Source organism: Paenibacillus sp. BT-177 (genome assembly GCF_025846815.2).
Taxonomy (GTDB): domain Bacteria; phylum Bacillota; class Bacilli; order Paenibacillales; family Paenibacillaceae; genus Paenibacillus; species Paenibacillus polymyxa_C.
This window is the reverse complement of the sequence record NZ_JAOYTP010000006.1, coordinates 173,014-230,684: the sequence shown is the minus strand read 5'-3', so window position 1 is coordinate 230,684 and position 57,671 is coordinate 173,014. Positions and strand designations below refer to the sequence as shown.

The window sequence follows — 57,671 nt, the reverse complement described above, 5'->3', positions numbered from 1 at the left end:
TGTTTGCGATTAAGCCTGCGAATTTGCTGCTGCTGGGCGACGATTCAGCACAGCTGCTAGGCCAGCGGGTAGAGCTTCAACGGATGCTCATTATCTTGCTCTCTGCTCTGCTCGCCGGCACGGCGGTCAGTGTAGCCGGGCTGATCGGGTTCGTAGGACTGGTCGTTCCCCATGTTATAAGGCTACTCATCGGGGAAGATTATCGTTTCCTCCTCCCCCTTTCCATTGTGGGCGGTGGGACACTGGTTGTCCTAGCGGATACAGTCGCACGCTCTTGGTTTGACCCGATTGAGTTGCCTGTCGGTATTTTGCTGGCCGTCATTGGGGCACCGTTCTTCTTAATCCTGCTCAAGAAACGGGGGAATTTCGGATGACAGCCATTCAGGGTGAGCATCTCTCCTTACAACGCGGATATTTCCAGCTGGACGATGTGAACATTACCTTGCCCGCTGGCCAGCTCACCGCCATTGTCGGTCCCAACGGCTCAGGCAAGTCTACGCTTTTGCGGATTTTGACCCGGCTGCTCAAGCAGGATCAGGGCAAGGTTTCTGTACTGGGTAAGCCTGTGGAGGAATACAAGCGGCGTGATTTGGCTCAAACGATTACAATGCTGCCGCAAATGAAGGATATGCTGCCGTTATTAACGGTTCGTGAGCTGGTCGCTTATGGAAGATCTCCTCATGCCAAGGGCTTGAGGACACGACCTACCAGACAAGATCAGCAAATTATCGACCATGTCATGGAAATCACGGGCATTCAGCCCTATGCAGATCGGATGTTCCATACTCTATCGGGAGGTGAACAACAAAAAGCGCGAATTGCAATGGCCTTGGCCCAACAAACGGGTATTCTTTTGCTCGATGAACCGACCACTTTTCTGGATATCGCCCACCAATTTGAAGTTATGGATATGCTGCGGCGTATTAATCACGAGTCCGGCTTGACGATTGTTATGGTACTGCATGATTTGCAGCAAGCTGCGGCCTATTGTCATCATATGATTGCGCTTAAAAGGGGACGAATCGCCGTTGCTGGCGAACCCCGTCAGATTTTGACGTCTGCTTTTCTTCGCGACATTTATGAAATGAACGCTACCATCAAATTTGAGGATGGCTATCCGGTTATTATACCGACCATACCACATCATTCAGGAGGAATTTAATATGGTTATCGTTACAAACACATCTAAAATCACACCAGGCAATGCCCATTTGCTCATCGAAAGATTTAACAAAGAAGGACAGGTTGAAAAGATGGAAGGCTTCCTCGGTCTGGAAGTGCTGCTGACGGAAAACACGAAGGATTATGAGGAGGTAACGATTAGCACACGCTGGAAGGAAAAAGAGAACTTCCAAGGCTGGACGAAAAGTGAAGCGTTCCGTGAATCCCACAACCACCGTCAAATTCCAGACTATATTATTGAAAATAAAATCACGTTCTATGAGGTTAAAATCGTTCGTCATCCCATTGCGAACAATGACTCCTCTTTGGCGAGTGAGATCGAAGCCGTTTAATTCTGAACGGTAGCATAGAACTAAAAAAAGCGGCTCGGCAGGCATTATTAATTGTCCGCTGGGCCGCTTATTGGATTTTTGCAAAATCCCCTTATATACGTATTTTATTGAATCCCTCAGATTCTGGTTGAGCAACGGCGCCCAATTTTCAGCGTCTCTCCGTGCCCCAGTACATGGATGCGTTCCTTTGCAATCCCCAAGCGCTCTCGCTCTACTTCGAGACGATCCAGCGCCTCTCTCGGCGTATCGTCCGCCAGCTTAAAGGCTCCATAGTGCATCGGGATCATCTGATCTGCGCCGCAATCCACAAAGCCCTGCAACGCCTCTTCTGGTGTCACATGCTGTGAGGTCATGAACCATTCCGGTTCATACGCGCCAATAGGCATAAAGGTCAGATCAATGGCAAAGCGCTCGCCAATCTCTTTAAATCCACGGAAATATCCGGTATCTCCCACAAAATACAACGTAGGTGCCTCCGTTGAATCGGATTCTGCATGAGCATCTGAGCCTGCAACAGACGTGGCAGAACCAATCACCTGCTGCTCACTTTGCAGAACGTATCCACCCCAATGCGAAGTATTGGTATCAAACGGCGTACGCCGTGTCCAGTGCTGTGCCGGAACAAATGTAATCCGTACCCCGCCTACCGTAAAATGCTCCCACCATTGCAGCTCATGGCAGTTGCGAAAGCCTTTGCGGATCATTTTCGACTTTAACCCCGAGGGTACGAGCATCAATGTGTCTGCACGATATAACTTCCGCAACGATGCCAAATGTAAATGATCATAATGCGAATGTGATAGCAGAATGATATCCAGTGGTGGCACATCCTGAATGCGAATGCCGGGTGGAGCCAGCCTTTTATCAAAAGCCATACGCTCTGCCCACACCGGATCAGTGACAATATTCAGCCCAAGGTACTGAATAAAAAAGGTGGAATGGCCCACCCATGTCGCCGTCGCCATTTCCCGATTATGATGCAGAAACTCCAGCTCCGGGGGATGGTTTGGCACAACGAACGTATAATCCTTTATTTTGCTGCGTCGCTCCTGCCGCCATTGTCTGAATTGCTTGATGGTTTTATCGGTATTTACATGATCCATATTGTTAAAACGCACTTTAGGCATGATGCAGCCCCCTCCCTGACAGACCCGTTCTCCAAAAACACAACGGTTCAATTTAACTATATATTGTCACTCAAATGTGAACATGAAATGATGCAACATCCTGATATATGTAAAGTATAATTCAATCACATCTGTAAAGGAAATTCAGCGATAATATAGCAAAAACAGACCTCCCGGGTCTATCAGAAGGCCTGCTCCACATGTTATTGTCAGTCCTGTGGGTTTTTAAAGTGTGCCGAATAAATAAACAAAAACACAATCGCCACCACGATAATGATCGGCGACTCATACATGATCGTAAAATGCTCGAAAGCAACCACTCTAACTCACCCTTTCTTTCCCGCTTGTCCTCTTACATACTTTGCATCGAACAGGAACAATCTCAAAATCAGGATCAGCGAAGGAATCAGCACTAGCAGACCCGCAACAAACGCCGTAATCAATGCATATGCCATCGTAGAGTTCGTAAAGCTGTCATATACATTAATGTAGGGATACAGAACATACGGAAGATGTGACCGGCCATAGCCATACCAGGCAAATGCAAATTGCAGCATCACTAGGATAAAGGAGATACCCAAATGGCGCCGCTGCCAGACCAGATAGACTGCCCCTACAAAGCATATGAAGGATGCGACAAACATCCAGGCCATACTGAGCATATTGGAAAAATGGTCCGGATTTTGTTTGTTAATCTGAAAAAATGCGAACAAACTCGCCAAAATCGTAGGAGCACTCCAGAGCAACGCGTACCCTCGTACAATTTCGAAAGCGACCTTGTCCCCTGCCCTTTTGGCATAAAAGCACAAAAACATCGCCGATATATACAATACACTCACCAGCGCCAGAATAATAACCGCCCACGTGTAAGGGTTGCTTAATAGCTGACCCCATTGAAGATGAACACCTGTGCTGTTTTCCAAAATAATGCCGCCTTCCGAAATAGCGAGGACCGTCGACAGTGCCGCGGGAATCAGTAATCCAGTCGCACCGTACAACGCCATGTAGACGATATTATTTTTACCCGAATGCCCATACGTATTGTAAGCATAATATACTCCCCGGATCGCGAGCAGCACGATTGCAATACTACCGGGAACGAGTAACGCCGTCCCATAGTAATAAGCTGCATCCGGGAAAAAACCGTTCAATCCCACCACAAAAAAGATGAGAAATACGTTCGTAACCTCCCATACTGGAGACAGATACCGTTGAATGATGTTGTGGATTTTGTTCTGGTGGCCTGTCAGCACACTGTAAAAGCTGAAAAAGCCTGCACCAAAATCAATGGATGCCACAAGCAAATATCCAAACAGGAAGGTCCACAAAATGGCGATGCCTACAATTTCATAGTTCACTTGCCTTCAGCCCCTTCCAGGCCCAGCTGTCTTATCTCTTCCACGGCATCCTTATTACGGAATAGTTTGCTGAGTACCTTGATGGCCGAGAAGCACAACACCAGATACAAAATAACAAACAACACTAGCATCCACCCAACACTTGTAGAAGTAGTTGCTGCTTCGGACACCTTCATATATCCGCGTAAAATCCACGGCTGTCTGCCGACCTCCGCAAACATCCAGCCCAGCTCAATAGCTACCATCGCCATCGGTCCGACCAGAATGAGCGCTAACAGCAGCCATCTGGGGTAGGGTTTGCGACCTGGCAAACGCTTGCGGATCAGATATAGCAGTGGGATGACGAGAATCAGCACTCCTGTGGTGATCTTGAGGTCAAACATATAATGAATAGACAGCGGCGGACGCTCCTCCACCGGATAGTCATTTAACCCCTTAACCTCCGTACTAGGCAAATTCCCGGCCAACACACTAAGTGCATAAGGCACTTTCAGAGCGTATTTGATTTCACCGTTTTCATCCATAAAGCCACCATATACAAAGGGGGCGTGCGTCATCGTATCAAAATGCCATTCGGCGGCAGCCAGCTTCTCCGGCTGATATTTGGCCAGAAATTTACCGGATGCGTCTCCAATCATCACTGTACTGATGGCAAACACAATGGTACAGGTGGCCGTCAGCTTCAGCGCCTTTTTAAAATAAGGGTGATTACGCCCTCGCAGCATGCTGTAAGCAGCCAGCCCCATCAGCACCCCTGCGCTCAATGTATACGAGGAAGCCAGTACATGAGACACTTTGGTCGGCGTGGCAGGGTTTAGCATAGCCTCGATGGGATGAATATTGGTCATGACTCCATTTTTGAGTGTAAAGCCTTGAGGTTGGTTCATGAACGAGTTCACAGTCGTAATAAAAACCGCTGATGCAGACGAGGCAATCGCTACCGGGATGAGCAGCATTAAGTGAAAATATTTACTTTTAAACCGATCCCAAGTATACAAGTAGATGCCTAGGAATATTGCTTCGATAAAAAAAGCAAACGTCTCTAAAAACAGGGGCAGTGCAATCGCTTGTCCAGCCACCCGCATAAAGGTAGGCCAAAGCAAGCTGAGCTGCAGACCAATGGAGGTGCCTGTAACGACACCCACGGCAACAGTGATGACAAACCCTCGCGCCCATCTCCGGGCCAGTAGTGTATAATGCGGATCACCGGTTCGCAGCCCGCGCCATTCTGCAAGTGCAATCATTAAAGGTACACCAACGCCGATGGATGCAAATACGATATGAACAAACAGGGTAATCCCGGTCAGCATCCGGCTTAGCAATACAGGGTCCAGTGAAGACAAATGGGTTTCACTCCTTCATTTCACATTTTTAATAGGGAAAACTTCGAAATCACTCTTGATTACCAACTAGGGAGTCAAGCGAGCTATGCTTTTAATTACGGCATATAGCATAATGGCCGCAATTACTATACATACAATAATGAGCGTTCTTTCTTGCTTGCGGAACATAGGAACGCCTCCTTCACTTATCTATTGGCGCAATTTGGTAACCTACTCACAGTTTGGTTCATTCAACTGATTTTTAACCCTGCTTCTGTATGGAATGTGGCAGTATTTCTTGCTAGATATTGTCTTTTGCATGGCAATACGTTATATTATTTATAGTTAGATAACCTAATTATATGAAAAGAGTGAACTTATGCCGCCAAAACAAAGTAAGCGGGACACCGTCCAGCAGTCTCTTCCTCGTCTGGGACCCGAACCTTATCTGGAGTTAATGGATCAAACTGCCCTTGCAGAAACGGATCGGCAACTTGCCCGTATTGGTCTCTTTTTGCTATGGACCAGTGATAATACGCTCGACGCAATAGATTTGGATCTAGCTGCTTACGGCCTGACAGAGAGTAAGCTAGATTTATTGTTGCTGTTGACACTGCACCAATCTCAGGCCCAGATGAGCCCTTCTATGATTGCCGACCGTCTAGGCATCCGACGTGCATCTGCAACATCCCTCCTGGATTGGACTGAGCAACGAGGATGGATTATCAGAGAACATAATTCTACAGATCGGCGCAAAATTCATGTACGCATTACAGAAGCGGGTTCTCGCCTTGTACAGCAGGTGCTTCCTGTATTTTGGTCTTCTTGTGCTTCCCTAGCGAGTATTTTGGAGCCCGAGGAGCAGATTATTTTCTCGCGAATTATAGAAAAAATCCATCATCATATGGAAGATAAACTGGGGGTGGGCAGATAAATTTTTTTAAACATATAATTAGGTTATCTAATATATTTAATTGTATATATTTAATAAGTTACTTATTTGAAGATTAAGGAGTGTTCCATTGATGAGTAAATTACGAACTAATGATAGCGTTATACAGAAGGAAAATGTTGCTCTCCCTTATGCATGGATGATTGTAATCCTATGCTGGTCAGCGGTTGCCGTGATGTCCAGCCTGTATGTAACGATCCCTTTGGTCCCTCTCTTTGCTAAAGTATTTGGAAAAACGCTAGCTGAAGCAGCTCTGCCGGGAAGTATCTTTTCCTTAGGATTTGCGGCGGGATGTCTTATTTATGGAGGATTGTCTGATCGCTTTGGACGCAAGCAGGTTATCGTTGCCGGACTGCTCGCATTGACGATCCTTTCGTTATCTCTCGGCTTAACCAGTCAGTATTCTGTATTAGTTGTGCTTCGCTTGCTGCAGGGTTTGGCGGCAGCTACCTTTTCCCCCGTTGCTCTCGCATACGCCGTAGATATGTTTCCGACTGAAAAACGGGTAACGGCTATCGGCTTTATCAGCACTGGTTTTCTAGTGGCAGGTATTGCCGGACAGGTATTTAGTATTGTTATCAGCGAACAAACCGGATGGAATATGGTATTTCAGATGCTAGGTATTGTGTACGGAATCACCTTCCTGATCGTTCTTTTTTTCCTGCCTAAAGCTCCCTCTCCGCAACGAGGGGTTCGCATTTGGGCAGCCTTCGGTCAGTTGGGGACCGTTCTGCGTTCGTATCCTTTATGGTTAAGCTACACGATCGCTTTTGTTCTTCTGATGTCATTTGTGAGCATGTATACGGTTTTGGGAAGCTACCTTGGCAGTCCCGAATTTGGCCTGAATAGCACACAGATGCTATATGTCAGATCCGCTGGCATCATCGGCATGCTTCTCTCACCCTTCGCCGGAAAACTGGCCCTGAAGTTCGATGTTCACCTTTTACTACGTACAGCTCTTCTTCTTTCCATTCTCAGCTTGGCGCTGATGGGAATGACGCATTCTCTAATAGCTATCGTGGTATTAAGTGTATGTTTTGTCAGTGGCATTGCCCTGAGTGTCCCTTCACTTATTGCAATAGTTGGCCAGCTCGGCGGTACAGCAAGGGCCATAGCCGTCTCACTGTATACCTTCATTCTGTTTGCCGGTACGAGTCTAGCACCTATGCTTTCCATTCGTTTGATGGGAAATGGCGGCAATCAGATGACTACGTTTATGCTGCTGGCGGCAGTTCTGTCTGTGGGATTTATCGCTTCTCTCCTGATCCATCAGAAGCAAAATGATTCGTTGAAGCGGAATGCATAGTACAGCACCATCCCGCTACTCCGTTTCCCTGTGACTTTTTTGAGTTCGGCCCATATAGCTGTTTTTATTCAAACAACCTCCATATCCATCAGGTATACTTATATCAATAATGTGATATATGTCATTGTATTTTCTTCGTAAATAAAAACTCTCTCTTTGGAGACATACACAGAATGAGGTACAATACAGATAAGCTATATATGATATATGGAGAACTTTTGAACAGGAGGCTGTACCGAGCTATGAAGATAACATCTATCGAGCCAACTCCCAGTCCGAACACCATGATGCTGCATCTGGATGAGCGACTGGAAGCGGGTATCCGCAGAACATATACACGAGACAATGAGCGCTCCGCTCCCCCATTTATCCGGCGTATGCTGGCGATTGAAGGGGTCAAAAGCGTGTTTCACACGACCGATTTTGTAGCCCTTGACCGTAAAGGAAATGCGGATTGGTCTACTATTCTGGGTCAAGTCCGGGATCAGCTAGGCGAGGAAGGTGCTGACGCAAACTGGGATTTACCGGAGGAAACCTCTGGGGAAGCGTTTGGGGAAGCACAGGTTTTTGTACAATTTTTCCGCGGTCTTCCCATGCAAATTAGGGTTAAGGCAGGACAGCAGGAGGAACGAATTTCCTTGTCCGACCGCTTCGTGCAAGCCGTTACCCGCGTGGCAAGTGCAACACTGATCAAAGAACGCAAGCTGAGTGATTACGGCGTCCGTTACGGTGAACTGCCGGATATTGCCCGCGAGGTTGAGCAGGAATTGGAGGCAGCCTTTCCGCAGGATCGGCTGGAACAAATTATCCAGCAGGCGATTGCCCACGGCGCGGACAACAGCGAATTCGTGGAGGAACGCCGCGAGTGGAGCGATGCCGAGCTGAAGCAGGCTCTTCAACACGAAGACTGGCGCACACGCTACGCTGCGCTGGATCGGCTGGAGCCGACGCCTGAGCATTTGCCGTTGATCCGGCAAGCGCTACATGACGACAAAATGCAGCTACGGCGGCTGGGAGTCGTCTATCTGGGCGATATTCGTTCACCGGAGGCAATGGAACTGCTGTTCGAGGCGCTGCGCGATCCTTCAGCGGCAGTACGCCGCACTGCTGGCGACACGTTGTCGGACATTGGCGATCCCGTCGCTACCAGCGCTATGATCGGAGCCCTGTCGGACAGCAGCAAGCTGGTTCGCTGGCGTGCAGCCCGTTTTCTATACGAGGTTGGAACCGAGGATGCGCGTGATGCGCTGGAGAAGGCCGTCGATGACCCCGAATTTGAGGTCAGTCTGCAAGCTAAAATGGCACTGGAGCGCATCGAATCAGGCGAACAAGCCGCAGGTACGGTTTGGCAGCAGATGGCCAAGCGGAACTCTTGATTTAAGAATCGATAAGTGGATTTTCAAAAAATTGTCGATTGTCAGAAAGTGTACAGGTACGATATACTGTAGTTCGCTATACAATAAAATATCATGTCATACACCTCATCAACCTGTTTTATGATGAGGTAGAGGTCGCGGATGTAATCAGTACACTGGAGGAGACGCCAAGAGCCGTCTGAGATTCCAGTAGAAAGGTACACCCGCCGAAGTATGCGGAGCTGACTCTTTGTAAATACTCCGTATGCTGGGGCTGCTAACCGAAAGGAGCAGAACTGTCACGCGATGTCCTAACACAGACAACGTGTGTTGAGCTATCTTGTTATAGAAGAAGGTATGGTGCGGAATGCATAGACAAGACCGCAGGCGTATTCCCTGCGGTCTTTTGATTTATATACTCCCCCTCCTTCTGGCTCTTGCCCTGACATGAAATACAATTTCATGAAGGAGTGTTTGAACGTGCAACACAAAGCAACATCTGACGCAACCTTGCGTAAAAGTCTCAAAGCCCGTCATATGACGATGATCGCCCTCGGCGGCTCTATCGGAACAGGGCTATTCCTTGCCAGTGGAGGTGCGGTCGCCGAAGCTGGACCCGGCGGTGCCCTGCTGGCTTATGCAGCAGTTGGCCTCATGGTCTACTTCTTAATGACCAGCCTCGGTGAGCTGGCTACGTTTATGCCTGAATCCGGCTCTTTTAATACCTATGCAGGTCGCTTCGTTGATCCGGCTTTTGGTTTCGCCATGGGCTGGAACTTCTGGTACAACTGGGCAGTGACGATTGCTGCCGAATTGGCAGCAGCGACCGTGCTCATCAAATACTGGTTTCCAGAAAGTCACTCTGCTTGGTGGAGTCTGTTATTCTTGGCCATAATCTTCTTGCTGAACGCGTTGACGGTCAAAGGCTACGGTGAGTCCGAATACTGGTTCGCCATGATTAAAATTGTGACTGTAATCATCTTTTTGGCCGTAGGGGTGCTGATGATTTTCGGCATCATGGGTGGTCCTGCGGTGGGCTTTGCCAACTTCACGGTAGGAGATGCCCCGTTCCATGGTGGATTCTTCGCCGTATTGGGCGTGTTTATGGCTGCGGGCTTTTCCTTTCAGGGAACCGAGCTGATTGGGGTAGCCGCTGGCGAAAGCGAAAATCCGCGTGACAATGTGCCACGTGCCATCCGCCAAATCTTTTGGCGTATCTTGTTCTTTTATATTCTCGCGATTCTCGTTATTGGTTTGATCATTCCATATACGAATCCGAATCTGTTGCGGGGAGATATCAGTGATATCGGAGTCAGTCCGTTCACGCTCGTATTTGAAAAAGCAGGGCTTGCCATTGCTGCCTCAGTCATGAACGCCGTTATTTTGACCTCCGTATTGTCGGCAGGCAACTCGGGTATGTATGCAGCGACTCGGGTACTGTACGCTTTGGCGCGGGAAGGTAAAGCCCCCCGTTTCCTTGGGCGTATCAATCGACGCGGCATTCCTATGAATGCACTTCTGATTACGACTGCTGTTGGTATGCTGGCTTTTCTCGCCTCCCTGTATGGAGACGGTGTAGTCTATAACTGGCTGCTCAATGCCTCTGGAATGTGCGGATTTATTACGTGGGTTGGGATTGCCGTCAGCCACTATCGTTTCCGCCGTGCCTTTACTGCCCAGGGTCACAGTCTGAGTGAGCTTCCCTACAAAGCCCGCTGGTTCCCGTTTGGACCGTTGTTCGCCTTTGCTCTATGTATCATTGTCATTATCGGGCAAGGGACGGATGCCTTCACCGGACAGGAGATTGACTGGAAAACGATGATCGCTACGTATATGAGTGTACCGCTGTTCCTTCTGCTGTGGCTTGGCTACAAATGGATCAAACGTACTAAAATCGTTCCGCTAAAAGAATGTGATTTGAGTTCAAATCCGTCTTCGGATAAATAATAGAACACAGAGATAAAAAGCCCGTCTCCACATATCAGGGAAAACACGCTGGTACACCTGGTCCCAAGACCATTATCCGCATGTTCCCCTGTATATGCCCGGAGACGGGCTTTTTCTTTTTCTGTTTATTTGGAAGAAGCAGCTACTTCAGCTGATAAAGACATAGATAAGGCACGACGACTAAAAATACCGTATATAACAGCAATCAGCGTCAACACCGCTGAAAACAAGTACAAATTAACGATACCCAAATGATCTGCAATCCAGCCCATTAAAAGCAGCGAAATACAAAACGTCAGGCTTGTCAGCGTAGCCTGGGCGGACAGCACCTTGGGCAAATCATGTACCGACACACTCATTTGCATCATCGTGCGGCGGGAGACGACCGACATTTCCGCAGGTAGTCCCATCAACAGCACGATAAGCAGCGTTAGTGGCGGTAATGTGTTCAGTGCATACCAAGCCGTCAGCAGCCCGTAGCCTGCCATCCCTGCCAGCATAGCGGGCAGCAGTCTGCGCTGCAAATGCTTGACACAGGCAAGGACTACGATGCCACCACCAATCGCACCTGCAAAATACGCCGCATTAATGTATCCCCACCATGCCTCGCTCTTGTGCAAAACCTGCTGAGCGAAGGCAAGCGTGAACGCGCCTACCCAAACCGAACCCCCCAGCAGGTCAATCATATCCATAAAAATAAGAGCCTTCAATCTGCGACTGGTTCCGATGAGACTCCAGCCTTCACGCAGTATTTCTTTTTTACGTTTAGGAGGCACCGCTGGGCTCTCTGATTCCGGACCATACAGCTTATCTTCCAACTGCGCTGGAGGCAAGTCATGTTGCCCTTGTCCCGGCTCGGTTACAACCTCAGAAGCCAAGGAATCCCCATTTTGTACCCTTGTTCCAGGCTGAAGCAAATAATGAGCTTTGCCCTCTAGGGGATCTCGAATCAAGCTGGTGAAGATCAGCGCTATCAAATACAGACCGCCAGCCACCAGCAATGTTTTTTCCGAGCCCAGCATAGCTACGAGCACACCACTAAGCCCCCACCCTGCTAATTGCACCGTCTGATCGCTGACCGATACCAAACTGTTTGCCCGCATGAGTCCTTCCCCGGAAGCAAGGCGGGGAATCAGCGCATTGCGCGCAGGTGTAGTCCAGCCGTCCAGAAAGGACATGGCTGCCACCAACGCGAACACAATCACCCATACGGGCTCTGTGCCCGCTGACCATAAGTGTCCCAGCAGAAAAGCGAAGAAAGCCAGTTGTCCAAACTGGGAAACGAATAAAATAAAAGGAAGCTGGAATCGGGCCAAAATGAGCGGTGCTAAAAAGCCGCTGATCATCTGCGCCCCCATCCGCAGCAACGGAACAAGCACCGAAGAGAAGATCGAGTCTGTTTCATGAAAGACCAAAGACACAAGTGCCATAATGTAAAGAATGTCGGCCGCATTGGACATCGTCTGCGTGCCAAGCAAATAGGTAAAGGAACGCTTGTGCATATAAATTAGAATACTCCTTTGATAATGTGGCTTTTTTACAGCCGAATAATTAAGTCCATTTCAGGGTTACCCTAAGATTGCCGGTACTTCCGAGATCCGTAATCTGATAGGAAATGGATTTTAAGCCGAGTTGGTACAAGGACTGTAAATCCTCCTTAAGACTTCGTTCCGTACCTTGATAGCCAAAAGTAATTGACGTTTCTCCCTTAGTTATCATCTTCCGAACCTGTTCCTTGATGTCAGCTGATGATTTAACCAGTCCCTTGCCGTCTTGTAACGGATATTCCAGGTTATTGTACAGTTTTTGATACACGGCAGCCTTTGCTCCTCCGGCAGCTATCAATGCCGATAACGTTTCGCGGTACGATGTGTTCGCCTGAGGGTACTGTTTCACCCACGAGTGATCCCGTCGCATTTCTGAATCCGTCAGCAGATAATATGAAGTGCTTACCTCGTTCGCGCGATCGGGGGTCGGGTCATCCCATGTCGTATCCATGTGATACCATCGGCCATCTAATAAAACAAGATTCCATGCATGCAACTGCCCTCCTGCTCTACCTTCCACAATCCGATTTGTAATCCCTGCTCGTTCGAGCATTTTATAAGCCAACAGCGAATAACCCTGGCAGACCGTGCTTCCCGTTTTCAGACCATCATAGGCTGTGTACTTTTGCTGTGCTTCATCATACTTCAGGCGAACGACGATCCAATCATGGATGGCCTTCACCTTTTCATGATCCGTCATTCCCTTCGTAATGATATCCCCCAGCACAGCTTGCACTGTGCTATCCACATATGCCGTCTGTTCCTTCGTTTCCCGGTAGCTTAAACGAATCGTAACTTGGGCGGAGGTGGTTGTGCCTGTATAGCTGAATGCGTAGCTTTTGATCGTATAATTCACATACGGATCGCTCTCCATCGCCTGTTGGATGGCTGTCTGTAACTGCTGCTTGAGACCGTTCACTCGCCCTTGATATGTAAAGGTCAGCGTTTCACTCCGCGTAGCCATTGCCTGTAAAAGCTTGTTTTGAAGCTGCTGCGATGATACGGAGGGAGCCGGCTTGACCGACGCCGCATACACATTGTTGCCCCACTCTACAGCCTGCGGCAGCAACACAGCCAGCGCTGCACCTGCAACCAGACATTTTACAAGCCTAACCCCGATTTTTCTGTTCATACAGAGCGTTCCTGCCCTTCTTAGCATAGTTGTAAACAGCTCTATCTTACCATAAAAACAGTTGCCCCAAACGCTCTAGTTTTGTCGGTTGCAGGCGGGTATGAGTGCATTTAAAGGCAGGTTGCGACACCTTACTCTGTTATATAACAGAGAGGGCTATACATAAACATGTCGTTCGCAGAGAATTTTATCACAGCAATCTAGTACTCCTCATGATATGGTACTGGCATCGGAAGTAAATGATATTGATTCTCATTCTAGATCAGAAAGGCTGAGCACCATGCCAGAATGTATCTCACTCCTTCGTACACCATTAGGTCAGACTGTGCGATTGCAATCTCTTGCCCCTCTTCACCCCTCATTGCGCCGCCGTTTAACAGACATGGGCATCAATGAAGGCTCCATTATACGCTTAAAAAAGATCAGTTTATTGGGCGGCCCGATCGTCATTGAATGCAACGGCCAGTTAGTCGGCCTCCGCCAAAATCAAGTGAAGCAACTGGAGGTCGTTCCGACATGGACATGATTGCTCTTTTCGGTAATCCTAATACAGGAAAAACCTCATTATTCAACAAGTTGACTCGTACGTATGCAGAAGTAGGAAACTGGTCCGGCGTCACTGTGGAAAAGAAAACAGGAATCCTGCGTGACAAGTCTGCCGTATTGGTGGATTTGCCGGGTGCCTACTCTTTACTCCCTCTGTCGCTGGATGAAGGCGTCGCAACCCGTTATTTGCTGGAAGAACCGCCTGCGGCGCTAATTAACATCGTGGATGCTTCCCAGCTTCAACGCAATCTATATTTGACCGTACAATTATTGGAATACGGCCGTCCGCTTGTACTCGGCTTAAACATGACCGATGTAGCCGATGCCACCGGTCTTCGGGTAAACAAGGAACTGTTGGCTGATCAATTGAACGTTCCCATTATTCCGATGGTGGCACGTACAGGTAGTGGAAGTAAGCAAATGCTTGCTTCCCTTCGAGAGGTCAGACATACATCCAATGCTTTTCAACTGGATTACGGCCCTGCCGTCGAAGCTGCTATTGCGGATATTTGCAACTTGCTGCAGCATACATCTGTGCCTCAACCCCGGTGGGCTGCACTGCAATGTCTGGAAAACAATCCAGTCGTCATGGAATGGATGACGAATGAGACACTGCGTGAGCAAGTAACTGCACGCATCCAGCGCTGCGAGGAAGAGCTTCTCAGGGAGGGGCATGCCAGCACCCCTGCTCAGCATATTCGTTCTGTAAGAACAGCATGGATTGCTGAGCTGTGCACCAAGGCAGTTGACACATCCAAACTCAGACCGCACAGCCTGACTGATAAGCTGGATGCACTGCTAACTCATCGGTACTTGGGGATTCCGATCTTTTTACTGTTAATGTACGCTACCTTTAAGTTTACCTTCGATTGGGCGGGTACCATTCTTTCAGATATGCTGGATGAATTTTTTTCAGGGACACTCAGCAGCTGGATTACTGAATTACTCGTTCACTTGAACGCGTCCGCTTTTACGCAAAGTCTAGTCGTGGACGGCATCGTGGCTGGGGTCGGGGGTGTGCTTGTTTTTCTGCCTCAAATTGCTATTTTATTTCTGATTATCTCGGTAATCGAAGACTCCGGGTATATGGCACGGGTCACGATACTCATGGATCGCTTGATGCAAGCCGTGGGCTTGAACGGAAAAAGCTTCATTCCCTTCATCATCGGATTTGGCTGTAATGTTCCGGCAATTATGGCAGCACGCACCATTGAACAACCAAGAGAACGCCTCATTACAACGTTGCTGGTACCCTTTATGTCATGCTCGGCCCGCTTGCCAGTCTATGCGTTGTTTGCAGGTGTGTTTTTCCCGTCACATGCGGCGAGCATTATCATGCTGATGTATGTGTTAGGGATCACCGTATCGCTTATACTTGCCAAAATTTTTTCCAAAGTATCTATTTTATCAGGTGAGCCCTCCCTCTTTATCGTAGAGCTCCCTCCCTATCGGGTGCCGCAGGCTCTTACATTATTTCGCAGCACATGGGAGAAGGTCAAAGGCTTCGTCCGTAAAGCCGGAACGATTATTCTTGCAGGCTCTGTAGGCATCTGGCTCTTGTCCAATTTCGGTCCGCAGGGCTTTGGCGTAGAAATGGATGACAGCCTGCTCGCTACGATTGGAGGATGGTTTGCACCTCTATTGGCTCCTCTTGGTTTTGGCACCTGGCAAGCAGGCGCGTCTCTGCTCACAGGCTTTATGGCCAAAGAGGTTATCGTATCAACCATGAATATCATTTATCATGTTCCCGATATGCAGGGACTGGAATTGCAAGTCAGTCATGCTTTTACATCGCTTGCCTCATTTAGCTTTATGGTGTTCATTCTGTTGTATGTGCCGTGTCTGGCTACGGTAGCGGTTATTCGCAAGGAGACACTCTCCTGGCGCTGGACCGCATTTTCTGTGATCTATCCTTTGACCGTGGCATATATCATCGCCGTCTTGATCTATCAGTGTGGCAGATTATTAGGTTGGGGTTAAGTCAGACCCTAGAGTATATAAAAGGAAGTGGATTCCATGGTCAATATCATTATTTTATTGGTGATCCTCGGTTACAGTGCATGGGTGCTGGTAAGATTTTTGCGAAAAAGCCGCCAAGGCGCCTGTGCTGGCTGTTCATCGAGCAAGTCATGCTCAGGCTGTGCCGTGAGCTCGGTGAATGAAGGTCATGCAAAAATGAAGAAAAGTGTTTAATCCAAAACTTATCATCCATGAAATAAGCGGCTTCGGGGATTCCTAACCCGAAGCCGCTTCTCATTTACGTTCAAAGTTCACTGTATTACCGATAGACCACCAATTGCTCACTTAGCTCCCGCGTGTGTAGATAAACTTCACGGTATAGCTCATATAAGCCTTCATACTGTGCCACACGTTCCGGATTTGGCGTATATCTTGCTGCTTCACGCAGAAAAGCTTCAGCGCACGCTTGCAGCGATTCAAACCACCCGCTACCATATGCAGCCAGCATAGCCGCTCCCAAGGCAGGCCCCTGCTCACTCTCCAGCTTGACGATATCCGCGTTAAAAATATCGGCCTGCATTTGCAGCCATGCCTCATTACGCGCACCGCCGCCAATGGAAATCACTTCATTCACCGTTTTGCCCGTGCCTCTGAGAATATCAATGGATTCCTTGAGCGAAAACGTAATTCCCTCCAGCACTGCTCGTGTAAAATGCGGAAGCTTATGCCCTGCATCCATCCCGATAAAGCTGCCTCGAATAGCTGCATCCGGATGAGGGGTACGTTCGCCCACGATATAAGGCGTGAACAACAGCCCTCGGCTGCCCGGCTCGATCGAGTTTACATCCTCCAACAGCGCATCAAAAGAATGTTCCGGAGCAAAGGTATCCTTAAACCAGGTCAAGCTATATCCGGCCGCGAGTGTAACCCCCATAATATAATAAGCATCCTGCTCACTATGATTAAAAAAATGTGCCCGTCCCTGAACGTCGATATCCTTGCGTTCCTCATAGGAAAGCACAACTCCTGAGGTGCCGATACTGCACAAGGTGCGGCCTTCGCTCAAAATGCCGGCACCAATCGCGCCACATGCGTTGTCTGCTCCACCTGCATAGACCTTGGTTTCAGGCGAAAGCCCGCTCTGTTCCGCAATCTCCGGCAATAGTGTACCCGTCTGGTCAAAGGATTCCACCAGCGGCGGGAACAGCGACAACGGCAGATCAAACGCAGCTGCGATCTCTTCGCTCCACTGCTTGTTCGCGATGTCTAGCAACAGCGTGCCTGCCGCATCCGAATACTCCATCGCCAACTCTCCTGTGAGACAGTAGCGCACATAATCTTTAGGCAGCATAAAATGGGCCGCACGAGCCAGCACGTCTGGCTCATGCTCCTGCACCCACAGCAGCTTGGGTAGCGTGAAGCCTTCCAGCGCGCGGTTGCGCGCGATACTTAGCAGCGCTGGCCCGAGCTGTTCTTCAATACGGCGGCATTGTGCCGTTGTGCGCGTGTCATTCCATAGAATAGCTGGACGAAGCACTTGGCCTTCCTTGTCAGTCAGCACAAGCCCGTGCATCTGCCCCGAAAAGCTGATGCCGTCCACAGCATCTGTTCCGGAGATTCCGGCCTTCTCTACAAGCTCTTTCAACGATGCTAACGTCCCACGCACCCAGTCTTCAGGCTGCTGTTCGCTATACCCTGCTTTCGGCTGATGAAGAGGATATGACTGAGAGGTTTCATAAGCCACCTGCCCCTTACGGTTGACCAGCACCGTTTTGACCGCACTGGTACCCAAATCCACGCCGATGACATAGCGCTCCAGCTCCTGTTTTAACTTCTCCTGCATTGGAGTTCCTCCTTCCCTGTGATCGTACGGCCCTTATTCATATATAAATTCCGGCATTAATCAGCCAAAATGTATTGATTCAATGTTGCTTTCAGATACTCCTGACGACCGGACACGTTTTTGCGTGGTGCTTCGTTCGCCAGAGCATATTCAGCTAGGGAAGCAAGCGTTGCTTTTCCGGATACAATGTCTGCTCCAATGCCTTCTTTAAAGCTGCTGTACCGCTTCTCAATAAAGTTCTCAAACACACGATCCTCGATCAGTTTGGCGGCTACCTTCAACCCTTTCGCATACGTATCCATACCTGCGATGTGCGCGAGGAACAAATCTTCTGGCTCAAACGATGCTCTGCGCACCTTGGCATCAAAGTTGATACCCCCACGGCCTAATCCTTCATTTTGCAGTACTTCATACATGGTTAGTGTGGCATCATACAGATCAACCGGGAATTCGTCCGTATCCCAGCCCAGCAGCAAATCACCTTGGTTGGCATCCAGGGAACCCAACATGCCGTTAACCCGTGCTACACGTACTTCATGATCAAAAGTATGACCCGCCAAAGTGGCATGGTTAGCTTCCAGATTAAGCTTGAAATGCTGATCCAGATCATATTTTTGCAGGAAGGCAATCGTCGTCGCCGCATCAAAATCATACTGATGCTTGGTTGGCTCCTTCGGTTTTGGCTCAATCAGGAATTGAGCGTCAAAGCCGATTTCACGCGCGTAGTCCACGGCCATATGGAACATCCGTCCCAGATTGTCCTGTTCCAACTTCAAATCTGTATTCAGCAGTGTTTCATAGCCTTCACGGCCTCCCCAGAATACGTAGTTATCTGCGCCCAGACGTTTGCCCACTTCCAGTCCTTTTTTAATTTGAGCAGCTGCGTGTGCGTATACATCTGCATTGCAAGTCGTCGCAGCTCCATGCAAATAACGTGGATGGCTAAACATGTTCGCCGTGTTCCACAGCAGCTTTTTCCCCGTAGCCTTCATGTGATCCTCAATCAGATCCACGATGGTATCCAGATTGCTGTAAAATTCCTTCAGTGACGCGCCTTCAGGAGCAATATCCACATCGTGGAAGGCGAAATAAGGTAAATTCATTTTATCCAGCAGCTCAAAGGCAGCTTCCACACGTGCCTTCGCCAAATCAAGTCCGGTAAACTTGGACCATGGGCGTTCCGCAGTCTCTACTCCAAAAGGATCAGAGCCGCCTGCAACCAGCGTATGCCAATAGGCCATACTGAAACGCAAATGCTCCTCCATCGTTTTTCCCGCTACCATTTCCTGAGGATTATAAAATTTGAACGCAAAAGGATTATCAGATTGCTTGCCCTCAAAGTTAATTTTGGATACTTGTTCGAAATAAGCCATTATAAGTTCCTCCTTTGTAGTAAACGTTTACAAAAACGATTCTAGCACAGCCAAGAAACTTTGTCTATTGCTTAAACTAAGTTTATTTTTATGATATAATAACGGGAATTACATCAACAGGAAGTGAAATAACCATGAATGTTACTGGCGATCAGGCGCTTGTCAAAAAGCTGAATAAATCCATTGTATTGGAGCGCATCCGCCTTCATGCCCCTCTATCCCGGGCACAGTTATCCAGTCAAACCGGATTAAACAAGGCCACGGTGTCCAACCTGGTTGCAGAGCTGATCACCGATGGATTGGTGTATGAGACAGGATTAGGAGAATCCAGCGGTGGGCGCAAACCTTTAATGCTGCTGTTCAACAGCCGTGCAGGCTTTGTACTTGGTATCGAGGTTAGTGTACAGTACATCAAGGGCGCTCTGACCGATCTGGCAGGTACCATTGAAACAGAGCTTACCCTTTCTCTAACCCAGCATGATCCTGACTTTGTCATAGAACAAATCCGTAAGCTCGTTCAGAAGCTCATGCAGGTCACCCCTCCCTCCCCTCACGGTATTGTGGGGATTGGGCTGGGGGTGCCAGGGATGGTGGATGAAAACGGAAGCGTTTTATTCGCACCCAATCTGGGATGGGAAGAGGTTCCGCTGCGGCAGCAGCTGGAGACAGAGCTGGGTCTTCCGATAGTGGTGGATAATGAGGCCAACGTCGGTGCACAAGGCGAATTGTATTATGGTATGGACGCTGATCATCGGCAGCTGGTGCGGGATCTGGTCTACATCAGTGCAGGCTCCGGGATCGGGGCCGGAATTATCATTGATGGCAAGCCGTATCAAGGGGCTTGGGGATACGCGGGCGAGAGCGGGCATATGTCCATTGACTGGAATGGGCGCCTCTGCTCCTGCGGCAGCCGAGGCTGCTGGGAGCTGTATGCTTCGGAGAAGGCGTATGTAGCATCCACATTGAAGCTGCCCGCACATAATACAGCGGGATTATTACCGTTTGCCCAGCAAGGTGATGTGAGTACATTAAGCGTCCTTGGTGAAATCGGGCGATATTTGGGTGTGGGTATTACCAACATTGTGAACAGCCTCAACCCTGGCATGCTTATCATTGGCGGCCCACTCGCGGAAGCCAGACCTTGGTTGGAGCAAAGTATGCGTGAAGTGATTGACGAACGTGCCCTGCCCTATCACCGCCGGCAACTACAGATTCGTTTCTCCACGCTTGGCAGCCGTTCGACGATGCTAGGTGCCGCCTATGCGGCAACAGCTCCTTTTCTCGGGCGTGTACGTGTATCTTTATAAAAAAAGCGTACAGGAACACTCAGGTTCCTGTACGCTTTTTTTGCTTAGGATTTTGCAAATCCGTTGTCTGCTGTTAGGTTGGATTAAGCGTTCAACACTTTTTCAAACTTGGTTTTGTTCATACCGGAAATACGTTCTTCTCCGATCAAAGTCAATGGAACAGCGCGAATGCCCATATCCCAAACCTCTTGCGCAAAAGCTTCATTGGTTTCAATGTTGCGTTCTTCGTATTCGACACCTTTTTCAGCCAGGTAGCTTTTTACTTGACGGCAATGCGGACAGTTTGTAGATGTGTAAACTATTGCTTTTTCCATGAATATCACCTCATCATTTATTTTGTTACATTATATTTATTCATACTTCCAAATATCATTACAGGGCCAGTGCGCTGTGCTCCAGACTTTCGATGTATTTCTCGCTGTCCATAGCAGCCATACAACCACTACCTGCTGCGGTAATCGCTTGTCTGTAGCGTGTATCCTGTACGTCGCCACAAGCGAATACGCCAGGCACGTTTGTTTCGGAGGTACCCGGATTGACGACGATATAACCGTTCGCATCCGTTGTAATCTGTCCTTCGAGGAAGCCTGTATTCGGATGATGACCAATTGCCACGAATACGCCGCTCACTGTAATGATTTCCTCTTTACCTGTTGCGTTGTTTAGCACTTTCAAGCCAGTTACTCCGTTTTCGTCTGCAACTACTTCGACAGGAGTACGATTGAGCGCCCATTCAATTTTGCTGTTCGCACGAGCACGATCCTGCATAATTTTAGAAGCTCTCAATTCTTCACGACGATGTACCAACGTTACTTTGGAAGCAAAGCGAGTCAGGAAATTAGCTTCTTCCAGTGCAGAGTCCCCACCGCCGATAACAACGATTTCTTTGCCGCGGAAGAAGAACCCGTCGCAGGTAGCGCAAGTGCTCACGCCGCGTCCGATATTATCTTGTTCACCGGGTATCCCCAGGTATTTGGCAGTCGCCCCTGTAGAAATAATCAGCGTATCGGTAACCAGTTCACCCAAACCTTCTACATCCAGTGTAAATGGACGAGCAGTTGTGTCTACCTTGTTCACCCAGCCTGTGCGGAATTCAGCGCCAAAACGCTCCGCTTGCTTACGCATATTATCCATCAAATCAGGTCCCATGATTCCTTCAGGAAAGCCTGGAAAATTCTCAACTTCTGTAGTCGTGGTTAATTGTCCACCTGGCTGTGGTCCCTCGATTACCAGCGGGTTCATATTAGCACGTGCGAGGTAAATAGCGGCGGTCAAACCGGCAGGGCCGGTACCTATAATAATGGACTTGTACATATCTTGGTTCCTCCTAAAATAACATAAGTATTATATAGCGAGTTTTCGGTACCGGGCGCTGGGCTACTGCATATACTCTAAAAGTAGTGCTGGCAGAAGCTCATCCCAAAAAGTGGACACCCGGATGTTGTAAAAACGAATCACTTGTTTTGTAGCCTCTTATGACTTAGACTGATTCTAAATCCTAATTTCATTATGCGGAAAGAGCTGTAAACAGTCAAATGAAGTTTTCATGAAGCGAAGTTTAAAGATAAATGAGGTATGGAGGGATTATCCCGATTATGAATGACGTTTTCGTAGGTAGCTTAATTTCTGCCCTGTCCACCGGGCTCGGCGCCGTACCTATATTGTTTATGCGTAATATCACGCATCGGCTTCGCGATGTTCTGTTGGCTTATGCCGCAGGAATTATGACCTCTGCATCCGTGTATAACCTGATTCCAGAAGCGATCCAGCATTCCAATTGGTTCGTGCTGACTGCGGGAATTTTGCTTGGTTGCCTCGTATTACTGGTGATGGAAATGTATATCCCCCATGCCGATTTGGAGGACCCGGATTCCAAGACTTTTCAATTGGAGTCCAAATCTTTTCTCATTATTGCAGCTATTACGTTGCACAACTTGCCGGAAGGGCTGTCTGTTGGGGTCAGCTACGCGAGTGAGACTCAGAATCTAGGCAATCTCATTGCCTTCTCTATCGGTCTGCAAAATGCCCCTGAAGGCTTTATTGTAGCGTTATTCCTTGTGAATCAAAACATCGGTCGTTTCAAGGCATTGGGCATTGCTACCCTAACGGGGGCTGTGGAAATCATCACCAGTCTGATCGGCTTTTATTTAAGCAGCTGGGTGAACGGACTGGTGCCGTATGGCCTTGCTTTTGCCGCCGGGGCTATGATGTTTATTGTCTATAAGGAACTGATTCCCGAAAGTCACGGGGACGGTAACCAGCGGATCGCCACATTCTCTTTTATTCTTGGATTGATTACGATGATCGGGCTAACCGAATGGCTATAGCCGCGCAGCACAAAAAGGCTGCTTTTCTGCCTGTAATCCAGACAGAAAAGCAGCCTTTTTGCCATGTTCAAATGATGGGACCTCATTTTTTTTGGTTCATGGAACGCAGTGCTTCACGGTACTGCTCGTCCTTACTTTTGGAAGTCCCTTTCTTCCCATTGGATCTTGGGGAACCTCCATCCTTTTCTCCGTCCTTTCCAGCAAAACCACGCAAAGCTGCACGATAATCCTGATCCCCGTAAGCACCTTCTGTGTTCTTGCGATCTTTTTCCACCTTCATATCCGTTTGGATATCAGGCAACTTCTGATGCTCCTTGGCACGATGTTCTTCAACTTCGGAATCCTTAGGCGGCATCTCTCCGTTATGTTCCGTTAATTCATGCACCTTGGGTTCCACTTGCACAGGATAAGGACGTTTACTTCTTTGCCGGGATTCCTCTTGGCTGGGGCGATTCTTGGCCGAGGACTTGCGCGTCATCTTTGTGTTAAATACCAGCAAAAAGATCAAGGCAACCACAGCTACTGCGATAAAAGCAATGGTCATCGGCGGCCTCCTATTCTCTTTCAGCGCTACGGTACCGTCCCGCCATCTCAGCAACCCGTTTGCCCAAAGAGCGACCTAACGCAAGATCATCGCCTGTTGGAAGGTTGGGCGGTCCATCGGGGTCTGTCTCCACCGGACATGTTACCCCTACACCGTAATAGGAGCCGTAGAGCGCATTTTCCGTGATGCTAGCGGGTAGGCCTACAATAATCATGCCTTGATGAAGCATAGGAGTAATCAAATTCAAAAGCGTTGATTCCAATCCACCATGAACGGTAGCAGTTGTGCAAAATACTGCACCGATTTTGTCCACCAGCTTGCCCTGCGCCCACAAATATCCGAGCTTGTCAATCCAGCTCTTCAGACCGCTGCTGATAGTACCAAAATGACCCGGGCACCCCCATATGATCGCATCCACGCTTACTAGCTCATTCACATCGGCCTCATTAACATGCTTTAGCGCCACTTCTGTGTGATCTAGACGTGCGCCTTCTGCGATCGAGCGAGCGAGACGTTCGGTATGTCCATTTTCACTGTCATATACAATCATGATTCTGGTCGTCATTATGCGCATCATCCTTTATCAGCATGATCATCCTTTTTGCATACGCTCTTAACCTTTCCCAGAATCCATCTGAATATTATGAATCGTTTGTCGCATACTTTGAACATCCAAAAACACTAAGGAGGCATGCATATATGAATTCACGTGCCATATTAGTCAACCTGCTCGTAATCATCATTATTCTCGCAGGAGGTGGGGCCGCCGCCTATTACTACAATCAATCCGCCAACTACATAAAAACCGACAATGCACAAGTGAGCGGACAAGCAGTTACTGTTGCCTCTCCAAGCGGAGGAAAGCTCACGGGCTGGAACGCTGAAGTTGGTAAAACGTACACCGCTGGCAGCTCGCTTGGTAGTGTAGAGGGAGGCGGAAGCCGGATCAGCGTTACGATCCCGACTGACGGTACCATCGTACAGCAAACCGCAGTCAACAACTCAATAGTCGGGGCGGGCACACCTTTAGCGAAAGCATTTGATCTGAACAATCTTTGGATTACTGCCAATATAGACGAAACGGCTGTGCAGGATCTTCAAGTAGGACAGACCGTAGATGTGTATATTGATGCTTACCCAGATACATCCCTGACCGGTAAACTCGAAAAGATCGGTCTGGCAACCGCATCCACCTTTTCACTGCTGCCCACTTCCAATACCACTGCCAACTATACCAAGGTGACGCAGGTCGTGCCTGTCAACATTTCCATTCAAGGTTACAAGGGCCTAGGTATTATCCCGGGAATGAGTGCGACGATCAGAGTTCACAAGTAGGAGGCTGTCATGGATCAAAAAATGTCCGTCGGACGTATTCTGTCCGCGCTGCTGCTAGGCGCCTTCATTTCGATTTTGAATCAAACGTTGCTTAACGTGGCCATTCCACACTTGATGAATGACTTCAATGTATCTGCCACAACCGTTCAATGGTTATCCACCGGATATATGCTGACAAACGGAATTTTGATTCCTATCACTGCTTTTCTGATTGAGTCATTCGGAACACGTGCACTGTTCATCTCCGCGATGGGGTTATTTACTGCCGGGTCTGTCGTCTGTGCTGCCAGTACCGGCTTTGCGCCTATGCTGGTTGGACGTGTTATCCAGGCCAGCGGAGCAGGCATCATCATGCCTGTGGTCATGAACGTGTTCCTGACTGTGTTTCCTCCAGAAAAACGGGGCGCTGCCATGGGTACTATGGGAATCGCCATGATGTTTGCCCCGGCGATTGGACCGACTTTATCCGGCTATATTGTGGAGCATTACAGCTGGCGGCTGCTATTTTTACTCGTTATTCCGCTGGCGGTCATTGATATTCTGTTTGCCATACGCTGGCTCAAAAATGTATCCAAGCTAACGAAACCGAACTTTGACCTGTTGGGAACCATCTTCTCCACCCTTGGGTTTGGCTTCCTGTTGTATGGCTTTAGTTCAGCCGGAGATAAGGGCTGGAGCAGCAATACGGTCATACTCTCGCTCGCTTTCGGGATCGTGTTTATTGTATTTTTCGTCGTACGCGAGCTAAATATGTTGCAGCCTATGCTGGAGTTCCGTGTATTTAAATACGATATTTTTACGGTATCTACGCTGGTTGGGGCTACCGTCAATATGACCATGTTCGGCGGGATGCTGCTACTGCCGATCTATTTGCAAAATATACGCGGCTTTACGCCGTTGCAATCCGGTCTGCTGCTGTTGCCAGGTGCACTGCTGATGGGTGTGATGTCACCGATATCAGGGGCAGTATTCGATCGTATTGGCGCGAGGCCGTTGGCGATCATTGGACTGATCATTACAGCAGTCACAACCTGGGAATTCAGTTTGCTGACCGATGCCACCACCTACGGACATATTATGATCATCTATACGATTCGCAGCTTCGGAATGTCATTGCTGATGATGTCCGTCCAGACGGAAGGGCTAAACCAGCTACCTGCCCATCTCGGCAGCCATGGTACTGCCATGTCCAATACAGTACGGCAAATCGCTGGATCTATCGGTACCGCTTGGCTTATTACAGTAATGAGTAGCCGGACTACAGTTCATATGGCAGATTATGCGAATGTCGCTACCACAGCGAATGCTTCTGTAACGGAAGGCGTATCGCAACTGGGACAAACCCTTGCACAATCGGCGGGTATTTCTGCGGAAAGCGGCTCTGCACTCGCGCTACAACAGGTATACCGAAGCGCTGTTACAGAATCGACGATCCATGGCATTAATGATGCCTTCATCATTGCAACCGGGATTGCGCTGGCGGGATTATTGTTTTCCCTGTTCTTGCGGCGATCTACACCACGTCATAGATAGGTGTACAGCAGTCGCAAATTAAAGATGAGATGAACCTGCTTTGCATACAAAATAGACTGATACTGCCAAAGAAGGAGCATTCATCCCCCTTGGATGTAAGAGGGTTGAATGCTCCTTCTTGTTTGTAATCTTGTGATTTGTGAATTGGACTATGGTCTTATGAGCGCAATAAACGCAGGCCGTTCAAAATGACAAGGAGTGTGCTGCCTTCATGTCCAATGACCCCAAAAGGCAGGGCTATATCTTGCACAAAGTTACTGATCACCAGCAGCACAATGACACTTACCGCGAAGATCATATTTTGTTTGACCACTCGCTGCGCCTTGCGCGCCAGTGCTATCGTCGGAGCAATCTCCTCGATTCCGTCGTTCATTAGTACCACATCTGCAACCTCCAGTGCTGCTCCGCTGCCATGCATCCCCATGCCCAGTCCTACGGTTGCTGCGGTCAAAGCCGGAGCGTCGTTCACACCGTCGCCGACCATAACGACATGCCCGTATTGCTCTCGCAGCATGCGAATATGACTGACTTTGTCTTCCGGCATTAAGCCAGCATATACGGCGTCGACTCCAGCCTGGGCCGCGATCACGGCAGCCGTTTCCGGGCGGTCTCCAGTCAGCATGACGACCCGGATACCCTGTGCTTGCAGACGTTTCACGGACTCGCGCGCCTGTGGACGCAGCTCGTCACGTAGCGCCAGCATCCCGGCAATCCGATCATCCGCAAGAATGATGGATACAGTTTTGCCCTCGGCTTCCAGTCGGGCTCGACTCTCCACCCACTCTGGCCCAGCCAGAAGACCAGGTTCATCCAGTACATTCGTGCGACCGATTCTCCATTTCACCCCACCTATGATGCCTTCCATTCCCCATCCGGTAAGAGCCTGCACTTGCTCCGCTGTGAGAAGCTCTCTCTGTCCCAATTCAGCTTCGGCTTTGGCTACAATCGCTCGTGCCAGCGGATGTAAGGAATAGCTTTCGATTGTCGCGACAATATGCAATAGCTCATCAGCATCGTAATCTGGGGCGATAATCCAATCCGTGACCACGGGTGAGCCCTTCGTTAACGTGCCCGTTTTGTCAAAAGCAACGACAGATGTCAATGCCATATTCTCCACATGCGCGCCACCTTTGAACAGAATGCCCCGCCGAGCACGGTTGGAAATGGCCGATAGCATCACTGGCATAATGGATGACACGAGCGCACAAGGTGAGGCCACGACAAGGAACACCATCGCCTTGTAAAAAGCCGCTGCCCATGTCCAGCCCAATACAATGGGCGCACCTACAATGACGATCAACGTGACGGCAACAACAATTCGGGCGTATACCGATTCGAATGTTTTAATAAATCGCTGGGAATCGGGAACTTCGGTCCGTGCCTCTTCTACCATACGAATAATTTTTGAAAATAAAGTATCTTCCGAGGACTGGCTGACCTCCACATACAGCACGCCTTCTCCATTGATGGTGCCTGCATATACATCGTCACCTGCCACCTTGTTTACCGGAACAGATTCCCCGGTAATGGATGCCTGATTCACTGCCGACACACCCTTGGAGACTCGACCGTCCGCCGGAATTAGTTCGCCCGGCTTAACCAGCAGCAGGTCGCCTGGCAACAGCTGCTCAATGCCAACCGTTTCTGTTCCCTCGTGAGACAAGCGCAAAGCTGTTTCCGGCTTCAACGCCATGAGCTCGGAAATATCCTTACTACTACGCTCCGTGGTATAGCTCTCCAGCGCACCGCTGAGTGCAAAAATAAAAATCAGCATGGCTCCTTCATTCCAGTAGCCAATGGCCGCAGCTCCTAAAGACGCAGCGATCATGAGTAAATTAACATCCAGATCATGTTCTCGGATCAGGGTTTCAATCCCTTCTCTGGCTTTGGACCAGCCTCCAAGGGCATAAGACACCACATAGAGAATGACGGATAGCCATTGCCACCAATGTGAAACCCCCCATGCCATCAGCATTAGTATTCCACTGCCTAGAGCAGCCTGCATCTCCTTATTTTTCAGCATGCTTTTGAGCTGAAATTGCGGCTTGCGATTTGGACCGGGGCGTCCGCTGCCACTGTTTTTTGAAAGTGCTCGGTTAGAGGGAGACAATGTATCTTGTAGTCGTTGAACTGCTTGCATCATGTCACGTTCCTTTCCATTTTTTGTTCCTTGTACTTGCATTTCAATGAGAATGATATCCATTGTTAAGTGCCCTAAAATAGCACATGCTGCTTCGGGAAGCCCGAAGCAGCATGTTTGGCAATGAGAATGATAATCATTTTTGCAGCTATACAATTATTTTGGCTTAGAGAAACTTTCGTTTTATTATATACCCTTTCTTTTCCGTTTGTAAACTGGCGATAGCCTAAATAAAAAAAGATACCCGCGCAAACAACGCAGGTATCCTCAATATTTCAAAGCGTTCTATCACATAAATTCTTCAGGCTAAAGTGGAAACTTCCACGCATGGGTGTGTGCAGTTTCTGAAGTGTGTTGCCGATTGGCTTGCTGTTGCAGCCTCCAACGCGCAGCCGCAAGACGTACAGTAGGAACTGCTGGGTCTGAGCAAATGACCCCCGTTAGCTCGTTCTCCCAGATCCAATTCCCATCTAGGAAATGGTGAATTTTATCTATCGCCACCCATATAGGAACCTCAGGCTTTACACGCCGAATAGCTTCCATTATGCGTTTTATCGTATCATTAGCATTCTCATGCCCATCAGCAACAGATGGAATCAACGGATCCCCAGCTCTGATACCTTCAGATGGAGCTGGTAAAACTTCTAAAATGACCGTATCGGCAAAGCGTGCCAAATCTGCGGCTTGAGCCGCCTGCTTGGTCTGTCGTGCGCTCACTTCGGACATGTTATCGGCGTTGTCCGACTTCTCCGACTGTGCGGATTGCTCATCCCCTATTTGACCTGCATTAGGCACCAAACTTATATCAACCGTCAAAAGTACACCTACCCGATATGGAACGCACCGCAGGCGGCCACATAACGTTTGCTCGGCAACGCCGTCAATCCAGTCTCGGATGGTCTGGAACTGGTTTACGTCAGTAGGATTGCGCACCATAATCTCCAGCCGTGGTTCTCCTCCCTGTCGCATGCTTCGCAACGCTGCACGCAGTAGGGCCTCCAACTGCATATCTTGCAGGCTTCCAATGCCCACTGCATTGTTCTGCTCAGTCAAAGCTATAGTCAACGGCAATCCGTCCAGCAACTCAAACAAGCCTTCGTACTCTGTTTCCAGCAGGCCAATGATTCGTCGGGACAGGTGCTCACACAATCCAGGCAAACCAGATGCTTTATTAAATGTTGTGTACGTCTCGGATGCACGGGAACCGGGGACAAGGATGGGATCGGGCTCCCCGGCAAGGGCATGAATCTTTTGTCCAGACTCTGCCGCGTCCAAATAGGCATAGCATAATTCCCTCACGCAGCCGGATGCCAGTGACAATGGACCATGCAGAAGGCTATAACCGTCAAGATCGCGTATTCCTGTACTTTTACGACTCATACTTGCAGGAGCATCAGCATAAAGCCGTATGGAGGTGTCGCTGTATTCATCGCTCCATTTTAGTAGTGTGTCCATGGCTTGCTCTGTATCATTGCCGTTATTCAGCATCGATTCTCCAAGTAATTCTGGGTTTGCAGCCAGCAATGCCTCCGCTCGACTGATTGCACCCTGCTCGGCTAAACCAACCAGCCAGCCCAATGGATCTTCCTCCTGTGCAGCAGATACTTGATGGCTTCCTGCTCTTAGCGTCTCCATAGCCAATCTCCGTGCAGCAGACTCCTTACCTGGCTCTGGAACGTTGCAATCCCTGCTGTTTATGCCACCCAACAGCTCTGCGAATACATGCATCAGTTTAGCCTCCATGCTATTAATCCATCCTTTCTTTCGTCAGCAAGTTGGCACACACGAATTCGAGTACCCCTCCAAATAAAGAAAACGCTTACTCATTACTGAGCAACCGAATGTTACGTGGGCCTTACTTATTAAGTCCCTACCTTAAACGTATTAGGCCCTCCCCACATTTATACATCTCTGCACAACTACTATATGAGAAAAATAGATCTATACTGTTGAAAGCACATGTCTGCACAAAAAAGGCAGCTATAAAGAAACACCCCCTGTTTTCATAGGATGCCTACATCCAATGTTAACGGGGGGTTCCCTTTTTATTCGTCAGTACCAACCTTCAGCACACGCATCACATTTAATACAGCTAGCAGTGTTACACCAACATCGGAAAATACAGCCTCCCACATGGTAGCAATACCAAACGCGCCCAATGAGAGAAATACTACTTTGACACCTAGCGCAAATATAATGTTTTGCCATACGATACGGCGTGTGCGTTGAGCAATATGAATCGCCGTCACCAGCCTTGAAGGCTCGTCGTTCATGATTACGATATCTGCTGCTTCAATTGCAGCGTCTGAGCCCAAACCACCCATCGCTACACCAACATCTGCCAAAGCAAGTACAGGTGTATCATTAATTCCATCGCCTACAAACAAGATTTTATCGCTCGTTTTTTTACTTGCAGACAACTGCTCAATGGCTTCGGCTTTATGCTGAGGCAACAGTTCTGCCCGTACTTCATCCAGGCCTAACTGACGTCCTACAGCTTCGGCAACTGTCCGATTGTCACCTGTTAGCATGATGGTTTTTACCACCCCCAGCTTTTTCAGCGAAGCAATCGTCTTGGCCGCGTCCTCCTTAACCTCATCCGATATTAGAATGCACCCGGCATACGTTCCGCCTACAGCCACATGTACGACCGTTCCTACATCCAATGGTCCTGCTTGCTGCGCCACATTAAAAGCAATATGCTCCCGCTCCATCAGCTTAGCGTTTCCGGCCAATACCAAGCGCCCATCGATCTGAGCCTGAATCCCGTGACCGGATATTTCGCTATATTGCTGCACTCGCTCCGTTTGAAGTTCATTGCCATAAGCTTCACGCAGAGAAGCTGCGATAGGATGCGTGGAGTGCATCTCGGCCAATGCAGCAGTCTCCAGCAGACTTTCCTTCGTAAAAGCTTCGGCAGGATAAATCCCAGTCACGTGGAAAACACCTTTGGTGAGCGTACCTGTTTTATCAAAAACAGCATATTTCACATGATTCAGGGCTTCAAGATAATTACCGCCCTTGATCAGCACACCTGAACGGGAGGCTGCTCCGATTCCGCCAAAGAAGCCCAGTGGAATAGACACCACCAGCGCACACGGACAAGAAATAACGAGGAAAACAAGCGCACGATATAACCAATCTGCAAACAATGCACCCGGCACAACCAGCGGAGGAACAACCGCCAGCAATAACGCTACAATAACCACTACAGGAGTATAATATCTGGAAAATTTCGTGATAAACTTTTCAGTCGGCGCTTTTTTGGCACTCGCATTTTGCACCAGTTCCAAAATTTTAGAGACCGCAGATTCACCAAATTCTTTGCTGACCTCTACCGTCAGAAGTCCGTTCGTATTCACAAATCCACTCATCACGCTGCTTCCCGGCTCAACGGTACGAGGCACAGATTCACCGGTCAACGCCGAGGTATCGACATGCGACTTGCCTTCTACAACCTTACCGTCCAGCGGGATCTTCTCACCCGGCTTGATCACTATCAAATCTCCAATACGGACCTCTTCTGGGGACACCCTTCGTACGGACTCAGCCGTCTTCAGGTTGGCATAGTCTGGTCTAATATCCATCAGATCGCTGATGGACTTACGTGAACGGTTAACTGCAATGCCTTGGAATAGCTCTCCGATTTGATAAAAGAACATGACAGCTACGCCTTCGGGGTATTCCCCAATAGCAAATGCGCCCACCGTAGCCAGCGTCATCAAGAAATACTCATCAAAGGCCATTCCACGCACCAAGCTGCGTGCAGCCTGCAAGACAACATCACCGCCAACGATAATATATGCCACTAAAAATAGAGCCAGCTTGCCCACACCTTCGACAGGTAACCACCAGGCAACAGCCGCAATAACCGCTCCTATGGACAGACGTGCAATCATGCGGCGCATACCGTCCGTACCATGATCATGCGTATGCCCGGCATGACTATCATCATCATGTGAATGTGAATGTGAATGAGCATGGGTAGCTTCACCATGATCGTGCACTGCATGGTGATTGTGGTGCATGTGTGCATGATTACCGTGGTCGTGCCCATCGTGTGCGCCATGTGCTTCATGGCTGTGGCCACCATGACTGTGAGCAGCATGCTGTCCATCATTGTGATTATGTCCTTCACCATCATGCTCATGACCGCATGCGCAATCCTCTGTGCAGCTTGCCTCTACTGCACCAGCGCCACTTCGACTGTCTTCGCGCAAGCGTCCACTCGCACTTTTGGCAACCATCCGAACATGAGGCTCAAGTCTGTGGACCTTCCGTTCCGTTTGGCGAAAAACCTCTTCTTTTTGATCCGAAGTTGTGGTCATCGTCAACGTTTTTGTTACAAAATTGACCGAGCAATCAAGGACCCCTTCTATTTTACTGACTCCATTTTCAATCTTTAGAGCACAGTTGGCGCAATCTAGACCTTCCAAAACCCATTCATGCCGTTCATTTCTTTTTAGAGCATCCATAATAATTGGCCTCCAATTAGCTATATATGAGCAACTGTTCATATATTATTTGTTAAGGTCATTATATTCAGGTTTAGGGGCAAAAGTCAATGATCATAGCCCTTTTTAACGAAAAAAAATCGACTTCAATGGACAAACACCAAAAGAGCGCCAATTGCTTGGCGCCCTGCTGTTGGTTTGTCAAAAATCATTGATGTGATATGTGCTGATGGGTTTGCAAAAAAATCTGCTCCACATGATTATCATCCAGTGAATAAAACACTGTCTTGCCTTCCTTGCGTCGTTTGACAATACGCAGGTTGCGCAAATAACGAAGCTGGTGGGATACTGCAGATTGGCCCATGTTCAACACCTGTGTTAAATCATGAACACACAGTTCCTTTTGAGCCAGGGCATAAATCAGCTTGATCCGTGTCGGGTCACCTAGCGCTTTAAACAGCTCCGACATTTTGTATGCGATGGAATCCTCAACTAGGGAAGATTTTATACGCTCAATTTCCTGATCTGAACCGTGACAAGCCGGCTCACAATCCAAAGCTTCCGTTTCAGAATTCATCCTTTTCACCCCGTGTATTTCGACTTGATGCTCCTATTATAGCAAATTCGTAGAATTTACGAATAGCTTATATTACAGCTTGCCCTGTAACCGAAATTTTCCTAATTCAACGTTTTTAATACTTCATCATTGTAAGGAATTATTTCTTTTATCTGTTGATCACGTAATTTTACTGCAAATGCCGGATCAACCAGCAATGCACGTCCAACTGCAACCAGATCAACTTCCTCTCGTTCTACTAGCTCCACGAGTTGTTCTAATCTGGCCTCTACACTACTGGATTGATCAGTCTGACGATCATTGTTTTTTTCCAAATCACTCAAAAAGGCCTTCTCCAAACCAATTGACCCCACCGTAATCACTGACTTGCCTGTTATCTTTTTGGTCCATGCTGCCAGGTTTAGATCTGACCCTTCGAATTCTGGCTCCCAGAAACGGCGGCTTGAGCAATGGAATACATCCACCCCAGCTTGTACCAATGGGGCAAGAAACTGTTCAAGTTCCTGCGGTGTCTGTGCCAGCTTTTCTCCATAATGGTACATCTTCCACTGGGAGAATCGCAGTACAATTGGAAAATCCGGGCCTACTGCACGGCGACAAGCCTCAATGACCTCGACTGCAAACCGGGTACGCTGAACCAAATCGCCTCCATATTGATCGGTACGCTTATTGGTTTTGTCCCAGAAAAATTGATCTATTAAATAGCCATGTGCTCCATGAAGCTCAATGCCGTCAAACCCCACCCGCTTGGCATCGGCAGCGGCCTGAGCAAAGGCTGCAATGATATCCGTAATTTCCGCCTCCGTCAATGGCTCAACTACCTTTTCACCTGCGGGAGAAATACCTGAAGGACCGACAGGCAATGCCTCGGGATTCGGTTGGTTATCCGCACCTATTTTCCGGGCTGTACCCACATGCCAGAGCTGCGGTATAATTTTGCCGCCGGCCGCATGAACCTCCTCTACTACCTTGGCCCATCCTTTCAATCCCTCACCATAAAAGTTAGGGATGCCTGTGTGCTCCACAGCGGCGGGATGATTGATAGCCGTTCCCTCCGTAATAATCAATCCAACAGCATTTTCTGCACGTCGACGATAATACGCGGCAACCTCAGGTCCTGGAATACCTTGGGGAGAAAAATTTCGTGTCATGGGAGCCATAACCATCCGATTGGGAAGCGATAAGTTACCTATCTTAAAAGGTTTAAACAATACTTCGGTGTTCATGACGTTTTCCTCACTCTCCATTAGTATTATCTTTTTCACTCTTCTGTTATACAATTCCATTTTACATACATACAAACTTGAGTTCAAGAAGCCACAGTTTAAATTTCAGCAGGTCCTTTACAAAAAAAGAGGAAGCGGCATAGAGCCGCTTCCTCTTATCTAAATTAGTGTGACTTATTAGTGTGCTACCATGTTGTATTCCATAATCCATACAGAACCGCCAACGACAGTCAACAGGATCACAACACCAAAGATCAAAGTCATAACATTCCAACGTGGTCCATTGCTTTCACGGATGTGCATGAAGAAGAAAAGCTGAACCAGAAATTGCAGCACTGCCGCGGCTAAAATAACAACCATGGTCGAAGTGCGGCTCAACATATGATTCATAACCACGAAGAGAGGAATGATGGTCAGTACGATGGACAGAATAAACCCGATAACATAGGATTTCACTGAACCGTGAGAATCATCATGACCATGCGAACCCGCTCCTGATTGATGCTGTGCCATCTACATCACCCCCATCAAATAGACAACTGTCAGCAAGAAGATCCAGACAGCGTCCAAAAAGTGCCAGTACAAGCTCAATGCCGAAACTTTGCCCTTCGTCTCTGGAGTAAGTCCGCGTTTTTTCAACTGGAACATAAGTCCAATCATCCAAACCAGACCTAACGAAACGTGAAGTCCGTGTGTTCCGACCAATGTGAAGAATGCCGACAAGAACGCACTGGTTCCAAAATTGGCACCTTCATGTACCATTTCAACAAACTCGTAAACTTCAAAACCGATAAAACCAAGACCCAGGATCGCTGTCACGATTAACCAGCTGATTAATCCCTTCATGCTTCCTTTGTTCATAGCCAACACAGCCAGACCACTTGTGAAGCTGCTTGTGAGCAAGAGGAACGTTTCAATAATAACGCCCGTCATGTTAAACAGCTCTGCGCCACCTGGTCCTCCGGCTGTGTTGTTCCGAAGGACAACGAAGGTTGCGAACAAGGTACTGAACAGGATTACGTCCGTTACGAGGAAGATCCAAAAACCAAGCATCTTCAATTCTTGCGGATCGTGATGCCCGTGGTCATGATCATGGCTGTGATGTGCTGCAGCTTGTGCCATTATACAGACCCCCTTATTGCCGCTTCCGTGCGTTTTACTTCATCCGCAGGGATATAGTAGTCGCCATCATAGGAGAAGAACGAACGGCAAATCATACAAATTGCCACGCCGATCAGCCCTGGAATATAGAAGAACGACCATCCAAATACGAACCCGAAACCTGCAATGAAAAAGAATACCGACATAATGAATGGAATCGCCGAGTTTTTCGGCATATGAATCGCTTCAATTGGCGGTTGCTTTCTGAAAATACCTTTTGCACGTTTATCTTTTTCTGCCCACCAGTCATCGCGTTCTTCTACTTGCGGAATGGTAGCAAAATTGTATTCCGGTGCAGGTGAAGGAATGGACCACTCCAACGTGTGACCGCCCCAAGGGTCGCCCGTTGTATCCTTCAGCTTGCGGTAATTTTTGATACCCAGAAGAATTTGAAGAACCTGGAACAAGAAACCAATCCCCATCAGGAATGCCCCAACGGTTGACACCATGTTAAGCGGCTGCCAGCCAGTATCCCAGCCGTAAGTGCTCAGACGACGTGTCATCCCCATCAGACCGAGGGAATATTGCGGAATGAAACATACATAGAAACCGATATTCCAGAACCAGAAAGCCCATTTACCAGGCGTTTCAGGCAATGTGAAACCGAACATCTTAGGCCACCAGTAGTACAGACCTGCCAAGTAACCGAACACTACCCCACCAATCAGAGCGGAGTGAAAGTGAGCGATCAGGAAGTAACTGTTATGGAACTGGAAGTCCGCAGGCGCTACAGACAACATGACGCCCGTCAAACCTGCAATCAAGAAGTTCGGAATAAATGCAATAGACCACATCATCGGAGTTTTAAATTCGAGTTTACCCCGGTACATCGTGAACAGCCAGTTAAATACTTTAACCCCTGTCGGTATTGCGATAACCATTGTCGAAATCGCAAAGAATGCATTAACATCTGCGCCTGATCCCATCGTGAAGAAGTGATGCGCCCACGTGAAGAAGGACAGGATCGCAATAATGAACATCGCGTAAACCATGGATTTGTAACCAAACAATTTCTTTTTGGAGAATACGCTGATAACCTCGGAATAAATACCGAAGGCTGGCAATACTACGATGTATACCTCAGGGTGACCCCACATCCAGATCAAGTTGATATACATCATCGGGTTACCGCCGAAATCAAGGGTAAAGAAGTGTCCTCCTCCAAAGCGGTCAAGGAATAGCAATGCTAAAGTAACCGTCAGAATCGGGAACGCGAAAATGATAATAACACATGATGAAAATACGGACCACGTAAAGACAGGCATTTTCATCCAAGTCATACCAGGTGCGCGCATTTTAATAATGGTAACAATAAAGTTGATCCCTGTAGCCAATGAACCTATACCAGAAATCTGAATACCCCAGATATAGAAGTTCTGACCGACGCCAGGACTAAATTGCAGTTCTGAGAGCGGTGGATAACTCAACCAGCCTGCATCTGGCGAACCGCCGATAACGAAGGACAAGTTGAACAACATCGCACCCATAAAGAAAAGCCAGAAGCTTAATGCGTTCAGGAAAGGAAACGCAACGTCGCGCGCACCAATTTGAAGGGGTACGGCGATGTTAAACAAACCAAACATCAACGGCATTGCCATAAACAAGATCATGATCGTGCCGTGAGTTGTAAAAATCTGGTTGTAATGCTCAGGATGTAGGAGTGTCACATCCGGTGTAGCAAGTTGAATACGCATCAATAATGCATCCACGCCTCCGCGGAATAACATCAAGATGGCCGCAAGAATATACATAATACCGACTTTTTTATGGTCAACCGTAGTCAACCAGTTTTTCCAAAGCCAGCCCCATTTTTTGAAATAAGTGAGCACAAACACGATCCCGATCGTTGCTAATGCGATGGAAACGTCCGCTCCATAGATCATCGGGTCTCCAGTAACGAAGAAAGTGGATGCAAACTCTTTTATTTTGTCAAGCATTGGGGGCCTCCTTCCCTATAATCATTTAATTGTGTCCGCTCATGTCCATTCCAGCATGATCTTCTGTGCCGGATTTGGATGAATCTTCTGTGGATGTAGCTCCGCCATGTCCAGCATGGGGGTTAGGAGCGCCTTCCACTACATACTTGTTAACAATCTCTTTGAACAAGCCGTCTGGAATCGAAGAATATTCATCAGGCTGGGACAAACCTGGTTTTGCAAGCGCCAAATAGCCGTCTTTCGTCAGCGGCTTAGACTGCTTCTTGATGTCAGCGACCCAGTTTTTATACTCTTCATCCGACTGGACTTCTACATCAAAACGCATTTGTCCAAAATGCTCACCGCTAAAGTTTGCACCCGAGCCAAAGTAAGTTCCTTCGTGATCGGCCTGCAAGTGCAGTTTCATGGCCATGCCTGACATGGTGTAGATTTGACCGCCCAATTGCGGAATCCAGAACGAGTTCATCGGGGCGTCAGCAGTCAGTTCAAAACGGACTGGAACACCTTTAGGAATGTGAACTTGGTTCACTGTAGCTATACCTTCCTCTGGGTACATGAAGAGCCATTTCCAGTCCAGTGAAGTTACTTGAATCGTTACTGGCTTTTGCTCACTTGCCAACGGCTTGGAAGGCTCCAGCAAGTAGGTATATCTCGCAGTGATAACCGCAATAATACAAATAACGATAATTGGAATAGCCCACCATGTGGTTTCCAGCTTTTTGCTGTCATCCCAGTGAGGTTGATACTTCACCTTGTTTGTTGGGGTATCGCGATACCGCCAAACGATGAAGAAGGTCAAAATCATAACCGGTACAATTATAAGCGCAGACAATGCAGTTGTAAGAATGATCAGCTCTTTTTGTGCTTGCCCAATTGGTCCTTTCGGATCGAAAACAACGTATTTTCCGCCAGCATAAAAACACGTCCAGATGAGCAATGCTACCGTGAGCACGGTCAAAACCAACGCAATAATCGCTTTTGGTTTTTTGTTCATGTTGTTCCCCTCTCCTTAAAATAGTAAATTACTCAAAACTTAACGAACTCCTGTAATCTTGCCCTTATATAAGATAGCAGAAAAGCGGCCACTTTTTTTATTGTTAACAGAATTGTCGATTATTTGTCCGATTTTTGTGAAAAACCTCTCTAAAAATAAAATTTCTCTTGCAAATTCAAAATTTCTTTTTAATTCAAAAATGACATATAAAAACGTTAATTATGCATCTTGAAGTATCTTAAAAAAGCTATACTAAAGCAAAAATCGGGACTCCTTACAGTTATCATGCTACACTGCTCGAAGCCCCGCGCTGTTGTTTTCATTATCAGTTTTACATCATTTTTTCAATTGTATTAACGATGCCCGTTCTCTTGATCTTCCTTCTTACGGGCAATGACAAATGATTTCCCGATTAGAAAAATGAAAATTCCGGCAGCAAAGGCGCCAATGCCTGTCATTAAATAGATATTACGATCGGTTAAATTCCCTATATCAAGCAAAATAAGAATAATACCTACAATGCAAGCGATCAAAGAAATAACAGATACCGTGCGGCTCATTTGGTTATCACTTGATCCTGATTTTCTAAAATTCGAAGCCATACCCTCCACTCCCTCTAGTTTAAAATAGTTTAAAAAGTGCCCTCGCCAGGTATTTTTTTCAGTATGCACATTTTTTATTTTATTATTCCTGCCGGTCTCTACATACTAGAACCATCTGTAATTCATCTTGGCTATTATTACCCCAGAGGACCTCCTATTTAAACAAAAGGGAGCAGAAACAGGCCTATATCTGCTTGATTTTCATAATATTTCTCTTGATTTAACGTCTAGTCTCCAGCCAGTTATTACTTACTACATTTCGATACCAATAGTAACTTTCCTTGGGGGTGCGGACCTGTGTGCGAAAATCGACATGAATCATGCCAAATCTCATATTATATCCCTCTGCCCACTCAAAATTGTCCATAAGTGACCAGGCCATATACCCTTTAACATGAAGGCCGTCATGAATTGCCCGGTGTACCTGTACCAAATGCTGCTGCATGTACGAAATTCGACGGTCATCCTGCACCTTTCCGTTTACGACTTCATCATTGATACAAGCCCCGTTCTCTGTGATGTATATATCGATGTTACCGTATTTTTGCAAATAATGTAGTACCTCATACAGCCCACGTGACTCCACCGGCCAGCCGATATCCGTTACAGGTAGTCCCATATTGATTTCTTCAGATTGAAGAAAGCCTGCTTCCGGATTAAAGCGATTAACCGACATACTATAATAATTGATACCGATCATATCTATAGGTTCACCGATAATGTCCATATCTCCATCTTGTATAGGTACGGTGGCTCCCTGCTCCGCAAACCAGTCTACCAAAAACTGAGGATACGAGCCTTGATAAATAGGCTGGAGAAACCAGTCACTATGCAGAGAAATCGTGCGCGCACAAGCCGCTTTATCTTCCTCAGAGGTGCTGTAAGGAACAGCCCAGGAGACATTGGGAGCGATACCGATCTGGCCACTGGTGCCTAGCTCGCGGAATCGGCGTACAGATAGGCCATGCGCGACCAGCAGATGATGTCCTACATCAATCGCTGTCTGGAGATTCGTCAGACCCGGAGCATGAACTCCTAACATATTGGATAAAAAAGCGATGCACCAAGGTTCATTGAATGTGAGCCAATGGTGTATCTTACCGTGAAACTCGCGGAACATCGTTTCTGCAAAGTGGACAAATGCCTGAATTGTACGACGATTTCCCCATCCTCCCGCATCCTGTAGCGCCTGAGGCAAATCCCAGTGATACAGTGTACAAAACGGTTCAATCCCGTTGTCGTTCAACAAATCAACAACGCGATGATAATAGTTCAATCCTTCTTGATTGACTTCACCGTCACCATTCGGGAATATACGCGGCCAGGACACCGAGAACCGATATGTACGAATGCCCAGTTCCTTCATGAGACGGATATCTTCTTCGTAGCGATGATAGCTATCACAAGCTACATTGCCGTTATCCCCGTTAAACACTTTACCAGGCGTATGGGCAAAGGTATCCCAGATCGACAGCCCTCTCCCATCCTCCTGATAAGCTCCCTCGATTTGGTAAGCAGCTGTTGCAGTACCCCACATAAAGTCCTGCGGAAATTGAAAAATAGTCATTGTCTCTCTCCCTCTCCCTCAATTATAATCGTATGTTCATTCGTTTTTTCCTGCTTTTTGGTAAAAATCCATGACAAAATAAATCCTCCGTGCTTGGGATCAGGCTGAGCCTGACGAGCATCTGCGCTAAACGGGTGTGCACTGCGAATCGTGCAGCTTCCCGTCTGGGCAGATGCGGTAAGCTCCGCACTGACGAGCCGCGAACCGGACCACTCCATGGTGACCGTAATCCCGCCACGCCCTTTCAAGCCGCTGACCCTTCCCTCCGGCCATGCCGATGGCAAGGCAGGCAATAGCGTCAGCTCACCCGGGCGGCTTTGCAGCAGCATTTCTGCGATGCCTGCCGTCGCACCAAAGTTACCGTCGATCTGAAACGGCGGGTGAGCGTCGAATAAATTAGGGTAGGTCGATCGCGACAGCAACGTGCGAACATACCGATGCGCAGTGTCGCCATCTTCCAGCCGGGCGTACAGGTTAATCAACCAGGCACAGCTCCACCCGGTATGCCCGCCGCCATGATCGAGCCGGCGGCGTAACGATATGCGGGCCGCCTCAGCCAGCTCCGGAGTATCGCGGATATGGATCTGTCGGCCGGGATAAACCCCATAAAGATGCGAAACATGTCGATGACCAGGCTTCGCTTCCTCAAAATCGACCAACCATTCTTGTAACTGACCGTGACGGCCGATTTGATAGGGGACTAATCGTTCCCGTGTCTCTTCGCAGCGCTTGCGGAATTCATCGTCTAATTCCAGCAGGTCTGCGGCTTGAATACAGTTGCTTAATAGCTCCCGAATCAGCGTCATGTCCATCGTGGAGCCCATGGATATACTGCAATCCTCGCCGCCGGGAGTGATGAATTTATTTTCAGGTGATGTGGATGGGGACGTTGCGAGCCGACCATCCGGGCCCTCCACGAGCCAGTCCAGGCAAAAGGCCGCCGCCCCCTTCATAAGCGGATAAGCCTGTTCTGCCAAATAGGTTGTATCCAAGGTGAAAAGATAACGTTCCCATAGGTGAGCGGTCAGCCATACACCCCCAAGCGGCCAAAATGCCCAACTGGCATGGCCACCTGACGGTCCGGCGTTTCTCCACACATCGATATTGTGGTGAGCTGTCCATCCTTGAGCCCCATAATGGATGGAAGCTACCCTACGTCCCGTACGACCGACTTCTCCAATCATATGCAGCAATGGCTCATGGCACTCGGCAAGATTACACACCTCTGCGGGCCAATAATTCATCTGTGTATTAATATTGGTTGTATAGTTACTATTCCACGGCGGCTGTACCCGGTCATTCCAGATGCCCTGAAGGTTGGCGGGCTGACTGCCCGGACGTGAACTGCCCATAAGCAAATAGCGTCCATACTGAAATAACAGCACTTCCAGCCCCAGGTCTGCCTGACCTTTCTGATAGTGTTCTAATCGCAGGTCGGTCGGGAGAACGGACTCGTCGGTTAGCGTGTCACTTCCCAGTTCTAATGCAACACGGTCAAACAGCTTCCGGTGATCCTGCTCATGGCGTTGCCGCACCTGCTCACTTCCCAGCGAAATCGCTCCGTCTAGAGTGACTTTGCATGCTTCTACTGACTCCGTTGCATCACTATTCGGCAGAGCCTGGAATCCCCGAAATCCGGTAGCTGCTGCCAAATACACCGTGATTTTATCCGCGCCCGAGATGATCAATGCTCCGTCATCTCCCGTCGTCAAGGTTCCTCCCTCGGGAATAACCCTCGCCTGAACTGCAAAAGCCATCCCCAAATCATTTTCGTAAACGACAGACTGTGGATGATCGCCGTGATAATTAGATTCCACATGACTGGGCGCTCGTCCAGTCAACGTAATAAAGTCCCTGGTCGGTTCCTCGGACGGATCGTCATCGCTAGCCCATTTGGAGGAATTCTCAAGTGCATCCTCTCCAACTTCATCCTCACAAGGATGGGGGGTAGTGATGCGCACAGATGCATGGATTTTTCCGACCTTACTCGCAGTCAGTGACACCATAATGACTCCATCGGGTGCACTGGCGATAACTTCCCGGGTATAGCGGACTCCATCACTCTGAAAAGTGACCGCTGCCGTTCCGGTCTGCATATCCAGTTCCCGTTCATAATGCGCAATCTCGCCTAGGTTCTCCTGCGTAATCCACAAATCTCCCAAAGGCTGGTAGGCTTCTGTATCGCGGCCCAGCATGTTTGAAGTAATCAGTTGTTCGGCTTCTTTGTATTTTCCATCTGCAATCAGCTTTCTGGCAGGTTCTAAATATCGCAACGCATCATACTGAACGCCATCCCTGGGGAATCCGGACCAGAGCGTATCCTCGTTTAATTGCAAATGCTCCTCCCTGATTCCGCCAAATACCATAGCTCCCAGCCGTCCATTGCCGACTGGCAATGCTTCCTCCCATACCTCAGCAGGCTGGCGATACCATAACCGCAGGGACTGTGGCCTTTCGCTTTTCGTCACGTCAAACCCTCCCTCATCAGGGTCAGACAAAGCACTGCTCCCGTGTTGCCCATGGCGCATGCGCTCTGTCACTCCGAGATTTCAAAGTTTGGATAAATGGACTTGCTATTTGGACGCTTTCCCACTCCATAACTCCACTCTGTCCTTCACCAGTTGCGTATATTGCTGTTCCATTTGGACAGCTCCGGCGGCATCCAGTTCTTTAATCATGTTGTCGTATACCGTATCAAAATTGGAAGCTGGTGTTAAAATAGCTTCCGGTATACGTTTGCGGATAATGTCTGTCGTCTTTTTAAATGTAACGTTATAGTTGGATTCATTGTCTGTGGTCAGGTTATAGGCTGCGCCCCAAGGCTTCACATCAAATTCTTCTTTTCCTGGAAAGAGTTCCTTCCACGTTTTTACGCCATACGCTTTAAGTGATTCTTTCTCCGGCTTCGAATAAGCCGCAATAATTTGTTCCGGGAATTTGGCAGTGTAGTAGTTACCCGTAGAGTCCTTCACTCCGTCACCATAGTGTCCGCTCATTAATGTGTACAAGTCTATTCCAGTAGATTTATTGAAGCTGGTTGTATTGTTCGTTTTTTGATCCAATACATCGGCAGGAATGACGCGTTTGCCATCTTTGATTTCATAGTGCTTGCCTTCGATTCCCCAGTTCACTAGCACCTGTCCTTCATCAGAAGCTAAATAATCCAGGAATTTAATAGCCCGCACCGGGTCCTTGCAACTTTCCGTAATTCCTACACCATAACCGGACGCAAAGCCTGTATCCTGAAAGGAACGATCCTTATATTCCTCCGAAAGTGTAACTGGAAAATGTGCATAGCTGGCATCAGACTTACCTGACGCTTTTAATGCATTTTCGGCATCCTGATAACCCCACTCCTGGTCGATCAGACCCAAGACACGGCCGCTGGCAATTTTGGATTTGTATTGGTCACTTTTTTGTACAAACGAATCTTTATCGAGCAGCCCTTCATTGTACATGTGGTTCAACCAACGGAAATATTCCTTTTCTTCCGGACGTTTGTAATGAAGCTTGGCTTCAAATGTTTTGGGATCAATAAAATATTCACCATCATCCGGCGCTCCAGTCGTCTGGAAGGCAGGGTTCGTTACGGTAATCATAATTCTCCAGTCGTCCGCATCCAGCGTGAGAGGGATCGTTTTTTTGCCATTGATCGTCGGATGCTTGGCGGCATAGGTTTTGAGTACGTTTTCAAAATCCTGTAAGGTTCTTACCTTAGGATATCCCAGTTCCTTAAGCACCTTATGCTGAATTTCAAATCCTCCCGTCGCATCAAAACTCTCCTGTCCAACACCTGCATACGTAGGAATAACATAGATAGCTTGATCTTTATTGCTGTATTTCAGCCGATCCATATAGGGACCGTAGAGCTTCTTGAGGTTAGGCGCGTGATCGTTAATTAGATCGGTCAGATCAATCATGGCCCCCGCATCCACAAGCTTGTTAATATTCGCTTTAGGAGAAACGAGGTCGGGGTATTCTCCACTTGCTGCCATCAAAGCAATTCGGTCATCTCCACCTCCGCCGCTGACATCAAATTCCGCGTTCAAAGTTACACCTGTTTTCTTGGTGATTTCCTTGCCTATTTCATCCTTCATTCCATTCCATTGCGGGCTTGTATCTGCTCCGAAAAAGCTAAACGTAATCGGATCTGTGCCGCTGGATGAGCCTTCCTTTGCTGCTTTATCGCTTCCACCGCAACCTGCGAGTGCAGCAAGAGATACGGCGAGCAAGGGAATCAGTGCAAATCTGGACCAGTGTTTTTTCATGTTCAAGACCTCCTGCATTTGTAGGATTTTACCGTTGTGAATGGACTGTAACGATTTGATTGTTATGATTTAACAGCTCCCAGTGTCATACCGCCTACAAAATACTTTTGTAGGAATGGGTATACGAGCAAAATAGGAAGCGTGACGGTAATCGTGATTGCCATTTTAATCGACTCTGGCGAAATTTGAGCCATTTGCTTAGCCATATCGTTGCTATTCGCCATATTGGCGCCGCCTTGCTGCGTACTTTGCAGTATCTTCATCAGCTCAAATTGCAGCGTTGTCCATTGTGCGGCGGTTCCGTTGTACAAGTACGTATCAAACCATGCGTTCCATTGATTTACCGCTAAAAAAAGGGCAATTGTCGCTAGCACAGGCTTGCACAGCGGTAAAATAATCCTCCAATATATTGTAAAGTCATTGGCTCCATCCAGCTTGGCAGACTCTTGTAGCGCATACGGCAAACCATCCATAAAGGAACGAATGACAAAAACATTAAACGCGCTGATCAGCCCCGGAAAAATATACACCCAGAACGTGCCCAGCAAATGTAAATCACGCATCAAAATAAACACAGGCACCATCCCGCCGGAAAAATACATCGTCAACGCCAGAAACGTGGATATGAACTTGCGCGCGCGGAAATCGACCCGACTCAGCGTAAATGCAAGCATAGAAGCACAGATGAGTCCCAGCAACGTTCCAACCACTGTACGTAAAATGGATACCTGCAGACCCCGAAGCAGGCCATCGTATTGGAAAATCGTTTTGTAATTTTCGAGTGTAAACTGGCGCGGCCATATATAAATACCGCCACGCACCGTATCCGTCGAATTGTTCAGGGAAATTGCCAGTACGTTCAGAAACGGGTACAGCGTCAACACCACGATCAGAGCCATGAGAATATAGTTGAACAAGTCAAACAGCTTTTCTGACCGTGTAGCGTTAAATGCTTTATTCGTCATTTCGCTTCTCCCTCCCTACATGATGCTTTCTTTGGTCAGTTTTTTGAATATACCGTTCGCTGTAAACAACAATAGAATGCTAACCAGCGAGTTGAAAATGCCTATTGCCGTCCCGTAAGAGAAACGGCCCAGATTAATCCCGTAATTCAGTGCATACAAATCCAGCACTTCCGAATAATCCGTTACGAGACTGTTGCCAAGTAAGAACTGCTTTTCAAAACCATTGCTGACCAGATGCCCGATCGCCATAATAAACAGAATAGCGATTGTCGAGCGGATACCCGGCAGTGTAATATGCCACATCTGTCTCCAGCGGCTGGCCCCATCCACACGCGATGCTTCATACTGTTCCTGGTCAATTCCTGTGATGGCGGCTAAATAAATAATCGTATTCCAACCCGTCTCTTTCCATATGTCGGAAGCGGTTACAATATACCAAAACCAACTCCCCTTGGCCATGAACTGAATCGGTTCATCCACAATATGAAGCGCTACCAATATATCGTTAACAATCCCTCCGTCAATGGACAGCATTTTCGTCACCAATCCGGCCACAACTACCCAGGATACAAAATGCGGGAGGTAGGATACTGTCTGCACAACTCGCTTGAACAGCATACCACGCAACTCATTTAGCAGAATTGCAAAAAAGATCGGTACAACAAAACCAAAAACAATACCCATCAGGCTCATCGCCAGCGTATTGCGTAATACCAGATAAAAACGTTCATCCTGAAAAAGCTCAATAAAGTTGTCCAACCCTACCCACTTTTGATCCCAAAACGATTTGGCTGGCTTATAATTTTGAAACGCCATTGTCCAGCCCCATAGTGGAAAATAACTGAAAACAAACACCCATATGACGAAAGGAATCGACATAAAGTAAAGATACTTTTGCTGTTTCACGCTGTTCCACAGGCCTTTTTCACCGCGTTCGGGCTTCGATCCGCGAGCCTTACGCGGTCTTCCCCGATTGGATTCAGGAATCGCAGTATCAGCTCTGGAAGCGGTTTCAGTTGAAGATCCCATAACAAGCTCCTCCTCATCTCTAGATACTATTATCATACTTTGCTGGCTCAGAAGCGGGTACCCGACGAATTAGGAGAAAAATCAGTTCAAAATTAGATATATGGGGAGTGGATTAAGATTTACATTCGTGCCACTACACATGCGGATGGTGCTTCCCATCGCTGTTGTCCCCGGATTTCTTGAATAAGCAGACAAAGGTAGAAATCCGGGGACAAAGGCGACCGCTATCGCTTGTCCAGCACCATTCCGCCTGCTCCGTTCTCATGTAAATTCCCTGAGAGAAGTAAAAAAACAAAAGATCAGCCAATGTAAGCTGATCAGAGGTAAAGGATAGTGCATATTGCACCACAGGTGGATGATGATATATATACACATACTTTCGTCGCAATTCACCTAGTTAAAAAGAAAAAAGGCTTTCTGGCATCAATGTGCCAGAAAGCTTTTTTGATTTATTTTACTGTGATCGTCCCGTAGTACATGTACATGCCGCAATTATACTCATATATGCCCGGTTTCAAGTCCTGGACGGTAAAATAATTATTTTCGTGATCCAGGTAAACGTCCATTCCGATCTTCAACGACTGTACTTCATCAATGCAAGTAAAAGACGTCATTTTCTTGAAATTGATCTTGGTTGGAACGCCGGCTTTCACTTCAATATTTTTAGGATAGAAACCGTCCCCTTTTACACCCACTGTCACAATCTCGTATTTGGCTTCATCTGGCTCTTCCTGAGCTTGTTTAGGTTGAACTGCCGGAAACGACGACACGCTCCCCTGAAAATAAAACAAGACAAACCCACCCATGATCAGGGCTACAAAACCAATCAGCATCAAATGCCAATGTTTAGAGATGAGTGTTTTCATTTCTTTCAGCCCCCTCCAGTTGAATGTCTACATGAGCATGTGACGCATCAACTCTAACCAGTATATAAAAGTTAATCGAAATTTTAAATACCTTGTTTCAAAGCTTCTAGCAGATGAATCATATTATCCGACACGGTGATCATCACTATTTTTCCAGACCCGGATGATCCAGCATATACAGATTACGGTACCGGGCATGATCGCGCCAAAGCTCATCATGACTGCCTCGCATGGAGATGGTGCCTTGTTCCATAAAGATCACCTCGTCCATATGCTTCATCCCCGTGAGATGATGAGTGATCCAGATCAATGTTTTGCCTTCCAGTACGCGAAACATCGTCTGCATAAGTTCATGCTCCGTTAGTGGATCAAGCCCCACTGTCGGCTCATCCAGCAAAACAATCGGATGGTTTTGCAGCAAAATCCGCGCCAGTGCAATGCGCTGTCTTTCTCCACCAGAAAAGCGAAGACCCGTCTCCTGCATTCTAGTATCGTAACCCTCCGGTAAAGAATCGATCAGGGTTCCAAGCCCTACCTGCTCCGTTACTGCACGAACCTCATCGAGCGTGGCGTCAGGTCGCCCTAAACGAATATTGTTCGCTACCGTCGTATCGAACAAATACGGTTGCTGGTTTAGCACCGCAAACAGACTGGAGTATGCTCCACCTGTAAATACGGGGACGCCTGCGACAGTGACGCTCCCTTCATCAGGTTGCAATGCTCCCTGAATCAGATTCAGCAGCGTAGACTTGCCCGCACCACTGCGGCCAAGCAATGCAACCTTCCCCCCCTGGGGTACGTGTAGCGAGATATTACGCACACTCCATTCCTGCGTTGCCGCATAGCGGAAGCTTACGTTGTTCAGCAGTAGGTCTCCCCCGTGGCTTAATCGCTGAGCGGTAGCCTGTTCTTCTTTAGTATCTGCTGCATCGTCTGCTACTGGTTGTCCTGCATCTGATCGTGCTGCAAGTGCAGATGTATCTTTCTCGGAATCCTTTAGCCGTCGAAGTGAATCCTGATACTCCGGCGCATGAACCACCGCTTCTCCAGCGCGAACGAAGGCATCCAGCAACGGAAAAGTTACTAAGGCAAAGGATGCCAGCCATGTGGCTTCAATGCGATTCTGTGCTACCAGTCCTCCGGCCCACACAGTCATAATTACAATTCCGCCGCCTACCAGGCATTGTGCGATCCAATGAGAACGCCACTCGTTCCGACGAAGTGAATTTTCCACCACGGCTGCCCTCTTGTGCCGTTGTGTAAAGGTGTTAAGGAAATGCCCAGTCCGTCCACTCAGCACCAGATCACTCATGCCGAACAAAGCATCCGTCAGTTCCTGATAGGCTTTACTCCGTTCCTGCTTGAACGTACGCCGTTTGGCGAGTGAGGTCCCAAGTGAGATAGCCGGGGCGATGAACAGCAAAAATCCCCCATATAGCGCCATCAGCAAGGCAAATGTGCCGTCCATCCAGCCAAGCGCCAAGATGCCTGCTGCATAAATCAGCAAAGCCGATAACGCAGGCAGAACCAGCTTCAGATAGATATTTTGAAGCTGCTCAATATCCTCCGCCAGCAATCCCAATAGATCCCCTGTACGAAATTTGCTGCGGATCATCAGCGCCTGCGGTTCCACTGCCCGATACAAGCGTACTCGCATACGAGACACAAGGCGCAGCGCAGCATCATGGCCTACCAAGCGTTCCAGATACTGAATGACGGCTTTACTAAAACCAAACGTTCGCACAAGCACAATGGGCACATACACCATTAATATATTCTCAGGCTTTAAGGCCGAACGAGTAATCAGATGGCCGGACGTAAAGAGCAGCGCGCCTGCACACCCAATGGACAGCGCACCCAAAAGAGCTGCTGCTAGAAAGGCCCAAAAATAGTGTTTCAGATAAGGCAAAAACCAGCCTTGGCTACTATTGTCCGTTGCTCTCATATCGTCCGTCCCCTCCTTCCGACATTCCCGTCAGCAATCGGTAATATTCTCCCTTTTGGGCAACTAGTTGCTGATGGGAACCTACCTCTTCCAGACGACCTTGATTCATCATCCAGACACAGTCCATATCCGGCATCCAATGCAGCCGATGGGTGGCAAGAAACATTCTTTTGTGTTTCAATACGGACAAAATGGTCTGTTTTAACTCCCATTCTGTCTCAATATCCAAATGTGCCGTAGGCTCATCCAATAAAATGATCGGACGGTTACTAAGCAAAGCCCGTGCCAAGGCAACCCGTTGCGCCTGCCCTCCACTCAATGTCCGACCTGCTTCCCCAATAGACTCATTCAATCCACCCGGAAGGCCATTCACCAGTTCACGCAGTCCAACCGCGTCAATCGCCCACTCTACCTGCTGGTTGGATGCTTCCGGTTCATAAAAGCGAATATTATCTGCCAAAGTAGCGCTAAACAGGTAAGGATGCTGTGGAATATAGGCAATATGCCGTTGCCATTCAGCTTTGGTATCCACAGATAATCGGCATCCATTAAGGATCAGCTCACCTGAAGTGGGGTCAGAAAAGCCGCCAAGCAGACTAAGCAATGTCGTTTTGCCTGCACCGCTCGCTCCGACGATGCCAATCATGTTCATGTGCGGTTCAACACTTGCAGACACATGTTCAAGCCGGGCGGAGCCGTCTTCATTAAGAAAACACACATCGGACAGCTTGAGGATGTTCTGCCCCGTGATGTCTAATCCTTTATCATTAGCTGTCTTCGGCTCTATCGTTTCATCCTCTGCAACGAGAATGGAGCGTATCGCTCCCCAAGCCTCCTTACCGTCCAATGAGGCGTGATAGTCTGATCCCAACTGGCGTATAGGCATAAAATATTCCGGTGCCAGAATAAGCACCGCAAGCGCTGCCTCCAGTCCCACCGAACCACTAATCAGACGCAGCCCCAAGCCTACTGCTACAAAAGCGACCGACAGCATACTGAAAAAATCGAGGGCAAATGAAGAAAGAAACGCTACCCGCAGCGTACGCATCGTTGCCGTACGGTATTGGTCGCTGACCTTCCCTACGGTTTCCCCATGCGCCCGACTGCGTCCCAAAAACCTTAGTGTCTGTAGGCCACGCAACGAATCCGTGAAATGATGTGATAATAGACGATAGGAACGCCACTGCTTGTCTGCCTGCTTTCGCGCCGCCAAGCCGAGTAAAATAAAGAAGCCCACCAAAATCGGCATCGTAGTCGTCAAAATCACACCTGAAATCATATCTAATGTGAAAACATACACAAGCACCAGTAAGGTTACAGCCATCATGTCTATTATACGAGGAATGGATATTTCCAAATAATTGCGAAACCGATCCACACCATCCAGCGCTAGCGTCACCAACTTGCCGCTTCCTTCCTTCGCGGCAAAACCCGGACCCCGCTCGAACAAACGCGCAAGCAGACGCTCCCGTAAGGAAGCGCCTGCTGCTTCGGCGAAACGACCGGCTGTCCGGCGTTGCAGCCAGATCATCGTATGCCTCACTGCAAAAGCCGCGAAAAACAACGCCAGCGATGGCCAAGCCATTACCAGCGGATTTTTATTAAACAAAACCGTTACAGCCTTTGCCAAAAAGATGGCTTGTGCAATTACCGCTGCTCCCTGGAGCAGGGAAAGGGCGGCCAGCAGCAGCATTACTGGCCGAATGCCCTTTAATTCAAACCAGGCTTTATCCATTAGTATTCCAGATGATCCTTCTCACTGAGACGCTTATGGAAAACAAAATAGCTCCACGCCTGATAAGCCAACACAAAGGGTAAAAGCGTTGCTGCAACAATCGTCATGGCTTTCAGTGTGTAATGACTGGAGCTTGCATTATATATCGTCAAATCAAAAGCACTGTTGATCGAGCTCACCATAAATCTTGGGAACAAGCCAACGAATAACGAAACGAAGCTTAGCAAAATGATGACACCTGTCATCCCGAAAGCCCATCCTTCGCGGCGCTGTCTCAGGAAATACCATGTCAGCACATAGGCGAGAATTCCCACCGCAACCGCAACATACATAAAGGGACCGCGACGTGCAAATATATCCGTTGCAAAATAAGTCCATACCACCATACCAGCAAGTAGAATTCCCAACACCGGAAGAAATTTGGACGCGATCACACGAGCACGATCCCTGACTTCACCAATCGTCCGCAGAGAAATGAACGTCAGCCCGTGCATGAGGCACATTCCGACCACTGTCAGTCCAATCCATACGGTGTATCCATTGAACACATCCAAAAATCCGGCTTTCAAATCCATGTTTTGCTGGATAGGTACACCTTTTACCAAAGCCGCAAAGGCCATACCAAACAGCATCGGCGGCAGGAAGCTGCCAATCAGAATGCAAGTATCCCACGTTCCTGTCCACCCTTTTCCTTCGGCCTTGCCACGGAACTCAAAGGAGACTCCTCGCAAGATCAAACCTAGCAAAATAAACACAAATACCAGATAATATCCGCTGAACATCGTTGCATAAAAATGCGGAAAAGCGGCAAACATCGCACCTGCTGCTGTAATCAGCCACACTTCGTTGGCATCCCAGAATGGACCAATCGTATTGATCATCAAACGTTTTTGTTGGTCATTACGCGGCACTAATCCTGTTGCCATCCCCACGCCAAAATCAAAGCCCTCTAGAAAAAAGAAGCCTGTAAACAACACTGCGATCAATAAGAACCATAAATCATTTAACGACAATGCTGTCACCTCCTTGAGCAAATGGATCATGAATGACTGTATGCTGATGCGGCTCAATATCTGGGCCTTTACGAGCGGTGCGAGCAAACAGGAATGCCAGTACACCCGTTAAAATAAGATACAGCGTCGTAAATGCAATCAGGGAGAACAGCACTTCTCCTGCTACAACGGTAGGTGAAACAGAATCTTTCGTTTGAAGCAAGCCAAACACAGTCCACGGCTGACGTCCCATTTCTGTCATGATCCAGCCTGCTGTATTCCCAATGAACGGGAGCGATATCCCCCACAGCATAAGGCGGAAGAACCAACGATGTGAGCCCTCCAATTTTTGTCGAAAACTCAGGTAAGCTCCGTACAGAGCAAGTGCAATCATGGCACATCCTGCCGCAATCATAATGCGGAAGCTCCAGAAGGTCGTACGGACAGGCGGAATATAATCACCTGGACCGTAGGTCTTTTCATACTGTGCTTGAAGCTCCTTCATACCAGGTACAGAGCCGGAAAACTTGCTATACGACAGAAAGCTCAGTGCAAACGGAACCTTAATCTCAAAGGTATTTTCCTGCTTATCAGGATCAATATTTGCAATAACCGTCCAAGGCGCCGGATCGCCGCTGTCTCCCCACAGAGCTTCACTGGCTGCCATCTTCATGGGCTGTGTTTTGATCAAATATTGAGCCTGTCCATGACCAAACAAAGGAATAGCAATGGCACAGATTAATGCAACAATAATACTCAATTTAAAAGAAGGTTTAAAAAAGTCCATATTCTTTTTATGCATCAGCTTCCAAGCACTAATCCCTGCTACGAGGAAAGCCCCGGTTGCAATGGCAGCAAAGATGGTGTGAGGATACTCCCACAAAAGCTGTTCGTTCGTTAACAAGGCAGCAAAATCCTGCATTTCTGCCCGTCCATTTACAACCCCATATCCTACAGGACGTTGCATGAATGAATTGGCAGCCAAAATCCACAAAGCCGAGAGCATCGTACCGATCGCTACCAACCACATGCAAATTAAATGGACAGTTTTGGATAATCTTTCCCAGCCGAATACCCATAGACCGATAAAGGTCGATTCCAGGAAAAATGCGAGTAATGCTTCAATGGCTAACGGTGTACCAAATACATCACCGACAAAACGGGAAAAGTCCGACCAATTCATTCCGAACTGAAACTCCTGCAAAATCCCGGTGACTACCCCTAACGCAAAGTTAATCAGCAGAAATGTCCCCCAGAATTGAGCCATTTTTTTGTACAAGTCTTTTTTCTTGATAACATACATAGTCTCCATAATTGCCACCAACAATGACAATCCAATGGAGATCGGCACATAAACAAAATGAAGAATCGTAGTGGTTGCAAACTGCAACCGTGCCAAATCCAATACGTCCATGATGCTGCTCCTCCCCTGTACTTCCCTTAACAATGATTTAATGTTTGTAATCTGAAGTCTTTTGTATTTGTGATTATATTCACACTCTTACATATGAAACCGTCACTTTTTTAGGAAATGACCCACTCAGCTAACTTGCCATGGTTGCCATAACCGGGCTTCAGATTATCCCCATTATATAGAATAAATTTAAATGAAATAGAATCAAAAATGTGAACATCGTGTCAAAGTTGTGTCATAACGATGGCGTTTTTATGAAAATGTCCTAAAATCCATAATGAATGTGACATTTTCTATTGATCCGTCCTTTTTCAACATATAAAAAAAGCCTCTCTTCATTCGAAGGACATACCTCCGACATCTGCAAGAGAGACTTCATAACGTTAAACCTAGGAAATCGATCAACAGCCATCTGTTCCTCCGTTTTTTTGGGTCTGATTACGATAGGAGGAAGGTGACATACCGACATATTTTTTAAATTTACTATGAAAATAATCTGCATTCGCATATCCCACGCGACCCGCCACTTGGTGCACCTTAATCCCCTGTGCAAGCAATTCCCTTGCTCGCTCAATCCTTACCTTATCCAGGTAGGCATTAAAGGCCTCGCCTGTATGACTTTTGAACAGTTTGCCCAAATACCCACTATTGTAATTGAACATATCCGCCAGTAATTCCAGTCGCAAATTTTCATCATAATGACCATGTATAAAGTCAATCATTTGCTTCATGATGATCTCCTTGCCACCCGTATCAGTCTGGCCAATCCACTGCAACACATGCTCGAGCGAGTGATCCACCAGCTCGCCCAATGTTGAATAAGCATATACATTGGTAATCAGGTTAGAGTGCTCCTCCAGCACGGTCCGGCTGTGTTCTTGTCCAGCTGCATACTTGTTCAGTGCCAGTGTGAATGTCTGAGCGAATGCCGCCTTGATTGCAGATTCTGTACGATAAATCTGTGGAAATTGGACTTCCATGTCCTTAATGACACGGGTCGCCACTTTACCATTAGCCATATCCAGCGCATAGTACAGCTTTTCTGCATAACGCATGGGGTCATCCGAGGCTCTATCAGACGCTTCATCCATTTCAGCATGGACTGTCTCCCATTCACGTAGGTCTCCAGGAAGCATGACTCTTTCTGCCCGGAACAAAAACGTACGCTCCAATAATCGTAACGCTTGTTCAAAAGATCTGGGGATATCGCTAAGAATGTCTACCGGAGCGCCAGCAGCCCCATAGATTTCATTTACCCAAGGCTTTAGTTCCTGTCGCCATGCAGCCAGCAACTGAACAGCATCTTGCTCCGTTTTTAACATGGCGGGAAGCAATAGGCCCGTATATATTCCAGCCTCAAACACAATGCCTCTATCCTGATCACGACACAATTCCGCTAGCCGCTGCTTTGCTGCCAACTGCCGGGCTTGCCGATCCCAGTCAGGTATACGCAAATCCAGCAGAATCACCTGATAGCTACTCCAGTCCAATGCTGGTAACGCTGGCTGTTGTCCATGCTTTCCAGCGTCGCTTTGGTGATCAGCTTGCTTGGATGCACGATGGCTGGGTTCTACAGCATCCCGAGGGTGCTCTGAATGAACCGGAAACAACAGTGCTTCAATCCAATCGCGCTCATGCGAAGATGGACTCCCCCACTTTCCATCTCCCTTTTCATTCTCAATGCTTTGTCGTACTCGTTTCAGCTCTAACGTCATTTCTTCCTCATCAACCGGCTTCAACAGATAACCATCCACCCCGAATCCCATGGCTTGCCTAGCATAATTAAAGTCTGCATATCCGCTTAAAATGAGAAAGTGAAACGGCTCCCCATTCATTTGGCGTATGCTTTGTATAACCTCCAATCCACTCATCCCAGGCATACGAATATCTACAATGACCAGTTCCGGTCGATGCTCTCCGAACTTTTCCAGAGCCTCGCGTCCGTTCTCTGCCGTATCGACGATGCGAAAGCCACAATCCCCCCAGTCAATAATGGAAGACAGTCCTTCACGAATCGCAGGCTCATCATCTACAATCATCGCTTTATACATTCGACGCTTCCTCCCTTGGTATGGAAAAGTATACGGTTGTTCCTACCTGTAATGCGCTTTCAATATGCAGACCATAACGTTCACCATACATCAATGTCAGACGTTGATGAACATTACGCAGACCAATACTGCTCCCTTCCGGCTCCTCCGTACCCGTGATCCGAGCCAACAGACGGGTCAGTTGTTCTTCCTTCATGCCAATTCCATCATCAGCCACTTTAATGTGCAGTTCTCTTTGTTCTATTGTGATATCTACCTTCACGGTAACTGGCTCTTCCTTATTTTCTAGGCCATGAATAACTGCATTTTCCACTAGCGGTTGTATGATTAAGGGAGGAATCGACATGTCCTTCGCGCTTTCTTCCAAATTCACTTCATAGACCAAACGATTCCCAAACCTGAACTGCTGAATTTGCAAATAGGATCGCACCATATCCAGCTCCTGTAATACGGTTGTTTTACCACTGCCAATCTCCAGATTCCTGCGCATCAGCCTGCCAAGCAAACGGACCGTCGTTGCAATCTCTGCTTCCCCATTCAAATGTGCTTTCATTCGAATGGATTCTAACGCGTTAAACAGAAAATGCGGATTAATTTGGCTTGCCATCATTTTTAGCTTGATATCCTTTTGTGCCAATTCAAGCTTGTTGTTATGCTCACTCGTCTCATAGACCTGTGCCATAAGCTGGCGGATACTACTTACCATGTAGTTGAAACGGCGCGATAAATCACCGATCTCGTCCCTTCCCTCCACACTGGATACTACATGAAAATCACCCGCCGCTACCTGACCCAGCTCATAGCTCAGCCGCTGGAGCCGTTTGGTAATAAGCCAGGAAATGATGGTAATCAGAATCAGCGCCATGATGAGTACCGCTAGTACACATAATGCACCAATCAGGCTGACCCGGTTCGCCCCCTGCACGATATGTTCCGTGGAAAACACCGAAATAATTGTCAATCCGCTCACACTTGAGGTTGGCAGCAGCTCATCCACAATAATGTTCGAGGGCGTTCCATTGATTTTTGCTTCATATATCCCCTTACCTGCACGCTGGACATCAAAGCCTAAATGTAAATCGGTCAACGTCTGACCTACCGACTGTGGATGGGTAGCTGCGACCACAATCCCGTTACGATCCGCAATCAATGTTTCAAAGGGCTCCTTGCTTAGCATATGATTCAACTCGGTCTGACTCAGTGCAATCATCAGAACTCCCTTGGAATTGTATTCGGGAAAAGGAATTTGCCGTACCAGGCTGAGGCGATTAACCGGGGTATCCTCCTTATCCTGAATGTAAAACCAGTTAATCGCCGTCCCCTTCAAAGCCTCCTGGAACCATGGCTGCCGCTCAATGTTAGAGTCCACAGGAATAAACTCCAGATTGTTGACCAACGTCGGATTGTACGAATAGAACCGG

At 47.9% G+C, this 57,671-nt stretch carries 48 protein-coding genes and 1 riboswitch (2 of these 49 only partly in view); of the genes, 14 read left to right on the top strand and 34 right to left on the bottom strand.

Going from position 1 to position 57,671, the window contains the following annotated elements; all coding sequences use genetic code 11:
- The 3 genes in view from OIU26_RS18920 to isdG are tightly spaced (at most 1 nt apart) and all read left to right on the top strand, a layout consistent with a single transcriptional unit that may run on beyond the window.
- Nucleotides 1–374: the final stretch of a FecCD family ABC transporter permease gene (locus tag OIU26_RS18920; RefSeq protein WP_264217671.1), read on the top strand. Its footprint begins 625 nt before the window's first position; 374 of the gene's 999 nt are visible here — the last part of the coding sequence; its start codon lies off the left edge, out of view; the stop codon is at nucleotides 372–374.
- Nucleotides 371–1,162 (top strand): ABC transporter ATP-binding protein, encoded by a 792-nt coding sequence (locus OIU26_RS18915; RefSeq protein ID WP_165082528.1) that lies wholly within the window; start codon nucleotides 371–373, stop codon nucleotides 1,160–1,162. Before OIU26_RS18920 ends, OIU26_RS18915 begins: the two co-directional genes overlap by 4 nt.
- Nucleotide 1,163: 1 nt before the next feature.
- The gene (isdG, locus tag OIU26_RS18910) at nucleotides 1,164–1,514 is read left to right on the top strand and encodes a heme oxygenase (protein ID WP_025674837.1); all 351 of its coding nucleotides are present in this window, start codon (nucleotides 1,164–1,166) and stop codon (nucleotides 1,512–1,514) included.
- 116 nt (nucleotides 1,515–1,630) lie between these two features.
- Here the strand turns inward: isdG and OIU26_RS18905 are convergent, their stop codons facing one another.
- The 4 genes from OIU26_RS18905 to OIU26_RS18890 form a co-directional block, all read right to left on the bottom strand.
- Nucleotides 1,631–2,641, bottom strand: coding sequence for an MBL fold metallo-hydrolase (locus tag OIU26_RS18905; RefSeq protein WP_025674835.1), 1,011 nt, complete (start codon nucleotides 2,639–2,641; stop codon nucleotides 1,631–1,633).
- Nucleotides 2,642–2,850: 209 nt separating this feature from the next.
- Nucleotides 2,851–2,961, bottom strand: coding sequence for a cytochrome bd oxidase small subunit CydS (locus OIU26_RS18900; protein ID WP_436449168.1), 111 nt, complete (start codon nucleotides 2,959–2,961; stop codon nucleotides 2,851–2,853).
- A 6-nt stretch (nucleotides 2,962–2,967) separates the two neighbouring features.
- Nucleotides 2,968–3,999, bottom strand: coding sequence for a cytochrome d ubiquinol oxidase subunit II (locus OIU26_RS18895; RefSeq protein WP_165082532.1), 1,032 nt, complete (start codon nucleotides 3,997–3,999; stop codon nucleotides 2,968–2,970).
- On the bottom strand, nucleotides 3,996–5,342 hold the full coding sequence (locus tag OIU26_RS18890) for a cytochrome ubiquinol oxidase subunit I (RefSeq protein WP_013373071.1): 1,347 nt from the start codon (nucleotides 5,340–5,342) through the stop codon (nucleotides 3,996–3,998). The genes OIU26_RS18895 and OIU26_RS18890 overlap by 4 nt, the downstream gene beginning before the upstream one ends.
- Nucleotides 5,343–5,700: 358 nt before the next feature.
- Between OIU26_RS18890 and OIU26_RS18885 the strand changes: the two genes are divergently transcribed.
- The 4 genes from OIU26_RS18885 (at nucleotide 5,701) to OIU26_RS18870 (ending at nucleotide 10,881) form a co-directional block, all read left to right on the top strand.
- Nucleotides 5,701–6,255 (top strand): MarR family transcriptional regulator, encoded by a 555-nt coding sequence (locus tag OIU26_RS18885; protein WP_264217670.1) that lies wholly within the window; start codon nucleotides 5,701–5,703, stop codon nucleotides 6,253–6,255.
- A 91-nt stretch (nucleotides 6,256–6,346) separates the two neighbouring features.
- Entirely contained in the window at nucleotides 6,347–7,579 is a 1,233-nt protein-coding gene (locus OIU26_RS18880) for an MFS transporter (protein WP_264217669.1), read from the top strand.
- Between the two features lie 242 nt (nucleotides 7,580–7,821).
- A complete protein-coding gene (locus tag OIU26_RS18875) occupies nucleotides 7,822–8,955 on the top strand; it encodes a virulence factor (RefSeq protein ID WP_016324726.1) in 1,134 nt (377 codons plus the stop codon).
- Between the two features lie 121 nt (nucleotides 8,956–9,076).
- A riboswitch (Lysine riboswitch) is annotated at nucleotides 9,077–9,280 on the top strand.
- 134 nt (nucleotides 9,281–9,414) lie between these two features.
- Entirely contained in the window at nucleotides 9,415–10,881 is a 1,467-nt protein-coding gene (locus OIU26_RS18870; RefSeq protein WP_013373076.1) for an amino acid permease, read from the top strand.
- A 125-nt stretch (nucleotides 10,882–11,006) separates the two neighbouring features.
- Here OIU26_RS18870 and OIU26_RS18865 read toward each other — a convergent pair whose 3' ends face one another.
- A complete protein-coding gene (locus tag OIU26_RS18865; protein ID WP_264217668.1) occupies nucleotides 11,007–12,383 on the bottom strand; it encodes an MFS transporter in 1,377 nt (458 codons plus the stop codon).
- Between the two features lie 49 nt (nucleotides 12,384–12,432).
- Nucleotides 12,433–13,560 (bottom strand): transglutaminase domain-containing protein, encoded by a 1,128-nt coding sequence (locus OIU26_RS18860; protein WP_264217667.1) that lies wholly within the window; start codon nucleotides 13,558–13,560, stop codon nucleotides 12,433–12,435.
- A gap of 280 nt (nucleotides 13,561–13,840) precedes the next feature.
- Between OIU26_RS18860 and OIU26_RS18855 the strand changes: the two genes are divergently transcribed.
- Genes OIU26_RS18855 through OIU26_RS18845 form a run of 3 tightly spaced genes read left to right on the top strand, consistent with a single transcriptional unit; the run spans nucleotide 13,841 to nucleotide 16,299 of the window.
- On the top strand, nucleotides 13,841–14,086 hold the full coding sequence (locus OIU26_RS18855; protein WP_016820309.1) for a FeoA family protein: 246 nt from the start codon (nucleotides 13,841–13,843) through the stop codon (nucleotides 14,084–14,086).
- Nucleotides 14,077–16,086 carry a ferrous iron transport protein B gene (gene feoB, locus OIU26_RS18850; protein WP_264217666.1) on the top strand — a complete coding sequence of 670 codons (2,010 nt, stop codon included), beginning with the start codon at nucleotides 14,077–14,079 and terminating at the stop codon, nucleotides 16,084–16,086. Before OIU26_RS18855 ends, feoB begins: the two co-directional genes overlap by 10 nt.
- Before the next feature lie 36 nt (nucleotides 16,087–16,122).
- Nucleotides 16,123–16,299 carry a FeoB-associated Cys-rich membrane protein gene (locus OIU26_RS18845; RefSeq protein WP_264217665.1) on the top strand — a complete coding sequence of 59 codons (177 nt, stop codon included), beginning with the start codon at nucleotides 16,123–16,125 and terminating at the stop codon, nucleotides 16,297–16,299.
- Between the two features lie 85 nt (nucleotides 16,300–16,384).
- On the opposite strand, the gene xylB is transcribed toward OIU26_RS18845, so the two are convergent.
- Both xylB and xylA read right to left on the bottom strand, forming a co-directional pair.
- Nucleotides 16,385–17,908, bottom strand: coding sequence for a xylulokinase (xylB, locus tag OIU26_RS18840; RefSeq protein ID WP_264217664.1), 1,524 nt, complete (start codon nucleotides 17,906–17,908; stop codon nucleotides 16,385–16,387).
- A gap of 56 nt (nucleotides 17,909–17,964) precedes the next feature.
- Nucleotides 17,965–19,281: a xylose isomerase gene (xylA, locus tag OIU26_RS18835; protein ID WP_264217663.1), complete on the bottom strand. Its 1,317-nt coding sequence runs from the start codon at nucleotides 19,279–19,281 to the stop codon at nucleotides 17,965–17,967.
- A gap of 134 nt (nucleotides 19,282–19,415) precedes the next feature.
- On the opposite strand from xylA, the gene OIU26_RS18830 reads away from it, so the two are divergent.
- Nucleotides 19,416–20,588, top strand: coding sequence for an ROK family transcriptional regulator (locus OIU26_RS18830; RefSeq protein ID WP_264217662.1), 1,173 nt, complete (start codon nucleotides 19,416–19,418; stop codon nucleotides 20,586–20,588).
- Nucleotides 20,589–20,671: 83 nt separating this feature from the next.
- Here the strand turns inward: OIU26_RS18830 and OIU26_RS18825 are convergent, their stop codons facing one another.
- Nucleotides 20,672–20,902, bottom strand: coding sequence for a glutaredoxin family protein (locus OIU26_RS18825; RefSeq protein ID WP_013373091.1), 231 nt, complete (start codon nucleotides 20,900–20,902; stop codon nucleotides 20,672–20,674).
- 58 nt (nucleotides 20,903–20,960) lie between these two features.
- Nucleotides 20,961–21,902, bottom strand: coding sequence for a thioredoxin-disulfide reductase (gene trxB / locus OIU26_RS18820; protein WP_013373092.1), 942 nt, complete (start codon nucleotides 21,900–21,902; stop codon nucleotides 20,961–20,963).
- Between the two features lie 281 nt (nucleotides 21,903–22,183).
- Between trxB and OIU26_RS18815 the strand changes: the two genes are divergently transcribed.
- Nucleotides 22,184–22,915 carry a ZIP family metal transporter gene (locus OIU26_RS18815; RefSeq protein WP_013373094.1) on the top strand — a complete coding sequence of 244 codons (732 nt, stop codon included), beginning with the start codon at nucleotides 22,184–22,186 and terminating at the stop codon, nucleotides 22,913–22,915.
- A gap of 82 nt (nucleotides 22,916–22,997) precedes the next feature.
- On the opposite strand, the gene OIU26_RS18810 is transcribed toward OIU26_RS18815, so the two are convergent.
- Nucleotides 22,998–23,459, bottom strand: a complete 462-nt coding sequence (locus OIU26_RS18810) for a hypothetical protein (protein WP_264217661.1) — start codon at nucleotides 23,457–23,459, stop codon at nucleotides 22,998–23,000.
- Nucleotides 23,460–23,469: 10 nt separating this feature from the next.
- Nucleotides 23,470–24,024, bottom strand: coding sequence for an NAD(P)H-dependent oxidoreductase (locus OIU26_RS18805; RefSeq protein WP_025674801.1), 555 nt, complete (start codon nucleotides 24,022–24,024; stop codon nucleotides 23,470–23,472).
- A 134-nt stretch (nucleotides 24,025–24,158) separates the two neighbouring features.
- Between OIU26_RS18805 and OIU26_RS18800 the strand changes: the two genes are divergently transcribed.
- Together OIU26_RS18800 and OIU26_RS18795 are read left to right on the top strand one after the other, a co-directional pair.
- Nucleotides 24,159–24,794: an HlyD family secretion protein gene (locus OIU26_RS18800; protein ID WP_058711483.1), complete on the top strand. Its 636-nt coding sequence runs from the start codon at nucleotides 24,159–24,161 to the stop codon at nucleotides 24,792–24,794.
- A gap of 9 nt (nucleotides 24,795–24,803) precedes the next feature.
- Complete coding sequence (locus tag OIU26_RS18795) at nucleotides 24,804–26,327, top strand: DHA2 family efflux MFS transporter permease subunit (protein WP_264217660.1); 1,524 nt, start codon at nucleotides 24,804–24,806, stop codon at nucleotides 26,325–26,327.
- 157 nt (nucleotides 26,328–26,484) lie between these two features.
- Here the strand turns inward: OIU26_RS18795 and OIU26_RS18790 are convergent, their stop codons facing one another.
- From OIU26_RS18790 to OIU26_RS18685, 22 genes are all read right to left on the bottom strand, one after another.
- Nucleotides 26,485–28,467, bottom strand: a complete 1,983-nt coding sequence (locus OIU26_RS18790; RefSeq protein WP_436449172.1) for a heavy metal translocating P-type ATPase — start codon at nucleotides 28,465–28,467, stop codon at nucleotides 26,485–26,487.
- Between the two features lie 306 nt (nucleotides 28,468–28,773).
- On the bottom strand, nucleotides 28,774–30,210 hold the full coding sequence (locus OIU26_RS18785; protein ID WP_264217658.1) for a PEP-utilizing protein: 1,437 nt from the start codon (nucleotides 30,208–30,210) through the stop codon (nucleotides 28,774–28,776).
- A 302-nt stretch (nucleotides 30,211–30,512) separates the two neighbouring features.
- Nucleotides 30,513–32,942 (bottom strand): heavy metal translocating P-type ATPase, encoded by a 2,430-nt coding sequence (locus tag OIU26_RS18780; protein ID WP_264217657.1) that lies wholly within the window; start codon nucleotides 32,940–32,942, stop codon nucleotides 30,513–30,515.
- Between the two features lie 187 nt (nucleotides 32,943–33,129).
- The gene (locus OIU26_RS18775; RefSeq protein ID WP_007432172.1) at nucleotides 33,130–33,498 is read right to left on the bottom strand and encodes an ArsR/SmtB family transcription factor; all 369 of its coding nucleotides are present in this window, start codon (nucleotides 33,496–33,498) and stop codon (nucleotides 33,130–33,132) included.
- Between the two features lie 101 nt (nucleotides 33,499–33,599).
- A complete protein-coding gene (locus OIU26_RS18770) occupies nucleotides 33,600–34,724 on the bottom strand; it encodes an NADH:flavin oxidoreductase (protein ID WP_264217656.1) in 1,125 nt (374 codons plus the stop codon).
- Between the two features lie 177 nt (nucleotides 34,725–34,901).
- Entirely contained in the window at nucleotides 34,902–35,237 is a 336-nt protein-coding gene (cyoD, locus tag OIU26_RS18765; RefSeq protein ID WP_013373103.1) for a cytochrome o ubiquinol oxidase subunit IV, read from the bottom strand.
- Nucleotides 35,238–35,846, bottom strand: coding sequence for a cytochrome o ubiquinol oxidase subunit III (cyoC, locus tag OIU26_RS18760; protein ID WP_013373104.1), 609 nt, complete (start codon nucleotides 35,844–35,846; stop codon nucleotides 35,238–35,240).
- Nucleotides 35,846–37,822, bottom strand: coding sequence for a cbb3-type cytochrome c oxidase subunit I (locus OIU26_RS18755; protein ID WP_013373105.1), 1,977 nt, complete (start codon nucleotides 37,820–37,822; stop codon nucleotides 35,846–35,848). The genes cyoC and OIU26_RS18755 overlap by 1 nt, the downstream gene beginning before the upstream one ends.
- A gap of 25 nt (nucleotides 37,823–37,847) precedes the next feature.
- Nucleotides 37,848–38,816, bottom strand: coding sequence for a ubiquinol oxidase subunit II (gene cyoA, locus OIU26_RS18750; protein WP_013373106.1), 969 nt, complete (start codon nucleotides 38,814–38,816; stop codon nucleotides 37,848–37,850).
- 353 nt (nucleotides 38,817–39,169) lie between these two features.
- Nucleotides 39,170–39,418: a hypothetical protein gene (locus OIU26_RS18745; protein WP_013373107.1), complete on the bottom strand. Its 249-nt coding sequence runs from the start codon at nucleotides 39,416–39,418 to the stop codon at nucleotides 39,170–39,172.
- Nucleotides 39,419–39,638: 220 nt separating this feature from the next.
- Nucleotides 39,639–40,985, bottom strand: a complete 1,347-nt coding sequence (locus OIU26_RS18740) for a GH1 family beta-glucosidase (RefSeq protein WP_025674786.1) — start codon at nucleotides 40,983–40,985, stop codon at nucleotides 39,639–39,641.
- A complete protein-coding gene (locus OIU26_RS18735) occupies nucleotides 40,982–43,453 on the bottom strand; it encodes a glycoside hydrolase family 95 protein (RefSeq protein ID WP_264217655.1) in 2,472 nt (823 codons plus the stop codon). Before OIU26_RS18735 ends, OIU26_RS18740 begins: the two co-directional genes overlap by 4 nt.
- A 105-nt stretch (nucleotides 43,454–43,558) precedes the next feature.
- Complete coding sequence (locus OIU26_RS18730) at nucleotides 43,559–45,253, bottom strand: ABC transporter substrate-binding protein (RefSeq protein WP_264217654.1); 1,695 nt, start codon at nucleotides 45,251–45,253, stop codon at nucleotides 43,559–43,561.
- Nucleotides 45,254–45,315: 62 nt separating this feature from the next.
- Nucleotides 45,316–46,218: a carbohydrate ABC transporter permease gene (locus OIU26_RS18725; protein ID WP_264217653.1), complete on the bottom strand. Its 903-nt coding sequence runs from the start codon at nucleotides 46,216–46,218 to the stop codon at nucleotides 45,316–45,318.
- A gap of 15 nt (nucleotides 46,219–46,233) precedes the next feature.
- Nucleotides 46,234–47,247, bottom strand: a complete 1,014-nt coding sequence (locus tag OIU26_RS18720; protein ID WP_264217652.1) for an ABC transporter permease — start codon at nucleotides 47,245–47,247, stop codon at nucleotides 46,234–46,236.
- Nucleotides 47,248–47,696: 449 nt separating this feature from the next.
- Nucleotides 47,697–48,113 (bottom strand): cupredoxin domain-containing protein, encoded by a 417-nt coding sequence (locus OIU26_RS18715; protein ID WP_013373114.1) that lies wholly within the window; start codon nucleotides 48,111–48,113, stop codon nucleotides 47,697–47,699.
- 145 nt (nucleotides 48,114–48,258) lie between these two features.
- Entirely contained in the window at nucleotides 48,259–50,058 is a 1,800-nt protein-coding gene (gene cydC / locus OIU26_RS18710) for a thiol reductant ABC exporter subunit CydC (protein ID WP_264217651.1), read from the bottom strand.
- Nucleotides 50,039–51,793, bottom strand: a complete 1,755-nt coding sequence (cydD, locus tag OIU26_RS18705) for a thiol reductant ABC exporter subunit CydD (RefSeq protein WP_264217650.1) — start codon at nucleotides 51,791–51,793, stop codon at nucleotides 50,039–50,041. Before cydD ends, cydC begins: the two co-directional genes overlap by 20 nt.
- Complete coding sequence (gene cydB / locus OIU26_RS18700) at nucleotides 51,793–52,806, bottom strand: cytochrome d ubiquinol oxidase subunit II (protein ID WP_264217649.1); 1,014 nt, start codon at nucleotides 52,804–52,806, stop codon at nucleotides 51,793–51,795. Before cydB ends, cydD begins: the two co-directional genes overlap by 1 nt.
- The gene (locus OIU26_RS18695; protein WP_025674770.1) at nucleotides 52,793–54,199 is read right to left on the bottom strand and encodes a cytochrome ubiquinol oxidase subunit I; all 1,407 of its coding nucleotides are present in this window, start codon (nucleotides 54,197–54,199) and stop codon (nucleotides 52,793–52,795) included. Before OIU26_RS18695 ends, cydB begins: the two co-directional genes overlap by 14 nt.
- 401 nt (nucleotides 54,200–54,600) lie before the next feature.
- Nucleotides 54,601–56,250 carry a response regulator transcription factor gene (locus OIU26_RS18690; RefSeq protein ID WP_264217648.1) on the bottom strand — a complete coding sequence of 550 codons (1,650 nt, stop codon included), beginning with the start codon at nucleotides 56,248–56,250 and terminating at the stop codon, nucleotides 54,601–54,603.
- Nucleotides 56,243–57,671: the 3' portion of a cache domain-containing sensor histidine kinase gene (locus OIU26_RS18685; protein ID WP_013373120.1), read on the bottom strand. 362 nt of this gene lie beyond the right edge of the window; the window shows 1,429 of its 1,791 coding nt (coding positions 363–1,791); the start codon falls outside the window, past its right edge; its stop codon occupies nucleotides 56,243–56,245. The genes OIU26_RS18690 and OIU26_RS18685 overlap by 8 nt, the downstream gene beginning before the upstream one ends.

Bases quoted from the DNA above. Each gene is read 5' to 3' on its own strand.
- OIU26_RS18915 (WP_165082528.1), top strand. From the start codon at position 371: ATGACAGCCATTCAGGGTGAGCATCTCTCCTTACAACGCGGATATTTC.
- isdG (WP_025674837.1), top strand. From the start codon at position 1,164: ATGGTTATCGTTACAAACACATCTAAAATCACACCAGGCAATGCCCAT.
- OIU26_RS18905 (WP_025674835.1), bottom strand. From the start codon at position 2,641: ATGCCTAAAGTGCGTTTTAACAATATGGATCATGTAAATACCGATAAA.
- OIU26_RS18885 (WP_264217670.1), top strand. From the start codon at position 5,701: ATGCCGCCAAAACAAAGTAAGCGGGACACCGTCCAGCAGTCTCTTCCT.
- OIU26_RS18880 (WP_264217669.1), top strand. From the start codon at position 6,347: ATGAGTAAATTACGAACTAATGATAGCGTTATACAGAAGGAAAATGTT.
- OIU26_RS18875 (WP_016324726.1), top strand. From the start codon at position 7,822: ATGAAGATAACATCTATCGAGCCAACTCCCAGTCCGAACACCATGATG.
- OIU26_RS18865 (WP_264217668.1), bottom strand. From the start codon at position 12,383: ATGCACAAGCGTTCCTTTACCTATTTGCTTGGCACGCAGACGATGTCC.
- OIU26_RS18860 (WP_264217667.1), bottom strand. From the start codon at position 13,560: ATGAACAGAAAAATCGGGGTTAGGCTTGTAAAATGTCTGGTTGCAGGT.
- OIU26_RS18855 (WP_016820309.1), top strand. From the start codon at position 13,841: ATGCCAGAATGTATCTCACTCCTTCGTACACCATTAGGTCAGACTGTG.
- feoB (WP_264217666.1), top strand. From the start codon at position 14,077: ATGGACATGATTGCTCTTTTCGGTAATCCTAATACAGGAAAAACCTCA.
- OIU26_RS18845 (WP_264217665.1), top strand. From the start codon at position 16,123: ATGGTCAATATCATTATTTTATTGGTGATCCTCGGTTACAGTGCATGG.
- xylB (WP_264217664.1), bottom strand. From the start codon at position 17,908: ATGCAGGAGAAGTTAAAACAGGAGCTGGAGCGCTATGTCATCGGCGTG.
- xylA (WP_264217663.1), bottom strand. From the start codon at position 19,281: ATGGCTTATTTCGAACAAGTATCCAAAATTAACTTTGAGGGCAAGCAA.
- OIU26_RS18830 (WP_264217662.1), top strand. From the start codon at position 19,416: ATGAATGTTACTGGCGATCAGGCGCTTGTCAAAAAGCTGAATAAATCC.
- OIU26_RS18825 (WP_013373091.1), bottom strand. From the start codon at position 20,902: ATGGAAAAAGCAATAGTTTACACATCTACAAACTGTCCGCATTGCCGT.
- trxB (WP_013373092.1), bottom strand. From the start codon at position 21,902: ATGTACAAGTCCATTATTATAGGTACCGGCCCTGCCGGTTTGACCGCC.
- OIU26_RS18815 (WP_013373094.1), top strand. From the start codon at position 22,184: ATGAATGACGTTTTCGTAGGTAGCTTAATTTCTGCCCTGTCCACCGGG.
- OIU26_RS18810 (WP_264217661.1), bottom strand. From the start codon at position 23,459: ATGACCATTGCTTTTATCGCAGTAGCTGTGGTTGCCTTGATCTTTTTG.
- OIU26_RS18805 (WP_025674801.1), bottom strand. From the start codon at position 24,024: ATGACGACCAGAATCATGATTGTATATGACAGTGAAAATGGACATACC.
- OIU26_RS18800 (WP_058711483.1), top strand. From the start codon at position 24,159: ATGAATTCACGTGCCATATTAGTCAACCTGCTCGTAATCATCATTATT.
- OIU26_RS18795 (WP_264217660.1), top strand. From the start codon at position 24,804: ATGGATCAAAAAATGTCCGTCGGACGTATTCTGTCCGCGCTGCTGCTA.
- OIU26_RS18790 (WP_436449172.1), bottom strand. From the start codon at position 28,467: ATGCAAGCAGTTCAACGACTACAAGATACATTGTCTCCCTCTAACCGA.
- OIU26_RS18785 (WP_264217658.1), bottom strand. From the start codon at position 30,210: ATGGAGGCTAAACTGATGCATGTATTCGCAGAGCTGTTGGGTGGCATA.
- OIU26_RS18780 (WP_264217657.1), bottom strand. From the start codon at position 32,942: ATGGATGCTCTAAAAAGAAATGAACGGCATGAATGGGTTTTGGAAGGT.
- OIU26_RS18775 (WP_007432172.1), bottom strand. From the start codon at position 33,498: ATGAATTCTGAAACGGAAGCTTTGGATTGTGAGCCGGCTTGTCACGGT.
- OIU26_RS18770 (WP_264217656.1), bottom strand. From the start codon at position 34,724: ATGAACACCGAAGTATTGTTTAAACCTTTTAAGATAGGTAACTTATCG.
- cyoD (WP_013373103.1), bottom strand. From the start codon at position 35,237: ATGGCACAGCATCAATCAGGAGCGGGTTCGCATGGTCATGATGATTCT.
- cyoC (WP_013373104.1), bottom strand. From the start codon at position 35,846: ATGGCACAAGCTGCAGCACATCACAGCCATGATCATGACCACGGGCAT.
- OIU26_RS18755 (WP_013373105.1), bottom strand. From the start codon at position 37,822: ATGCTTGACAAAATAAAAGAGTTTGCATCCACTTTCTTCGTTACTGGA.
- cyoA (WP_013373106.1), bottom strand. From the start codon at position 38,816: ATGAACAAAAAACCAAAAGCGATTATTGCGTTGGTTTTGACCGTGCTC.
- OIU26_RS18745 (WP_013373107.1), bottom strand. From the start codon at position 39,418: ATGGCTTCGAATTTTAGAAAATCAGGATCAAGTGATAACCAAATGAGC.
- OIU26_RS18740 (WP_025674786.1), bottom strand. From the start codon at position 40,985: ATGACTATTTTTCAATTTCCGCAGGACTTTATGTGGGGTACTGCAACA.
- OIU26_RS18730 (WP_264217654.1), bottom strand. From the start codon at position 45,253: ATGAAAAAACACTGGTCCAGATTTGCACTGATTCCCTTGCTCGCCGTA.
- OIU26_RS18725 (WP_264217653.1), bottom strand. From the start codon at position 46,218: ATGACGAATAAAGCATTTAACGCTACACGGTCAGAAAAGCTGTTTGAC.
- OIU26_RS18720 (WP_264217652.1), bottom strand. From the start codon at position 47,247: ATGGGATCTTCAACTGAAACCGCTTCCAGAGCTGATACTGCGATTCCT.
- OIU26_RS18715 (WP_013373114.1), bottom strand. From the start codon at position 48,113: ATGAAAACACTCATCTCTAAACATTGGCATTTGATGCTGATTGGTTTT.
- cydC (WP_264217651.1), bottom strand. From the start codon at position 50,058: ATGAGAGCAACGGACAATAGTAGCCAAGGCTGGTTTTTGCCTTATCTG.
- cydD (WP_264217650.1), bottom strand. From the start codon at position 51,793: ATGGATAAAGCCTGGTTTGAATTAAAGGGCATTCGGCCAGTAATGCTG.
- OIU26_RS18695 (WP_025674770.1), bottom strand. From the start codon at position 54,199: ATGGACGTATTGGATTTGGCACGGTTGCAGTTTGCAACCACTACGATT.
- OIU26_RS18690 (WP_264217648.1), bottom strand. From the start codon at position 56,250: ATGTATAAAGCGATGATTGTAGATGATGAGCCTGCGATTCGTGAAGGA.